The sequence below is a fragment of the Paenibacillus alginolyticus DSM 5050 = NBRC 15375 genome (genome assembly GCF_000422905.1).
GTDB classification, from domain to species: Bacteria; Bacillota; Bacilli; order Paenibacillales; family NBRC-103111; genus Paenibacillus_E; species Paenibacillus_E alginolyticus.
On record NZ_AUGY01000028.1, the window covers coordinates 1 to 57,671 of the forward strand.

The following is a 57,671-nucleotide window of genomic DNA, read 5'->3' on the forward strand; positions in this document are numbered from 1 at the left end:
GAACGACGAAGCCTCATCATTACGACCAATCTCGAATTCTCCAAGTGGGGAGGCATCTTCACCGACGACCAGATGGCTGCGGCGATGATTGACCGTCTTGCTCATCACGGACAGCTCATTGTTTTTGAAGGAGAAAGTTACCGCCTTAAGCACGCATTAATGCGTCAAAAGTGACCGATTAACTGGAAATTCCACAGGGAATTTCATGATAAAACCAGGGAATTTCATGATAAAACCAGGGAATTCCTGATGATAAAACCAGGGAAAAACCGATGATTATACCAGGGAAAAGCTGTTGATAAAACCAGGGAATTTCACTTGACAAAACACTGTATATGTCTGCGTCATAGTCGATTTCTTTTGGCTTCGGGACCCCCTCCATAGGGTTGTCCTTTATTATTTTCCATTCCTTTGCCCAGTGAAAAATGCTTTTTAGGACCCGATAGTATTTTACAATGGAATTAGACCCTAAGCCGTCGTTCCCCAGCTTGTCTATAAAATCCATAACGTGTAAAGACTTTATCTTCTCCATATTCATGCTGCCGAAATGCGGTATAATGCGTTTTTCTACAATGTTGTTGTAGTTCTGCTGAGTCTTTTCCTCCAGCTTCTTTTCTACGAACCGCTTTTGCCACTCACGTACGAAGGATTCGAAATGCATTTTTTCAAGATCAATGTACTGGCCTGTTTGTACTTCCGCTGAAAATTTTTCGAGTTCTTTCTGTAATTCCCGCTTTCCTAAATCCTCTTTACAGAAATCCTTCGCATGTATCATCTTTCTGCGCCGAATTCGTTTTCCATCTGGGCCGTAGCCTAATTCTACTGTAAGACGGTACGAACCTTTACCGCGGTTTTCAATAGTCGCCATTTTTAACCTTCCCCCTTAAATAACAGCTGGAGCATAGATTCTACACGCTGGCAGTCGTTTTGGCTTAGCTTCTTATTTCCATAACCGATATTTGGAAGTTTAAGCAAATCCTCTAAATTTAACAGAGACGTTTCACGTTCCCAGTCATATTCCAATCGCCCCAGTTCCAAGTTTAATAACATGCGCCTACGGCTATCAAGGGATAGTACCCCATCAATATAAGTACGGGGTGTGAAGTTTTCTGTGGTTATGTGCATTCCATAATTTTGGGCGGTTAACCATAAGGGCTGTAAAAAAATTTCCTTGAATTTGTTGCTCTCCATGTCGGCGAACTTAGTTATTTCATGTGCAAAATATTTTTCTACTTCCTGGTCGTTCTCATAAAACCGGGTGTCGAGCGCCCCGGCAAGCATAGCGGCGTCTTCAAAGTTGGAATCTGACTTTTTAATCAACCCGGCTTTCTCAAGCAAGCTATCAGCGGGAACGTCCAGCGCTTTAGCCAGATTCTTCAAGTTTTCAAGTTTCGGTACGCCCCTAGAACCGTTTTCAATCCTAGAAATCTGCGCATCACTTACCCCCGAAAGTTCGGCCAACTGCTTTAACGTGTAGCCCCTTTTCTTACGCAATGTTTTCACAAAATCCCCGAAACCTTTTAAGTTCTCCATACGCGAACTGCTCAACTCCTTTGAAATAGATTTAATTAAAACTTACTATACAGCAATACAACCAAAAGGTAAATAATTAACTTTAATATATTACCATTTAGACAATTTTATCATTGCCTAGTTGCATCTACTGTGTTATTGTAAAATTACCAAATGACAATTTTAGTTTAAAACTTTACTACCAAAATGAAATGGAGAGGTTGGAAATGGAGAGAATCACATTAACACCCGAAGAAGCTGCTGATTTCCTGGGCTTGAAACGGACGAAAATCTATGAGTTGGTTCGACAAGGCAAAATCCCGCATATCCGACCAGCTGGCCGTCTCATTTTATTCCGTCGGGATACTTTAACCGACTGGCTTGAGAAGCAAGAAAAGGCGAGCATTAGCAACTGCTAAACGCATTTATGGAGGGAAGCATATGGAATACAGCCGCCGCGCTGTATGGCTGGCCGTAGACAGCGAATACGGCGACCGTCTAACTGAAATCACGCGGGAGCATGTCGCGCTGGCAAAGGAACTGATTGTAAACCGGGAAGGCAGTACATCATACACCGGGATATATATACCACCCGGCCCAGCTGCGCAAGGAACGCGACGCAATTATTTCTAAATTTGAAGGGAGAACTACCAATGAAGCCGTCAACACTTGAACAACAAGCAGAACAATTGGTAAAGGTAAAGCAGGAACGGAAGCAAGCGGAACGTGAAAAGCGGGCAGCGGAGGAAGAAATGCAGCGTATTCGGGAGAAAATCCAGGCCCTTGGTTTTGACCCGAACAACCTGGACGAAGCTGTAAGGAAATTGGAAACAGAAATCGAAGCCGAATTGAACAAATGGGCGGCGTGAATGAATAGGGAACTGATACAGGTCTTCCAGCTTTTTAGCCCCCTAGGAGACTTAATAAAAAGAAAGCCTTACGGTGAGAGGTTAACCGGGAACCTACTGGCGGCGGTGAGCCAGGCATAAGGAGGTAGAACTTAATTTTTAGGGGAGATCAGCTATGAAAGAAAAAGAGAAAGGCCGCCCCGAACAGGGCGACCTAATAACTACGGAACTGGCTACACCAATTATACCACAAAAACAGCGGACCGTAGCAAGTTTTGATAATATCCCAACAGAATTGAAATCGCTGAAACAGTGGGTTGTATGGGAGTATGAAACGCGCAACGAGAAAGCAACGAAAGTACCGAAGCAGACCGACGGAAGAAATGCAAGTACGAACCGACCGAATACCTGGACGACGTTTGCCACAGCAGCGGAAGCCTACTGCACGGGCAGTTTCGATGGTATAGGCTTCTGTTTCAGTGAAAACGACCCTTTCGTAGGTGTGGACCTGGACAAGATCGACGGCTGGAAAGACAAAGTCGACGGTATTATCCGTAGTCTGGATAGCTATACGGAAGTAAGCCCGTCGGGTAACGGCTACAGGGTATTCGTGAAAGGTAAGAAGCCGGGAAAAAACGAGCGAAAGGCCGGGCATAACCTAGAGATTTACGACCATACCAGCACTCGCTTTTTAACACTGACCGGGAACCACGTACCGGGGCTACCTACTGTCATAGAAGAACGCCAGGAAGCGGTTGAACGGTTGTATTACGATTACCTAGGAGTGAAGGAAGTAAAACCGCCAAAGCCTAATACGCCTCCTGTGAATAAATTGCCCGATAGCATCACAGATGAGGAAGTATGGCAGGCTATGTTTGAAAGTGAAGCCGAGGAAAGTATCCACGCCCTGTACGACGGCGATCTATCCGGGTATAACGGGGACCATTCTGCGGCAGACCTTGCCCTATGCGCATACCTTGCCTGGTTCACCAAAAAGGACGAACAGCGCATTGACCGCATGTTTAGGCAGACGAAGCTGTATCGTCCAAAATGGGACGAATACCGAGGCGAACTGAAATACGGGGAAATGACAATACAGAAGGCCGTAACGGGTACGGAATTGCCCGAAGAACGCCTGGCAGCAGCCCGGCAGACGGTAGCCGACACTATGGGAAAGGTAGCCGCAGGCGATAAGAAGGCGGCCCTGGGCGGTGAAATGATAGGCGCTCTAGCCCTGCTGCAAGATAAGGCCCCGGCTGATTTCGCTAAGGTGAAGATCGACCTAAAGCAGTACGGGCTTCCGCTGCGTGACATAGAAAAGGCTATAAACCTGGAGATGTCTCAACTTCGCCTGGTTAAGTCGGGTACAGCTGTTGCCCAGCCGAAGAGGGAAAATACGCTGAGAAGGGACTGGGTAATTGATGCGAACGGTTGCCTGTGCCGCCGTAAACTTTTGGAAGAAGGCTGGCAGAATATCCTGATAACCCGAACCGCACCAACGATTCAAAAAGTGCTTATTGCGGAACAGTCGGGTCTTGAATACTGGGATATTGGGTTTAAGACGGTACGGGGCCGCCAGATATCGGTACACGTATCTAGGGAAGGCATTTCGACCCGGCGGGGCATTATTACAGAACTAGCCGGGCATGGCTTCGATATAGGCGAAGATAACGCCAGGGACGTTATCAAATATCTACGGGACTACGCGGCTGCCTACGCCCAGGAAACCGAGGAACAGCGCTTCGTAGAGCATTTCGGTTGGTCCGAAGGTTACAGCAGCTTCGTAATCGGTAATGACGTAATAGGTAGCCAGGACGTTATTTTCAAAGCGCCAGGGACTGGGGAACAACAACTGGCCGACGGCTTTACGATAAGCGGGACCTTCGAAGGTTGGAAGCAGCTAACACGGCTGATCGGGAATAAGCCCTGGTCCATGTTCAAATTGTACCAGGCTTTCCTGCCACCACTTCTGCCGATACTGCGAACGAACGGTTATGCGCTGGCAAACTGGGGCGAATCTAGCGAAGGCAAGACGTTAACAGACCAAATCGCCGTCAGTGTGTGGGGGAACCCGAATTATAAAGGCGAAGACCCTAGCATATTACAGCAGGGTAGGGGAATGACGAACGATAGGCTGGAAAAGGGGCTGGCAGTTTCTAGGCATTTGCCGTATTTCCTGCAAGACGCACACGAAGCGCGGGCCGATATTGCAGCTGCCCTGCATAATGTCGAAATGGGGCAGACCAGTCCGAAGGGCGACATATCGAACGGTTCGCGGAAGGTTAAGCAAATAAGAACGGTATGGTTCATTACCAGCGAAACGTCTATCACAGGGTTAAAGCCCCAGGGCGGCATTGCGGCCCGCGTAATCGAGAAAAACGGTTCGCCGCTGGCTGAGAAAAACCCGCTGCTGGCGCACCAAATCGAACGCGCCATACTGGAGCATTACGGACACGCAGGCAGGCGGTTTATCGAATATCTAATTGCTAACCGGGAGCGCTGGGATGAGTGGCGGCGGGACTTCATGGACATGCAGGAAGAAGCCATACAGCAGACCGCCGACTTGGATAATAAGGTTAGCCGCATGAATAAAGCGTATATCGCTGTTCTAATGGCTGGTGTTCTAGCCGACGAAGCCCTTGGGCTGGGGCTGGGTCAGGAAAAGATCGAACAGGATATAGGCATCTGCTTAAATGAATCGCGGGAAACGATGGATACCCGGCCCTATTACGATAAGGCGCTGGACGTACTGCGAGAGTGGATTGTATCGAACCGAAACGAGTTTTACATAGTCGGCAGCAATAGCGACTTCGGCAGGAACGTTCCGGGGGTGTGGAATGAAAAAGAAAAATTCGTAGCCATGTTCCCGGAACGTGCAAAGGAAATCCTGGAACTTAGGGATTATGATATTCGCCGTTGTTCTACCGAATGGCGGGACAAGGGTTACATAAACCCGGACCCCAAAGGGAAATCGACTAAAGCTACCTGGTATCCACCAGTGAAAATTACGCAGCGAATGTACCAATTCACTTACGCGGCACTTGGATTCGATGATCTTACCCCTACTTAAACCAACCTTATACCTAAAACGCAGAAAGGTGTAAGGCTGAAAACCATTGGTATATAAGGCACTATCACAATTGTTATATGAACCTTACACCTATTACACCTAAAAATAATATATATGGGTATTTATATAAATCTCATCTGTGATATGAGGGGGGTGTTAGATATGAATTAATTTTATTTTTAACTGTAATATACGCATACGCAGAAAAAATGGTGTAAGTGTGTAAGGTTCGTCTGTGAAAGTGCTCTAAACCCTTGATACGACTGGTTTTTTATCATTACACCGGAAGGCTGAAAAGGCGTAAGGAATGGTATAAGAACTTGTGTAAGGTGTAGGGAAACTCCGCCTTCCGGGCGCCGCAGGCCCACTTTACGGAACGAACTTAAGAAAGGGGTTTTAAGCAATGACGTTCGACGAAGAAATCCGGTACTTAATGCGGCAAGAATTAGACGATGTTACCACGCTGGTAGCTAGTTCCGCCGATGCTAAGTTGCAGCTTCATGAGAAGCGTTTAGCAGCTGCGCAGGCCAGGTTGGAGGCATCTGTATTTAATTCAGCATTTCCCCGGTATGCCAACCTTCTAACAGGGTCCGCTAGAAAAGAATACTTAGCCAAACTAAGACTTTATGACAAGGCGATCAGCCGTCTTATGTCGGTAGAAAGCGAAAAGCGCGAAGCCCGGCGTCAGGTAATCGAAGCTTTAACCGATCTACGGACACGCTCTGCCTGGTACTTAGAGCGTAGAATTGAGATTGAGAAAAAGCATTGGGCCGATATGTTAGAAAACGATCCGGATCTATATCCATACGACCCTGATCACTTTGAACTGCATATGCAGGACATAGAAAACGGCATATTCGATGTATAAGCTTCCCAGCTAGATTCATCACTGGGGGGGAGGTGATATGCAATGGTTGATTCAGAGACAGAGGAAAAAGCGAAATTCCATCCTTCGGCTGACGAAAAAAACTGGATTATCGAAAGGCAGGGACGCCGAATTCTCGCGTGTGGTGCGCAGCGCAAACGTGTTAAGGCAAGATGTAGAAATCGGGCGGGCATGGGGACAAATCACACAGGCTGGGGCAGGTGTAAATTTTGTGCCGGACTAAGTACCGGGCCGAAGACAGAAGAAGGCAAGGCCGCAGCTGCGGCAAATTCCAGGAAGCACGGATTCTACAGCAACGTATTAAGTCCAGCGGAACGTATAGCCTACGAGGAACAGCGTGCGGTAAAGTCATTAAGTTTAGAGGATGAGATCTATTTACAGAAAGCGAAGATAGCCGTTTATTTAGCGGACTGGCGGCGTAAATGGGATTCGTACTATAAGCGCAAGCTGGCCGAAAAGTACGTAAAGTACCGCTGTACAGCGCCCGACTGTGACGGTTTCCACGTACGGGGCGACCTGGAACAGAAGCCGGGCTATTGTAACCGCTGCGGCGAAAAGCACCTGGAAGAAGTCGAACGCTGGGTAGCGAATCGCACCCCAGAAGACGCGGAACGGTACGCCGACAGCATGACGAAGGTTTACTATTCCGAAGGCGAAGGGGCGCGCAGCTTCTACCACGCTGGAAGCCTGGAAGACAGAACGCTAGACCGGGCATTAAATACCCTGAGCCGCATGGTAGAGAAACACGCCAGGCTTAATTCCGATCAAGGAGACGACTTGCTGGGCGCGATTAACGCAGAGCTTCGCGCAGCTTCAAGGGGCAAGGTAAGTATTTCCTGGGGCGGCCCGGCGCAGAAGCGTTTAACCACGGAAAACGCAAAGTAAGTAACCGCGTAAAACGGAGAAAACACGAGAAAAACGAAGTTCGTTAGTGTCGGTTTTTGGGCGTTTATTGCATTGTTCCACGGAAGCTAAAACGCCTGCTACGGTCAAATTTGCCTGAATTTGGGGAAAAGTTTTCCAGACATATGTACAAAATCAGATATTTTATACATATGTCTGGGGCAAATCGGTGGAAATGGGGGCTAGCATGCGGATAGAGGGCTACATTTCGAAGAGGAACATAAAGCGCTGGTTGGAGAATTACGAATCCCTGGCTGCTGGTGACAGGCCTTACGATGCTATACCGGGAAGTAGCGGCCCGAAGAACACCGACGGAGTAGTAAGCGGCGGGCGGCTGAATAAAATTATGTTGGACGATGCGCTGGAGCAGCTGCGGAAGGAAATGTCCTTTTCTTATTATTGCGTTCGGTTTACATATATCAGACCGATCCTACAGAAAGAAGCCCTACGCAAACTTAACGTAAGGCGGCCCGTATTTGTCCGGGGACTGGAGCAGGGCGAAGAATTCATATACCGGGCAATAAACGGCGGCGCTGCCGAAGAAAAGGAAAGCCTGCAAGCTGCGCCAGGCTACAAACGACTTGCGGAATTGATAACTCGTTAACGTTGTAAAGTTGCCAAGAAATAAAGAAGTCTTTACTTCTGCAAGACCCACGACCATTGGGTTAGGTCGGCGACCTCTACGGCTGGTGGTTAACAGTCGGCGTAGAGCCTTGACGGTTTATAGGTCAAACCGATTCTAACTTTATGGTGGTGATGGAAAATGTCACGCGAATTTACAATGGGTATTCGTCTTAATTATTTTGATAACGACTTTACGCGGGGGATTCGGGAAGCGACACGGAATACAAACAGCTTCCGGGATGGGATGGCGGCAGCGACGCGCAGCGCCACAGGCTTAACTTCTGCGGTTGGGGCGGCAGCAGTAGCCCTGGGCGGCATGGTGGCAGCTAAAAAGGGCTTCGACTGGCTTGTAGGCGCTAACGCCGATATGGAAACCTACCAAAATACGTTAACCGTCGTAATGGGGAGCGCAGAAGAAGCGACGAAGACGCTGGCCTGGGCTAATAAATTTGCTACACAGACCCCCTTCGAAATTCCTCAAATTGTCGAAGCGACTACGAAAATGGCTTCGTACGGAATAAGCGCACAGAAGACGCTGGGCGTCGTCGGTGATATGGCTTCGGTAATGGGTAAAGATTTAATGCAGGCCGTCGAAGCTGTAGCCGATGCACAGACCGGGGAAGTAGAAAGATTAAAAGAATTCGGTATTACAAAAGGCATGATACAAGAACAGGCGAAGCTGCTGGGAAGTAACCCGATAGATAGTAAGGGCAGCATAACCGATATGCAAGGCTTTAACGCGGCGCTATTCTCGCTTATGGAAAAACGATTCCAGGGCGGTATGGCAATGCAGGCTAAAAGTTTTAAGGGAATGCTTTCGAACGCTTCGGACTTTATGGGAAGCCTGGGCCGAAACCTGGGTAAGCCACTTTTTGACCGAAGTAAAAAGCAGCTGGAAGGATTCTTAAACACTCTTAACCAGCTGCAAAACGACGGTAGCATAGACCACTTTATAGGCAAAGTACACAAAGTCGGGGCCGTAGTCGGTAATGAAATGGCCTACGCCGGGAAGGTGTTACGCGCAGCTTTCCGGGGGATGTGGGCCATAGCAAGCCCTATAATAAATGGGATTAGAAGCAACTGGGCGAAGTGGCAGCCCGTTATCCAGACGCTGGGCTACTCATTAGCTGCGTTTGCCGTCGGTCTAGGCGGCTTAAAGACGGCGCTTACGACTGCAAGTATAGCTATGAAACTACTGAATGTAACAATGCTGACTAACCCGGTAGGCTGGATTATCTTAGGCGTCGGCCTTCTTATCGGGCTTTTTATCAAAATGAACGGCGGTATAGACGGTTCTAAAAAGAAGCTACTGGAAATATGGGATGTAACTAAGCATTTCGGCCAGGCTATTGCTGACATTTTTACGAAATCCGACCCGACCCGCCTTATGGATATGGGATTTAGCCGTAACTTTAACGTAGCCGTATGGAAAGTCGTTACCGCTGCCCGGTTTATGGCCGATCAGCTGGCGAAAGGCTGGGCATGGATACAGCAGCAAGCGATTAAATACTGGCCGACGATAAAGTCTACTGCGATTACTGTAATCAATTCGCTGGTAGCTGCCTTCAGCTGGCTTCAATCCCAGGCCATTAAATACTGGCCGATGATAAAGGCAGCTATTGTAACATCCTTCGATTACGTTAAAGCAAACGTACTGCCTGTACTTACGCAGCTGCTGACTGTAGGTAAAAATACCTTTATGCAGCTATGGGCGGTAATTAAGCCCTTCGGTATGACCCTGTACAATCTTTTCAAGGCCGTACTTCCTACGGTAATACCTGTAATACTGGGCTTAGTAAAAGGCGCAGCCTGGGCATTCTCTAACATCCTATGGCCCGCTATTCTAATTATCGGTAAAGCTATAACCAGCATGGTAGGCGCTGTACTGCCCGTCGTAATGAGTGTCGTAACCGGGATTATTAAGGCGTTTACGGCTGTACTAAATTGGGCGGCGGTAATATGGCCCGCAGTAGTGAAAGTCGCGGGGGCTGCCTTCGTCTTCTTACAATTCTGGTGGGCGGCTATGGGGCCTTATATTATGGCGGCGCTGCAAGTCATTACTTCGATAATCGTAGGGGCCTTTAAGGTAATCATGGCCGTTATAAAATTTATCTGGACGACGATCAGCAGCATTATAAGTACCGCCTGGGCGATTATATCCGGGATTATACAAACGGCTCTAGGGTTGCTTACTGGTGACTGGAAAATGGCCTGGGATGGTATAAAAACCATTTTCGAAGGCATATGGAACGGTATTATAGACTTCCTAGGCGGCCTGGGTAGCCTGTTCTATGATTCGGGTAAAGCTATCATTACGACGCTGGTAGACGGTATAAAAAGTATGGCAATGGCCCCGGTAAATGCGATTAAGGGCGTAATGGAAAAAGTACGCGAATTTCTTCCATTCTCCGACGCGAAGAAGGGGCCGCTTTCGCAGTTAACGTACAGCGGGGGCGCTATCATGACGACTCTATCGGCTGGCGTCGATATGAAAGCTGGGATGCTACAAGATGCCGTAGGCGGCGCATTCTCTAATGCGGGTACAAACATCACCCCTAACCAGGTAAACGCCGTGGTAGCCCCGCCAGCGAAGGCAGAAGCATTAGCCCCAGTGTTCAATATCGGGGACATAAACATAAACGCAGCGGAAGGCATGGACGGAAAACAATTGTACCAAGAATTTATAAACGAACTTTATAATCAGGCTAAAAATGCAACGGCCCTTTTGAGCAGTAGTAATAAGGCAGCATTAATTTAATCCGAAACACAGGAGGGTATCTGAAAATGAAAGAAAAAAGAATTTTATTAGAAAATGCGGTGCTAAAGCAAGCTGCTACACTTAATCCGATTCACATGAAGCAAGTTGTACTGGCGCTGGAAGACCGGGAATACGCAGAATTACTGGAGTACATTGACCAGGACGAATTGAATCCGACCAGCGTAAACAGGGCGTTAAAGCACCTGGCCGCAACTGAACCGAATTTATTCTACTCGCCTGAAAAGGCGAAAGACCTGGACAACGGTAGCAATTAAAATAAATCCAAAGTAGGGGGAATTTAACCATGATTAGAGCGTATGAAGAAATGGTAGAGAGTATTAAGGCGTTTGACGCCGCACAGGGGATGGACAACGGACAACTGGCAGCAGCAGCTGCGGAAGTGGAGCAAGCCCGCCAGCGGTATAATAGCCTGCTGGAAGAAGCCCTGGAGAACCCGGAACTGGCCGCAGATGTAGCCAAGGCTCAGGGAATGGTAACTATCATGGAAACGAAACTGCAACGTCTACAGGCAAAGCTGGATGCTGGAAAGAAGCCGTACCCGGACGGCATGGCGGTAGCCTTTATGAACGTCCAGGGGGAAATTCGCCGCAAAATCGCAGACGGTAGCCTGCTTCGAGAGGAATTCCAGCCCCACCTAAACGACATGGCCCAGCATAGGCAGGCCTACCTGGGAAAATTAGCTACTGTGCTTGTCAAGATGCACGAAGTAAATAAAACTTTAGAGCATATCCAGCACAGCACAGCAAGCGCCGTACTTCGTTACACTGGCAAAGAAGTAAGATACGGTCTTTTCGGCTCCGAAGCATTGTCAGAATCGGACTTCAAGGAATGGGCCTGGGTTTATCAGAACGCTTACCACGAAGACCTAGGGAAAATAAGAAAAGCAGCCCTGGAGGAAGCACACCCCGAAACAAAGCTGCACCCGGTACGCAGTACGCCGAATGTAACGGTTAAAGAAGAAAAGGCCCCAGAAGCAGCGGTACACATGCAAACGCAACAATTGCAGCAATCGGACAACGGCAGTTATGTTCATCATATGCAAACAACTTAACTTACAGGAAAATTCAAAGCCGCGTAGGACGGGATACAGCCCCGCTACGCGGCTTTCGTTTAGCCTGGTACGCTAATTAATTTACTGCTTCCGCGTCATGGTTTTCAGCCGCAGCTTGCGATTAATCATGACTGTGCTGTTCTATAAGTTTTAAAGTGTTATTCCATAAGTGCCTTATAGGCTTCGTGCGATTTCCCCAGGCTTTTAGAAGTTCTAGTGCCCCGGCTGGGTTCTTTTCAGCTAGTTCGGCTAACTTAACAGGTAAGTACTCCATTTGGTGAAGTAATTCGACATCAATCGGGAAACCATCATTTACTTTTTGCATTGTGTATCCCGCCTTTCTTATTTGTTGTTCTAAATATTTAATACAATTGCTGAAATTCCTGGTCTATTACGGGGCTTTTGTATACATGGCTAATGCTGCTGTTACTTCATCCCATAGTTGGGGAACCTCTTTTTTCTTCGCGCCCCAGTCACGTAAATAACCAATGGCGGCTTCCTGGTCGCGGTAGGATAGTTCCGCTAATTTAACTGGCAAATAGGCCGTCATATGAACTAGTTCCCAGTCAATCGGCCATGGATAGTTTGAAGGTGGTGTTCTCATTCCTTTAATATTCCGAGACATTGGATTTCCCCTCGTCTATGGCTATTAGGGTTTCATTCCAAAGGTGGGTAATGGGCATCCTACCTTCACCCCATGCCCGCAGCAACTGAAATGCGGCTTCTTCGTTTACATACGAAAGTTCTGTTAGCTTACAAGGTAAGTAGGCCAGTTGCTTTATACGTTCGATAGGTATAGGCAGTTTATTTGTTGGCATGAATATTCAACTCCTTTTTATGCTAGAGTACAGTACGCCAACGCATACCGCTAGATTTATCTCTAGATAACACCATTAACTTTAGATAACAATATGACGGTATAAAAAATAGCGTGTATAATAGTAAAGACATCTTTACTACTACTAAGTAGTTATTTTTTAAGTACTAGAATTCACATAACTGGAAGCCTTAAGTTAGCTTTATGAATAAAGGGGAAGTAGGTTCTGTAATATGAGATTCGAAGCGAAGGGTACTATTCAAGGCCACGAAGTTAACGTAGCCTGGAAAGACGGCAGCTTAACCGGGAACGGCCAGGCTATATGCATGGTATTAACCGAAGCGGCTAACCTGGAAGGCGAACTGGTAGGCCCAGTAGGGCAGCAGACCGATACGAAACACTTAGACGACCCTTTATCTGCAATGATTATTATTGACAGGGTACTAGCCGACGCGGTATTTACCGGGGAAGTACCCAAACCAGGTAGCGCGCCTCCTTGGGCTGTTATCTAGTTCACATGATGAAATTAAGAAGCTTGGAGCGGAAGAGGCCGTTACGGTGGTAGGCTGAAGACGTCACAGAAGAACAACGTTTATAGTGTCATGAAGATTGAGGAATTAACAGGTGCAAGAAAGCCGACACTGACTGGAACTACATACAATGTTGGCTGTCTGAGAAAACTAATCTGTGGTAAATCTAGTATAAATACAAGGAATTAAGCATTTTCTGTCGAATATGGCTATGATTTAAGTTGTAACGATTGACGAGAGTAGCCTTTCTAAGCTATGTTAAATTAAAAACCGCCCGGATAGGTAAATAAAGGGAATTGGCCCAGGTTGTATGATCATATAAATTGTATAATAAATTTAGAACATCTTTTGGAAAGGAGGGGAGTACATGAACGGAACCTTGCTTAAACGTCTGTTCAAAGCAATTAACATCGGCAGTAACGACGATCTTCAAAAGATAGCTCAAGCAATTATTGATGATGAACTAAAAAAAGGGCATACACAGTTAGCTAAAGAGCTGTCAAACGCAATGTTAGCTAGCGGCCGATTGATAAAGCCAGAAGCAACTTTTGAAATGAATACAAATTCAATGTCAGTATTACCAAAGAGTAAGAGATATGAAACGCCCCTTGCAACATATATACCAAGTGATAAGCTACAGCATGACATGATCTTGCCTAATACAGTTGAAGAAAAGTTTATTAGAATTGAAAAAGAATACGCGGCCAGAGAACGTTTAGCATTGTATGGATTTACTCCAAGAAAAAAAATATTGCTTTTTGGGCCTCCAGGCTGTGGGAAGACATTAGGGGCACAAAGATTAGCTTGGAGAACCGGCTTGCCATTGATAAAGGTAAGATTCGATTCTTTAATTTCTTCATATCTCGGTGAAACAGCTTCTAATCTTCGTTCTATTTTTGATTCAGCTGCCCATTCACCTTGTATTTTGTTTTTTGATGAATTCGATTCAATCGCAAAATCTAGAACAATGGACCAAGATGTTGGAGAAATTAAGCGTGTAGTAAACAGTTTTTTGCAATTGCTGGATGAGTACGAGTCTCCCGGGCTTTTAGTTGCTGCAACAAACTTGAATGATCAAATTGACGCCGCGATATGGAGACGATTTGACGATAGTATCGAAATTCCTAAACCTGGTCCTGAGGAATTGAAACAGATTATTGTTGTAACGCTTTCGGGTATGAAAACTGAACGCTTTGATTGGAACATTTTATTGAAGGAAGCAGAGGGTTTCTCTGCCGCTCAAATAGTAAGAGCATCTGGTGATGCGGCTAAAAAAGTAATACTTGATTCATCTGAATTAGTAACACAAAAAGTGCTACTGTCAGCAATCGCCGAAAATAGAGGAGTTAACTAAGAAGACATGTCAAACCCATTCCAGCATATTAAACTATCACTTGTAAAAAATGCACCTCAAAAGAAGCCAAAGCCTAGAGTAATACCAAAAAAGCAGCAAACAGCAGATAATCTTCTAAATAGGAACAGTCATTATAAAAACTTAGAGAATTCACGACATCTAATCACTCAGGATTGGTTACACAGCACAGAAAAGAGACAACTAGACAACCTGCCAGAAATGCCTGGTGCGTTGTCTATTTTTTTGCAATTAGATACAAGAGATTTTTCATTAGAAAAACTCAGGGCCTATGGTATAGAGGTTATTGGTGAATTTGAAGACGGGTTTATAATTGGTTCCTCTACTGAAATATCCTTAGGGACTCTGGCAGAAAAAATAAAAAAATTTGCTGCGGGAAGTCAACATGATGTTGCAGGACTGTGGAATATAATAAACGGTATTTCTTGGAGGTTCGACAGAATACTATCTGAAGAATTAAGGAAAGAATGGCCGTTTAACCCGAACCATATTTTTGTTGTAGAAGTTGGCGTTGCATGTATGGGGATGGATGACGTTCCTGAACATCCAAGTAAACGTAAAAAGAGTTATAAAACTGAAGAGGATTATCGTAAGGCTGTAGAAAAGTGGGAAACAAAGAGGGATGCTATTTATCAAAAATGGGATGACTTAGCAGATACAAGATATTCTCAGTTGATGAAAGTTGTTAATTTCTATGGTGGTGAGGATTTATCAGGGTACATGGAAGGGGAACATAATTCTGAGACAAGCTTACCCGATTGTTTTACACTAAAAATACGTATAAACGCTAAAGGCTTGATCGATATAGTCGAAAATTACCCTTACGTTTTTGATATTTCGGAAGCAGACAGTATAGAGTATGATATTTCGGAAAACTCTCAAGAAGAAGTAGTCTCAGGCAATTTAACATTCAAAGAACCTGCAGAAGATGCACCAGCAGTGTGTGTTATTGATAGTGGTATTCAGGAAAGACATCCTTTTCTTAGATCAGCGTTGGATGATAGTGCGTCTAGAAGTTGGATTGGTAGTTCTACAGATGTAGCGGATTATGTTCAAAATGGAGGTCATGGTACATCTGTTGCTGGAGCAATTTTATATCCTAGACAAGTTCCAAAGCAAGGAAATGTTGAATTTCATTGCTGGATACAAAATGCAAGAATCTTGGATGGAAATAATAGTATGCCCGCTAGTTTATTTCCGCCAAAAGTTGTTAGAGAAATTGTAGATCACTTTTATTATGGGGAGAAAAATACAAGAATTTATAATCATTCGATAAATAGTAACCATCCGTCTAGAATAGTCCATATGAGTGCTTGGGCAGCACAACTCGATCAATTATCCTGGGAAAAAGATATACTTTTTGTTGTTTCTGCAGGAAATCTACCAAAAAGTTCTCGATACAGATCATTAATACGATTAAGTATTAGCGAACATGTTCAGAATGGTCGTTTATACCCTGATTATCTACTTGAATCATCGAGTAGAATAGCAAGCCCGTCTCAGAGTCTTCAGGCAGTAACAGTTGGATCCATAGGTTTATCTGAATTGGTAGGGTTGTACACCTCTTTTTCAAAAGAAAATGAACCCTCATCGTTTTCTTGTACTGGTCCGGGAATATGGAATTCAATTAAACCAGAAGTTGTAGAGTTTGGCGGATGTTACGCCTTTGATAATGGAAATCCAAGTAACATTTTACTGCGGGATGATTTAAGTCCTGAACTTGTTAGTTCGACCTTAAACGGGGGAGCTACCGTGAGAAAGGATAAAGTAGGAACATCGTTTTCTACTCCCAAAGTTTCTAGTATCTTAGCCCATATTCAACAAGCATTTCCGAATGAATCTACACTACTATACAGAGCATTATTAATACAATCGGCAAGATGGCCTAATTGGGCGAGTAACAGGGGCGATAAAAATAATGTAATTAGACACATTGGTTATGGTATTCCAGACGTTATCCGTTCAACTGAAAATTCCCCCAATAGGATAACTTTAATAACTACTGGTGATGTTCAAATTAAAGGCAAACAAGTGCACATTTATGAAGTTAAGATTCCTGAAGAGTTGAGAAGACCGGGAAATTCATATGATATTCGTATTGATGTTACTTTGTCTTACAAGGCACAGCCAAGGCGAACAAGAAGGAATCGTCAAAGGTACCTTTCCACCTGGTTAGAGTGGGAAGTTTCGAAGCTAGATGAATCATCAACTTCCTTTGCTTCCAGAATGTTGGAAATAGCTTCAGATGACGTGAGTTCAGATGAAGATGAATTTGAAGAAGGTAGTTCTAAAATTAAATGGTCTATTGGAAAACAAGGAAATCATGGGATTGTGAAAGGATTTCATCGGAATAGTGGTACGGTCCAAAAGGATTGGGCGATTGTTAAGTCTTATGATCTTGGAGAAAAATTCTGTTTAGCGGTAATAGGCCATTTAGGTTGGAATAAGGATATTAATTCAAGTGTGCCATATGCTTTAGCTGTATCATTTGAAGACTTAGATCAAACAGTTGAAATATATACACAGATGGCTTTAGAAAACCAACTTGAAGTTGAGGAAGAACTGGAAATCCATTTTTAATATATTATGGTCTTTAAAAACAAGAAGAAGATCGTTTGGAACCTTTATGGGGGCCAACGATCTTTCAATTTATTTTTAGATTTTCGGTCCCCAAATGGTCCCCAAATCTGAAAAACACTTCTGTTACAATTTGATATAAGCAACTGTTGTATATTGAAAACCCTCATATAATAAGGGTTTTAGAAAACTGTACCATAAATTAATAACGACGGCCCTTTTACAGGCCGTCTCATGGGAGAGGAGAAACCGGACGAAGAGCTTATGGGGAAACGTAAGTCTTCTCCGCGGTTGTCTACGACATTCTCTGATGTCGATAGTTCAAGGATGACCTTTTTACGGAAAATTTATACATCACAGGGATAAAGTTTTTGTGTCCGATTAGAGCTTGTGGTACGATAGCAAAAGAATGAGCCAGCTAGAAGGGAAATACGTAAGATGAGAGTGATTTCAGGCACAGCCAAAGGCAGGTCGTTAAAAGCTGTACCCGGTACCAGCACGCGGCCAACAACGGATAAAGTGAAGGAAGCGATCTTCAGTATGATCGGTCCTTATTTTGATGGAGGACAAGTACTTGATCTATTCGCAGGTACCGGTGGACTCGGGATTGAAGCACTTAGCCGAGGGATGGATAAGGCAGTCTTCATTGATATTGAGAAGAAAAGTATCGACACGATTGGGCACAATTTAGTTATCGCAGGTTTCAAGGACCAAGCTGAGATTTACCGAACGGATGCCACGCGGGCGTTGAAAGCGTTAGCGAAGCGGGAGCAGCGATTTGAACTCGTTTTCCTCGATCCTCCGTACAAAATGAAATTTATCGCGGAGCTAATAAGCACGATGGAAGAGCAGTCGATCGTTCCAATGAATGCCACGATCGTTGTGGAACACGATGCTAAGGATGTCCTCGAGGATACGATCGGTGGATTTAAGCAGCAGCGGAGATCCGATTACGGAGATACCGCTGTCACGATTTACAAAGGATCAGCAGAATAAATATGAGCAAGTTTTAAGGAGATGAACAGCATGATGAGGCAAGAACATGGTATTACAGTTGCCGTTTATCCAGGCAGTTTTGATCCTGTTACACACGGCCATCTTGACATTATACATAGAGCGGCAAAGGTGTTTGATAAGTTGATTGTAGCTGTACTGAATAACACGTCCAAGAACCCTCTGTTCACATTGGAAGAACGGATGGAGCTCATTCGGAAGGTAACCAAGGATCTGCCCAATGTAGAGGTGGACGGCTTTAGGGATTTGATGGTCAATTATATGAAAGCTCGCAATGTGCGTCTAATTGTTCGCGGACTTCGGGCGGTCTCTGACTTTGAGTATGAATTGCAGATGGCTTCTACGAATCACAAGTTGAATCCAGATGTAGAAACTTTCTTCATGACTTCGAAGCCTCAGTTCTCGTACTTGAGCTCAAGTATTGTGAAAGAGATTGCTAAATTTCACGGACCGGTGGAAGATCTAGTTCCGGCTGAGGTGGAAGAAGCACTGAAAAAGAAATTCCCTCGAATTTAATGGAATTACGAATCAATCGCTTTCTTATTGAAAGTTCTCAGAAACGTTGAAATAATCAGCATCAAAGTGAATAATAGAAGGAACTGCGTCAGCATAGGTCCCCACAGGCCCCATGCCGATTCGCCGTTCAGTGGAAAGGCAACCGTGGAATATTCGTTTTTGACTTTGTCTAACCAAAGAAAACTAGGCTCAGAATCCAGCGTAAGCAGCTGCAGCGGCTTCCAAAGCAGAACGGTTAATACCAATGCAATGACTGCATGCAGAGTACGGGACTGGAAGAAGAACAGATAGCGAGCATCTGTTTTTTGATGAAAGCCAGCTACTTGCGCGTGGGCAGACAAGCCTCCCCAGCCTAGAAAAGCGCTTAGAAGCGCCATTTGCGGGAGTAAGGAGAGGCCCTGTGCCTGGCTAAAAGCATAGGCGCCCAGATGAATTTCCAAAAACCCCTTGAGCCACAAAGGTGTGATATCGGTGTGGACATTCATAAAGCCAAGTAAATAATGTGTGACGGGCCGAAATACATCTGTAAGATGAGTAATGTTCACTACATTAATCAAAACGGAAAAGATCATCATATATCCGCCGATTAGCATTAAAGTTTGCACGGAAGAGGTTACGGAATCCCCGAGCAGCTTGCCAAAAGGACGTCCATCTTGTAAATAAGCTTGGCGCATCGTGGATAAGGAAAGTTTCCAAACGGAAGTGGATGAATGATTAGTACGCTTCAAAGCGCCTATTTGAAGTTCATGGGAATTAGTTAAAGGTTGCAGTGCTTTTTTTGGATTTCTCATCAAAAATCCTGTTATAATAGCCGAGGCATAATGTATTACTGCAAGTATGAAGCCTAGCTTAGCGCTGTGCAGAAAGCCAACACCTACGACCATAATCAGGAATAAGGGGCTGCACAAATGGGATAGTGCGGTTAATCGTTCTGTTTCTGCTTGGGAGATGAGGTTTTTTTCCCTCAAGCTAGCTGTAATTTTGGCCCCGGTAGGAAATCCTACTATAAGACCTGATGCGAGCGCCCACCCACTTATACCGGGAAGACGGAAAACAATTCTCATCAGCGGTTCTAACAGGATGCCTAGCCCTTGAAGAACACCAAAACCGATCAACAGCTCGGTCATAATGAGAAAAGGCATTAGTGCCGGAAATACAAGCTTCCACCAAATTGTAAGTCCCTCGAGCGAAGACTGAAATGCTTTGTCCGGGAATAAAATGATAGACACGACTACAAGGGCAGCCAAAGACCCCAGTACAAGCGTTGTTAGTTTGGAGTTGGATCTTACTTTCTTAGGCTGCATAATGATCACCTCGTCCTTTAAACATGCTTCAATTGTACGCTGGAGGATGAGGGTTTAGACCAAGCTTTCGCTTGGCAGGTATAGGAAGAGACACCATTTGTATAAGGCATCAGGAAGGGGAACCTGTATGGAGAACGAAGAAGAGAGTACGATTCGTCCATGGTCGAATGATTCGTATCGATATCCGAAAAGATCGGCGACTAGGCGCTATTTAATATCCGCGATTGTTGGAGTTGTCATTGTTTATTTGTTGTTTTTTGTAAGACTTCCATTTTTTATATTCATGCCAGGGACAGCAGAAGAAATTAAACCAATGGTGACAATCCCCAAAGGCTCAGCTGACGAAAAGGGGACGCTGATGCTAACAACTGTACGAGTTGCTGATGCCAATATGGTCAATTATTTGATCGGTCTCGTACATCCTTATGAAGAAATTCAGCCCAAAACGAGTGTTTTGCGCAAAGGTGAGTCGGAGCAGGAGTATTCACAGCGCCAAGAGTACGTGATGTTAACATCACAAGCGAGTGCAATTCAAGCGGCCTATAAGCACGCCAAAATTCCTTTTCATATCAATCATGAAGGAGTTATGGTACTCCAGACGCTGCCTGGTCTATCAGGAGAAAAGGTACTCAAACCGGGAGATGTGCTTTTAAAAGCTGGAGATAAAGAAGTGAAAGTCGCTCAAGATTTACTGGACTCACTTAAAGGTAAAAAAGCAGGGGATACAATTTCTATCACGTATTCGAGGAAAAAAATTGAACAGCAAGCTACGCTGACGCTTGGTGCGCTTCCTAAACAGAATGGTGAGCAGGGCGAGCCGCGGGCAGGCATTGGTGTTGTGCCAGCGGATATGCAGGCAGTTAAAGCGGACCAGGAGGATCAACAAGTAACCATTAAGGCTGGTGAGATTGGCGGTCCTTCGGCAGGATTAATGTTCTCCTTAGAGATTTACAATCAACTCGTGGCTGATGATATTACCAAGGGTTATCGTATTGCAGGGACGGGAACGATCGAGAGCGACGGCACCGTAGGTCCAATTGGCGGTATTCAGCATAAGATCATTGCCGCGGACAAGGAAAAGGCTGATTATTTCTTTGCACCCAAAGATATGATTTATAAAGATGGTACCAAAGTCGAGAATTACACAGCAGCTGTTGAGAGAGCCAAACAAATTAAGACCAAAATGAAAATAATTGAAATTGGCACAATGGATGATGCGCTCAAATTTCTAGCAGCGTTGCCTCCGAAATAAGCTAGATCTAGTAAAAGTAAGATAATTTAAATTGACAAAAGGAATGCAAACTGGATATAATAATCTTTGTTTGTTTGGGGTGAAAAACATGCAAATTCGTTTTAGAGAGCTATCTCTTAAAGGGAAGGCTCATATGACTGAAGAATTGAACTTGACTGATCCTTTTGAAGGACGTCAAGATATCATTGGTCATGGTCCCGTACACGTCGATCTTCAAGCCGTGTATGAAGATGGAGAAGCAAAAGTTAACGGTACGTTAACGCTAGACTTGGAGTTAATTTGTTCTCGATGCTTATCGCACACTAACCAAACAATCGAACTTCCTTTTGAGGAAGTCTTCATGCAAAAACCAGAAGAAGAAGATCCAGATCTAGACGAGGATATTCACTTGGTCGTTGGAGATAAAGTCGATTTGGAGCCTTACGTTGTAGAAAATGTAGTGGTCGGTTTACCGTACATACCACTTTGTGACGAAGCGTGCAAAGGTCTCTGTCCCGTGTGCGGAGAGAATCGCAATCAGCGTGATTGCGGCTGTAAGCAGGAGAAGATAGATCCTAGGCTTGCAGGTCTCGCGGACTTTTTTAACAAAGAATAAGGCATTGCCCGAAATTCGTATAAGGAGGTGTTTTGAATATGGCAGTACCTCAAAGAAGAACGTCCAAAACTCGTCGCGACAAGCGCCGTACTCACTTTAAATTGGAAGTTCCAGGCATGGTGAAATGTGAACAATGTGGAGAACTGAAGCTAGCACACCGTGTGTGCAAGTCTTGCGGAACTTACAAAGGTAGAGAGATCGTAAAAGCATAAGATTCGACATAGTACTTCATCCTAGTGTGAGGTGCTATTTTTTTTGCTTTCTTTTTGGCTATAAATTTAATATACTACAGTTTAGTATCTGGTAATAAGATGAGATCTCACGAGATAAGGTGGTGCTCGCCATCGAACGCCTTCCTAAACGACAAAGGCAGCAGCAATTGCTTCAAGCCATTGAAGCTAATCCTTTTATGACAGACGAGGAACTGATGCGAACGTTTCAGGTCAGTATCCAAACCGTCCGCTTGGATCGGTTGGAACTCGGCATTCCTGAGCTGCGGGAACGAATGAAGCATATGGCCGTCAAAACGTATGATCATGTACGCTCACTGCCAATTGATGAAATTATTGGTGAAGTGATTGATTTACAGCTGGATCAAAGCGGTATCTCGATTTTTGAAATTAAAGAAGAACATGTTTTCTCAAGAACCAAAATTGCAAGAGGACATCATATTTTCTCGCAAGCGAACTCCCTGGCGGTTGCCGTCATCGACGATCCCATAGCTTTAACAGCTTCTGCAGATATCCGTTTTATTCGCTCTGTAAAGCTTGGAGAGAAATGTATCGCCAAAGCCTATGTGCGTTCCGTTTCCAAAGGGAAAGCAAGAGTCGAGGTGTTTTCATATGTTGGCGATGAAACGGTTTTTCGAGGCAACTTTGTGATCTTTCATTCGAAGAAAGAGCAACATCTAGATAGGGAGGACAAGCTGCATGCGAATCGCGATTGATGCAATGGGTGGCGACAATGCCCCTAAAATCGTAGTGGAAGGTGCACTCGCAGCGGCCAGAGAATGGAAAGATGTACATATCATTCTGGTCGGCAATAGCGCCGCGATTGAAGCGCACCTCACAGAAAGACCAGCAAACTTAACGATCCGTCACACGGAAGAAGTCATTGAAGCAGAGGATGAGCCTGTTAAGGCCGTTCGCCGCAAAAAAGACGCTTCTATGGTGGTAGCAGGTAGGTTGGTACGTGAGAAGGAAGCAGAAGCCATGATTTCCGCAGGAAATACAGGTGCTTTGATGACGACTGGACTGCTAGTCGTAGGAAGAATTCCAGGGATTGAACGTCCTGCACTGGCGCCTATGATTCCAACTATGGATGGAAATGGTGTTCTTGCGCTCGATCTGGGAGCTAATATGGATGCAACAGCCGAACAGCTGATTCAATACGCCATTATGGGCAGTATTTACCGCTCCAAAGTACATGGTCTTGCCAAGCCTCGAGTAGGCCTGCTGAATGTGGGTACAGAAGCGACCAAAGGGAATGAATTAACGAAAGCGGCATATCCTTTAATGGAACAAGCTCCTATTCATTTTGTTGGGAATGTCGAATCCTCACAAGTGCTTCGTGCCAAATGCGATGTCATCGTATGCGATGGATTCGCAGGAAATATCATGCTGAAATCATTGGAAGGCGCTGCGTCTACCATTTTTTCAGCACTGAAACAAGAGTTCACCAAAACCATTTTTACTAAACTTGCAGCGGCAGTCTTGAAACCAGGACTTACACAATTCCGCAAAAAGTTGGATTATAACGAACATGGGGCGGCTCCTTTTTTGGGTATTGATGGATTAGTCCTGAAAAGCCATGGCTCCTCCGATGCGAATGCCATTAAGAACGCAGTTCGTCAAGCGAGAATTGCCTTACAAAATGATTTGGTTGGCACGATATCTGCCGAAATTAGCCACGGGAAGAGAGATATAACAACATGAATTTAATACCGGTTGGGGTACTCGGAACGGGTAAATATGTACCAGAACGAATTTTAACAAATCAAGAATTGGAAACCATGGTAGAAACGAATGATGAGTGGATCGTGACCAGAACGGGTATACGTGAGAGACGGATAGCCGCAGAAGGACAAGCCACGTCTGATCTTTGTTATGAAGCCGCACTGATTGCTCTGAATAATGCAGGGATTACGGCAGATCAACTTGATTTAATTATAGTAGCGACAATTACACCTGATATGGCATTCCCTTCCACGGCATGTATTCTCCAGGAGAAGCTGGGAGCCAAAAAAGCAGCAGCTTTTGACTTGTCTGCAGCTTGTTCGGGTTTTGTATATGGACTAGCTAATGCTTCAAATTTCATTGCCACTGGTACATATAAACATGCACTTATCATTGGCGCGGATTGTTTATCCAAAATTACTGACTATACAGACCGTAACACATGCATTCTTTTTGGCGATGGTGCTGGAGCCGTTGTTATTGGAGAAGTGCCTGAACATAGAGGTTTTAAATCTTTTGAGTTAGGCGCTGACGGTACTGGAGGTCCCCTCCTAAAAATTGAAGGTGGCGGGTCACGCAATCCTTCCTCCCAAGCTTCTATTGACCAACGTTTGCACTACATCTACATGGCCGGAGCCGAAGTCTTCAAGTTTGCCGTCCGGATCATGGGCAATGCCGCTGATGAAGCGCTTCGCAAAGCAGGCTGGGAAAAAACAGACATCGATCTGCTCGTACCGCACCAAGCAAACATGAGAATCATTCAAGCTTCTCTAAATCGTCTAGAACTGACTGACGAGAAATGCATGATCAACCTAGACAAATACGGCAACATGTCCGCGGCCTCTATCCCTGTAGCTCTCGCAGAAGCGGTTGAGCAGGGAAGATTGAACGAAGGCGACCGCCTCGTGCTAGTTGGCTTTGGCGGCGGCTTAACTTGGGGCGCATCTGCTTTGGTTTGGTAGGAGTTAGTTTTACTATCTTCACTATCCCTAAGGCTCAGGTGCTTAGAAAAAGCCAATTCTTTTCATCAATTTGGCTGAACCAGAGGGTTGTGTTGGATAAATGCACGATTGATTGACAAATCTTGCAGCTGATAAAAGTTTTTCGGGTGATGCTTTTGGCACTATCCCTAAGACTCAGGTGTTTAGAAATAGGCCATTTTTATTCTATTTACTGAACCCGAGGGTTACGCGGGATGAATGCACAATTGATTGAAAAATGTTTCAGCTGATAAAATGTTTTCAGGGTGAGCTAGCGGCACTATCCCCGAGACTCAGAAGACAAATTAAGTAGGCGCAGAAGAACACAAGAATTGAAAAACTGAAGAACTGAAGAACTGAAGAACTTAAGAACTTAAGAACTGAAGAACTAAGGAATGAGCCAAGGGGATAGTGTCAATAAGGGTTATAGAAAAATAATGACTCGTGAAAAAAATGGAATTTTAAGCAAAAAATATAATTAATTACTGAAAATTATCGCGGAAGGGGATCCTTTTCTCGTATGGGTAAAATAGCATTTGTATTTCCTGGTCAAGGCTCGCAATCCGTGGGTATGGGGCATGATTTATACACGAATCATCCTGCTGCTAAAGCATATTTTGAGCGTGCTAACGAAGCGCTAGGCTTTTCGTTATCTGATCTGATCTTCCAAGGTCCAGAGGACCAATTGAAGATCACGTATCACACGCAGCCTGCGCTGCTGACAACAAGCATCGCTTGTCTGGAAGCGTTCAAGGCTGCTGGCATTATGCCTGACTATGTCGCCGGACATAGTCTCGGTGAATACAGCGCGCTGGTTGCAGCGGGCGTGCTTGCGTTCGAAGACGCGGTACGCACCGTGCGGGCCCGCGGCGAGTTCATGGAACAGGCCGTCCCTGGCGGCCTGGGGGCAATGGCAGCTGTGCTGGGAGCCGAGCGCGAAGCGCTTGCGGAGCTGTGCGCAGCTATCACAAGCGGCGGCTCCGTCGTGGAGCTCGCCAATGTGAACTGCCCGGGACAGATCGTCGTCTCGGGCAGTAAAGAGGGCGTTGCAGCGGTTGTTGAACGCTGCAAAGAAGCTGGAGCGAAGCGTGCCATACCGCTCGAGGTGAGCGGGCCTTTTCACTCTTCACTCATGAAGCCAGCCTCGCAGCGCCTCGCAGAGGTGCTTGCGTCGATCGAGATGAGTGATGCAGCCGTGCCCGTTGTGGCCAACGTAACGGCTCGTCCTGTCACGCAGCCCAGCGATATTCGCGGGCTGCTCGTAGAGCAAGTGTACTCTCCTGTTCTGTGGGAGGACACCATTGTTTATCTGATCGGCCAAGGCGTTGATACGTTCATTGAGCTTGGCTCGGGAACCGTTCTCGCCGGTCTGATTAAAAAGGTAGACAAAACGGTGAAAACCGTGTCGATTGGTAGCCTGGAAGCTTTGGATAAGTATATGCAGGAGGTACACAATCATGTTAACGGGTAAGGTTGCACTGGTAACAGGGGCATCACGAGGTATTGGCCGAGCGATTGCTTTGCATTTGGCTGAACATGGGGCCGATGTTGTTGTGAACTATGCAGGAAGTGAAGCTGCTGCTGGAGAAGTTGTAGCGCAGATTGAAGCGATGGGACGTAAAGCTATTAAGCTGCGTGCCGACGTAAGCAGTTTTCAAGAAGCTGATGATTTAGTGAAGCAAACGCTAGAAAGTTTTGGTAAAATTGATATTCTTGTGAATAATGCTGGCATAACAAGAGACAATTTAATCATGCGGATGAAGGAAGAAGAGTTCGATCAAGTCATCGCTACGAATCTCAAGGGTGTGTTCAACTGTGTAAAAGCCGTTACTCGCCCGATGATGAAACAGCGTTTCGGTCGAATTATTAATATATCTTCTGTAGTAGGCGTGCTCGGTAACCCGGGTCAGGCCAACTATGTAGCAGCAAAAGCAGGCGTTATTGGCTTAACTAAAGCGACTGCAAGAGAACTATCTTCTCGAGGCATTACGGTGAATGCTGTAGCGCCAGGTTTCATTGAAACCGATATGACGGACAAGTTGTCATCCGAGATGCGAGAGCAAATGTTGAAGCAAATTCCGCTGGAGCGACTTGGTCAACCAGAGGAAATTGCCAAGGTTGTTCGCTTCCTAGCATCGGACGATGCGTCCTACATGACAGGCCAAACACTCCATGTGGATGGCGGCATGTACATGTAAGTTTTACCAGAAAGAGAATCTCAAAATTGACTACTGGCAATCTGTCAGAGATTCTCGTATAATACCAAAGAGGAGGTGAACCGGATGTCCGACGTATTGGATCGTGTTAAACGAATTGTTGTCGATCGTCTAGGGGTTGATGAAGCTGAAGTCACCCTCGAAGCATCTTTCAAAGAAGATCTTGGTGCTGATTCTCTCGATGTAGTTGAATTAGTAATGGAATTAGAAGATGAGTTCGATTTAGAAATTTCAGATGAAGATGCTGAGAAGATTACGACTGTAGGAGAAGTTACGAATTACATAAAATCTCATACGTAATAGTCTACCGAGTCCCGTTTCTAATCAAGACGGGACTTTCTCTCCATTTTCAAACAATGAGAAACCTCACTCGAGGCCATTCAAGGATGAGCAACCGCGTTTAGCGAGGAGAGAATTTGGTCTAGACCAAAGATCCCTATAAGCGGAGAGACTTTGGTCTACGACCAAAGATCCCTATATTAAGTTTTAAGCCAATAAGAAAGCTGTTTTCGGGAACCGAAAACTTGTACTTTCTTATGTGGAAAAAAATGATGCTTTACTACATAGAAGGTGGTACAAATGAACAGAGTTGTAATTACAGGTATGGGCGTAGTTACTGCCCTTGGTCAAGATTTAGAAACGTTTTGGGGCAATCTGACTTCCGGTAAATCCGGGGTTAGTTTGATTGAGAATTTTGATGTCAGCGAGTATCCGACTCGTATTGCAGCTGAGGTTAAAGATTTTAATATTGAAGATTATGTGGATCGTAAGGATGCACGTCGGATGGATCGTTTCGTTCAATTCGCTGTTGCTGGTGCGGTTAACGCGCTAAAAGACGCGAACTTGAATGTAAAGGAAGATACGGATCCTGAACGTGTGGGCGTATCGGTTGGATCAGGAATTGGTGGATTGAATACATGGGAAGAACAGCATAGAATTCTTTTGGAAAAGGGCCCGAAACGCGTATCTCCCTTCTTTATTCCGATGATGATTGCGAATATGGCATCTGGTCAAGTTTCAATGATTACTGGGGCAAAAGGGCCGAACTCCACGGCAGTTACTGCGTGTGCGACAGGTACACACTCCATCGGTGATTCCTTCAAAATGATTCAACGCGGCGATGCTGACGTGATGATCTGCGGTGGAGCTGAAGCAACGATTACACCGATTGGTGTGGCTGGCTTCTGTGCTTTGCGCGCGATGTCAACTCGCAATGAAGAGCCGCATTTGGCTAGCCGCCCGTTTGATACAGACCGCGATGGTTTTGTCATGGGCGAGGGAGCAGGCGTGATGATTTTGGAATCACTCGAACATGCGCAGAAGCGTGGGGCACGCATCTATGCGGAAGTGATCGGTTATGGGATGAGCGGTGATGCTTATCACATGACAGATCCAGATCCGGATGGGGCAGCACGTTGTATGGTCAAAGCGATTAAAGACGCGGGCATTAGCCCAGAGTCGATTTCTTACATCAATGCTCATGGAACGTCTACGCCAGTGGGAGATAGATCGGAGACAACGGCGATTAAGAAAGCATTAGGCGAACATGCCTACAATGTAGCTGTTAGCTCTACAAAATCAATGACTGGCCATTTACTTGGCGCTGCCGGCGGTGTAGAGGCTGTTATCTGTGGTTTAACCATTTCTAAGAGCTTGATTGCACCGACCATCAATTTGGTCAACCAAGACTCAGAGTGTGATTTGGATTATGTGCCAAACACAGCCCGCGCGGCGAAGGTTGACATTGCGATGTCGAACTCATTTGGCTTTGGTGGACATAATGCAACGATTATCTTGAAAAGGTTTGAAGCATAATTTGCCTTCCTACGAAGAAAGATAACGGAATATCATTCTCTCTGGGTGGTGAATTAAGGCAATGAATCGTGATATTAAAGAGCTGCAGCAGCGGATTGGGATTACATTTCGGAAAAAAGAGCTGCTTCAGCAAGCTTTTACCCATTCTTCATATGTCAATGAACACCGTATTGCTGGGCATAAAGATAACGAGCGTCTGGAGTTTCTAGGGGATGCTGTCCTTGAACTAACGGTTTCGGAATTTTTATATGATACTTATCCAGGGCGTTCAGAAGGTGAATTGACGAAGCTCAGGGCGTCTATCGTTTGTGAGCCGTCACTCGTTACTTTCGCTGAAGATTTGGATTTCGGTGCTTTTGTATTACTCGGTAAAGGGGAAGAGCTTACTGGAGGGCGGTCACGCCCGGCGCTTCTCGCCGACGTTTTCGAGTCCTTTGTTGGAGCTTTATATCTTGATCAAGGCTTGGATATCGTAAAAGGTTTTCTCAAAAAGCACATATTCGCCAAAATCTCCAGCGAAGGTAAACTGCTAATTATTGATTACAAGACTCTATTGCAGGAGCATACCCAACATCACAACATGGGTTCGTTGGAATACCGCATTGTGAATGAACGAGGGCCCGCTCATGAACGTGAGTTTGTCGCTGAAGTGCATATGGATGCCGACCTTCTGGGAACCGGAGCAGGACGTTCCAAGAAAGAAGCTGAGCAGCAGGCTGCTGCTGGGGCTTTGTCGAAATTAAATGTGACTGTTCAGCGGTAATGCATATGGCTTTAAGGGGCGGCTGAGGCCGCCTTTTTTGTTTTTTTCTCTTATTTTTTAAAGGGATATGTTACAATAATTTCTGAGGTGAGACCATGTTTTTGAGACGGATTGAATTATCCGGGTTTAAGTCTTTCGCAGACCGTACGGAATTGGAATTTGTACGCGGTATTACCGCGGTTGTAGGTCCTAACGGCAGTGGAAAAAGCAATATTTCGGACGGAATCCGCTGGGTGTTAGGTGAGCAAAGTGCGAAGTCCTTACGTGGCGGTAAAATGGAAGATGTTATTTTTGCGGGCAGTGATGCGCGCCGAGCTGTCAATTATGGGGAAGTCTCGCTGACGCTTGATAATACGTCACAATCGCTTCCACTTGACTTCAATGAAGTGACAGTTACTCGCAGAGTGCATCGCAATGGGGATAGTGAGTATTTAATCAATAAGCAGCCCTGCCGTCTGAAAGATATAACGGAATTGTTCATGGACACGGGGATAGGGAAAGAAGCTTATTCTATTATTGGACAAGGTCGGATCGAAGAAATTTTAAGTACCAAATCCGAAGATCGTCGAGGAATCTTTGAAGAGGCTTCGGGGATTGTTAAATATAAATCGCGTAAACGTGAAGCGGAGAAGAAATTAAGTGACACTGAGCAAAATTTGCTGCGGATTCACGATCTTGTTTCTGAGCTTGAGGATCAAATCGAACCGCTTCGCGAGCAGTCTGAGAAGGCGATTCGTTATAAAGAGCTTCGGGAGACGCTCAAAAGCAGTGAGATTGCTATGTATGTACATCAAATTGATCAAATTTACATTTCATGGAATGATTCGAAACAGCTGCTAGAGAAGCTAGTGAAGGAACAAACGGAGCTTTCAACGATTGTGAATCAACATGATGCGCACTTGGAGAAGCATCGATGGGAAACTCGCAGGTTAGAGGAGGAGCTGGAAAAGCTTCAAGAGAGTTTATTGCAGCTGAGCGAAGATTTCGAGAAGTGCGAAGGGCATGGTGAAGTGCTTAAAGAACGTAAAAAGAATTATGTGGCTAATCACCAGCAGCTTAGCACTACAATCGCTATGCAAGAGCAGCGCAAAATAGATAAAGAAGATGAGCTAAGTCAACAGCGGGAGAAAATCATCCAAATTGGCGCCCAGCTCTTTGAGTTTCAAGCGAAGCTGACCGCGGAAGAACAACGGTTGCTTGGGGTTAATGGCGGTATCAGTTCCTCACCTGAAGATCAGTTGAAGGGCGAATTGTTGGAAACGCTAAACCGAATGGCTCAAGCGAGGAACGAGATTCGTTATGCTGAGCAGCAAACGGAAAGCATTGTTCGTAGATTGGAAAGGCTCGATGAAGAACGTCAGAAATGGGCAGAGCAGCGCGAGAAGATTTCGATCCGTAAGCAAGAGTTGACGGCTAAATTGGAACTAACGGTTAGTGAAATTGAGAATGAACGACAAAGGTATGTGCAGCTAACCCAAAGCTTGAAAAGCAAGCAAGGACTGCTTGATGAAGCACAAGGCATGGTCCGCAAATGGGAGCAGAAGCTCGATGCACTGACATCACGCCGCGACACGATGAAAGAGATGGCCAACGATTACGATGGCTTCATGCAGGGTGTTAAAGAAGTACTTAAGGCGAAGAGTCGTAAGGATTTGCGCGGTATTCGCGGAGCCATAGCCGAGCTTGTAAAGGTGCCGGCAGACGTTGAGATTGCCATTGAGACGGCGCTCGGCGGTGCCTTGCAAAATATCGTAGTTGAGACCGAAGCGGATGGCCGTGAAGCTATTGCCTTCTTGAAGCGCCGTCAAATGGGACGAGCTACGTTCCTGCCTATGAATGTTATTCGCGGACGCTCGATTTCCGACAATGAGCTTACTTCTTTGAAATCTTCCAAAGGTTTTGTCGGCCTTGCAGTTGACCTCGTTTCATTTGACTCTACCTACCAGAACATCTTCTCAAGCTTGCTTGGGAATGTTGTTGTGGCGCAGAGCTTAGAAGATGCGAATCATATTGCTGCTAAAGCACAGTATCGCTATCGGGTTGTGACGCTGGAAGGTGACGTCGTGAACCCAGGCGGTTCGATGACAGGCGGAAGCTTGCAGAAGAAATCAACGAATCTGCTTGGGCGTCAACGTCAAATTGAGGAGCTGGATCAGGAGATAAAGACTTCTGAGCAGCAGCTCAGCGGCTTGCGCAGCCAATCCAGCGTGATGAAGCGCGAGATTACAGAAGATATGATGACGATCGAACAGCTGCGTCAACAGGGTGAGCAAAAACGAATCACTGAGCAGCAAATTCGGGCAGAATTGAATCCGCTTGAGTCAGAAAGCCGCACGGTTGAGGAGCAGCTAACGCTGGATAGTCAAGATCGAGGCTCGCTGCTTGAAGAGCAGGCAGATCTTGGACGGAAAAAAGTGGAGTCCGAAGCAGCGCTAGCTGAGCTGCAGCAAGAAGAAGCTTCTTTGCAGCAAGCGATTCGGGATGCCGAGCACTCCCGCAAAGCAAGTGAGTCGGAAAAGGAAGAGCTGCAAAGCCAGTTGACGGATTTGAAGGTCAAGGTAGCTTCAATTTCGCAAGAGAAACAGTCACTCCAAGATCAGCAGCGTCGATTGCAGCAGGATCTTGGTGAAGCTGACCGTGAGAAGGAAATGAACCGCGGACTGCTCCAGCAGCTGGATCAAGATATGGCAGCACTTGAGCAGGAGACTGTGCTACAAGTTGAATTACTTAACGATCTCAAGCTCAAGAAGCAGCAATGCTCAGAAAACATTGATTTTAAGCGTGCTGAGCGAACGGATTGGTTACATAAGCTCGAGCAAGAAGAGAATGAAACCCGGACGCAACGTACTCAGCTGAAGCAGGTTGAAGAGAATTTGCATCAAACTGAAGTGCGCGTTACTCGATTGGATGTTGAGCTAGAAAACTTGCTGAAGAAGCTGGCGGAAGAATATGAGCTTAGTTATGAGTTAGCCAAAGAGCGCTATCCAGTTCCTGATGATATCCAAGGTACCCAGAGCAGAGTGCGTGAACTTAAACGCGAGATTGCTTCGCTTGGTGATGTGAACCTCGGTGCTATCGAAGAATATGCGAGGGTTTATGAGCGCTATGAATTCCTGGATTCTCAGAAAAACGATTTGATCGAAGCCAAAACGACGCTTTATCAGGTCATCCGAGAAATGGATCAAGAAATGTCCAAACGCTTTAAGACCACCTTTGATGCGATTCGCTCGCATTTTGGCGTCGTATTTGCTAAATTGTTCGGTGGTGGCCGTGCGGATTTGATTCTATCGGAGCCGGAGAATATGCTGGATACAGGTATTGAGATCGTTGCACAACCGCCTGGCAAAAAGCTGCAAAATCTTCAACTTCTTTCTGGTGGAGAACGCGCTCTCACAGCGATTGCGCTGTTATTCTCGATTATCCGTGTAAAGCCCGTTCCATTCTGCGTACTAGATGAGGTAGAGGCTGCTTTGGATGAAGCGAACGTATCTCGTTTTGCCGAATACTTGCGTGAGTTCTCTGAAATGACGCAATTTATCGTGGTTACGCACCGTAAGGGAACGATGGAAGAAGCGGATGTTCTGTATGGGGTAACGATGCAAGAGGGCGGTGTTTCCAAGCTCGTTTCCGTTCGTTTGGAGGATGAAGAAGCCGCGATGTCCGCATCATAATTAGGTTGAATGTTATTTTATTAGGAGGAACCATGAGCTTTTTTAAACGATTGAAGGAAAGTATTTCCAATAAGGCCGAAGCGGTCACGAATAAGTTCAAAGAAGGACTAACGAAAACAAGAGACGCCTTCGTCGATCGTGTGGATGATTTATTTAGCCGCCGCAAGAAGATTGATGAAGACTTTTATGAGGAACTTGAAGAAATTCTCATTGGCGCTGATGTAGGTGTGAATACAGTGCTTAAGCTAATCGATCAGCTTCGCGCCGAGGTGAAGAAACGCAAAATTGAAGATCCCGCGGAGCTGCAGCCGATCCTTTCCGAAAAGTTGATCGAGCTGTTAAAGGGTGACGCTGACGCAGGACTGAAGTTAAATCCAAATGGACTGTCTGTCATTTTGTTTGTTGGTGTGAATGGTGTTGGGAAAACAACGACAATCGGTAAAATGGCACACATGTTTAAATCTCAAGGGAAAAAAGTTTTAATGGCCGCTGGCGATACATTTCGTGCCGGTGCAATTGAGCAGTTGGAAACTTGGGGCCAGCGTGTTGGCGTGGATGTAATTAAACAGCACTCAGGCTCTGATCCTGCCGCTGTCATGTTTGATGCCGTGCAGGCGGCGAAAACGCGTGGCGTAGATATTTTGTTATGCGATACGGCGGGCCGTTTGCAAAACAAAGTGAATTTGATGGAGGAACTGAATAAGATCTATCGCGTTATCCAGCGTGAGGTTCCAGATGCTCCCCATGAGGTAATTCTCGTGTTAGATGCTACGACAGGACAAAATGCACTTAGCCAAGCCAAGCTTTTCGGTGACAAAACTGGTCTGACGGGATTGGTACTGTCCAAGCTCGATGGAACGGCTAAAGGCGGTATCGTTGTTGCGATCCGGCAGGAATTGTCACTTCCTGTGAAATTCGTTGGACTCGGGGAGAAAATGGATGATCTTCAACCTTTTGATTCCGAGCAATTCGTTCACGCTCTCTTTGGGAAATGGATCGGTGAGCATAAAGAAGAGAATGCTTAATCTTATTTTTCTCTGATACGTGAAAAATTCTCCTCAGCCGTTTGTTGGTTAGAGGGGAATTTTTTTGTTCATTACTGACAAGGTCAAATGCTTGACATTAATCTTGGAATTCAGTATGATAGGTTCTGTTGTGCTGCTGTCAAGCGTGCAACCTTTACGGAGGTGGAACATGTCTATCGATCAAATGCTTGAGAAAACGAATCGCGTTAACTTGCTATTTGATTTCTATGGACCGCTGTTGACCGATAAACAAAGAACGTTCCTCCAATTGTATTTTCATGATGATTACTCACTAGGAGAAATCGCTGAGAATTTTGAAATTAGCCGCCAAGCGGTTTATGAACATATTAAACGAGCAGAGTCAACTCTTCAGGATTATGAGAGTAAATTGCATCTGGTACATAAGCACGAACAACGCATGAAGCTGCGTGCGGAACTGGTTCAAGTGCTTGAAGCTTGCGAACCGGAGCTAAAGAGGAAAACGACGGAGCTTTTTGATACAATAGTAGGGATCGATTAAAATATAGAAAGTCCAGAAGCAGGAGGTGAAGCGCATGGCATTCGAAGGATTGGCAAGCCGGTTGCAGAACGTTTTCGGTAAGCTGAGAAGCAAAGGTAAGCTGACGGAAGAAGATGTAGGCGAAGCGCTTCGCGAAGTACGATTGGCGCTGCTTGAAGCGGACGTTAACTTTAAAGTAGTCAAAGACTTTATTGCTAAGGTGAAGGAACAGTCCATCGGACAAGAAGTATTGAAATCCTTCACACCAGGCATGGTCGTTATCGATATCGTTAACAAAGAGCTAACCGCACTTATGGGCGGTACACAAAGTAAGTTAGCTCGATCGAATCGACCGCCAACTGTCATCATGATGGCAGGTTTGCAAGGGGCAGGTAAGACAACAACCTCTGGTAAGTTAGCGAAGATGCTCCTAAAACAAAACCATAGGCCGCTACTTGTAGCCTGTGACATTTATCGTCCGGCTGCCATCAAACAACTGCAGGTTCTTGGAGAACAGCTCAGTGTTCCGGTTTTTTTCCTTGGGGATCAAGTAAATCCTGTCGATATTGCTAAAGCAGGACTTCAACATGCCAAAGATAACGGTAATGATTATGTCATTATCGATACCGCAGGTCGTTTGCACATTGATGAAAATCTGATGGACGAGCTGAAGAATGTTCGAACGGCTGTAGAACCGGATGAAATCTTGCTCGTTGTCGATGCGATGACTGGGCAGGACGCAGTCAATGTTGCAGAAAGCTTTCATCAGCAGCTTGAGCTTACGGGTGTTGTACTGACTAAGCTGGATGGCGATACTCGCGGTGGCGCGGCGTTATCAGTTAAAGCTGTTACAGGATGCCCAATTAAGTTCGTGGCTAGCGGTGAGAAAATGGATGCTCTAGAACCATTCTTCCCTGATCGTATGGCTTCAAGAATTCTTGGTATGGGCGATATGCTTACCTTGATTGAGAAGGCGCAAGCTGGTATCGACATGGACAAGGCGAAAGAGATGGAGCGCAAAATGCGCAACGCCGAATTCACCTTCGAGGATTTCCTTGATCAAATGGAACAAGTGAAGAAGATGGGACCTCTGGATCAAATTCTTGAAATGCTGCCAGGAGCTAATAAGATCAAGGGCATGAAAGATATGAAGGTTGACGACAAACAAATGGCACGTGTTGAAGCTATTGTGAAGTCGATGACAACTGAAGAGAAGCGCAAGCCTGAACTTCTTAATGCGAATCGCCGCAAACGGATTGCTTTAGGCAGCGGCAACTCGGTGCAAGAGGTTAACCGTTTCATCAAGCAGTTTGACGATATGCGCAAAATGATGAAGCAGTTCTCCGGCATGATGGGGCCTAAAGGTGCCAAAGGAATGAAGAAGCTAGGCAAGGGCAAGGGATTTAAATTCCCCTTTTAAATAAGTGTTTTATTCTAAGTAGGAGGTGATTTTCATGGCAGTACGTATTCGTCTTAAACGTGTAGGCGCTCATAAAGCTCCTTTTTACCGTGTGGTGGTTTCGGATTCCCGTTCCCCGCGTGATGGTCGTTTTATCGAAGAAATCGGTACTTATAACCCAATTGCTGAACCAGCAGCTGTAACTCTTGATGAGGAAAAAGCGCTGAAATGGCTTCAAACTGGCGCTCAACCGTCCGATACAGTTCGCAGCCTGTTCTCAAAAGCAGGTCTGATGACTAAGTTTCACGAGCTGAAATTACAGAAGTAATCTGTTATCTTTCGGAGGGCGGGTTCATGAAGGATCTTATCACCGTTATTGCTAAGGCTCTTGTCGATCATCCGGAAGAAGTGCGTGTCACTGTGGTGGAGAAAGAAGACAAGATCGAGTACAGGCTTTCTGTCCACCCCGACGATGTCGGGAAAGTGATTGGCAAGCAAGGCAAGATTGCGAAGTCGCTCCGCACAGTTGTCACGTCGGCAGCAGTGAAAGAGACGAAACGGGTAGCCGTTGAAATCGTTTCATAAGAAACTAGGTTAGGATTTAGTTCCTAGCCTTTTTCTTGTATGGTTTTGAAGGTAAATTAATGTGGAGGTTGGGCAAGCGTATATGAGCGAAAAACTAGTGACAGTTGGTCGAATTGTGAATAGCCATGGTATTCGTGGAGAACTAAAAGTGGTTCCGGAAACTGATTTTCCTGAGCGATTTGATAAAGGAAATGCATTAATTATTGTAGATTCTCAAAATAAGCAAACGCCGGTGACGGTGAAAACCTCCCGCTTACATAAAAATATGTTTATCTTGCAGCTTGAAGAGTTCTCTAACATTAATGAGGTTGAGAAATTCAAAGGCTCACTTCTTAAAATTGAAGCTAAGGATCAACAGCCTCTTGAAGAGGGAGAATACTATTATCACGAGATCATTGGTTGTAAGGTCGTTACGGAAGAAGGCCAGGAGTTAGGACTTGTTTCTGAGGTTTTGACACCAGGGGCAAATGATGTATGGGTCGTTGCTTTGCCGAAAGGCAAACAGTTGCTGCTTCCAGTTATTGATGATGTGATACTCGAAGTAGACATTGCCAACAAAACGATTCGTATTCATCTGATGGAAGGATTAATGGAATGAGAATCGATGTATTGACCCTATTTCCGGAAATGTTCGAGGGCGTGTTTTCGTCCAGCATTTTAGGGAAAGCGCGTGATAAAGGGATTGTTGCTCTTAACACGGTTAATTTTCGAGATTATTCCAATAATAAGCATAATACAGTAGATGATTATCCTTATGGCGGCGGTGGAGGGATGGTTTTAAAGCCAGAGCCGATCTTTGCTGCTGTTGAGAGTTTGCCCTTACATCAAGAAGAAGGACAAGATCCTGTTAAACCACGAGTCATTCTTATGTGCCCGCAAGGGGAGACGTTCACACAGAAGAAAGCGGAGGAGCTGTCTAACGAGCAGCATCTCGTGTTTATTTGTGGCCATTATGAAGGATATGATGAGCGCATTCGGCAGTATTTAGTGACGGATGAGCTGTCTATCGGTGATTACGTGTTAACAGGCGGTGAGCTACCCGCTATGGTCGTTATTGACAGCGTAGTAAGGCTGCTTCCTGGTGTGCTCGGCAATGAGATGTCAGCCGTGACAGATTCGTTCTCAACAGGCTTGCTGGAGTATCCCCACTATACAAGGCCTGCTAAGTTTAGGGATTGGGAAGTACCTGAGATGTTGTTATCAGGGCATCATGAGAATGTGAAACGTTGGCGCCGCAAGGAGTCTCTGTTCCGAACGTTAGAGCGCCGTCCTGATTTGCTTGAAGGAAGAGAACTATCCAAAGAAGAAAAAGCTTGGGTTGTTGAATGGAAAGGGCGGAAGCAAGAGGAGTAAGCCCCCCAAAAACTTCTCTATTGAATTTCTTTCCTGTCTATGATATTATATATTCTGTTGTGAATTTTTCAACAGTTCGAGTCTGGTGGTCCTCTACGCATAACAACTAAGAACGACTATGCCAATAAGCGGAATGAACACCTGTGTGGAAGGAGGGAGTCAACTATGAATCTTATTCAAGAGATTACGAAAGAGCAACTCCGTACGGATATTCCTAATTTCCGTCCAGGAGACACACTTAAAGTACACGTAAAAGTTATCGAGGGTACACGTGAGCGTATTCAGCTGTTCGAAGGTGTTGTTATTAAACGCCACGGCGGTGGAATCAGCGAAACGTTTACAGTTCGTAAAATTTCTTACGGTGTGGGTGTGGAAAGAACTTTCCCATTCCATTCTCCGAAGATTGACAAGATTGAAGTGGCTCGCCGTGGTAAAGTTCGTCGTGCGAAACTTTATTATCTGCGTGGTCTTCGTGGTAAAGCAGCAAGAATTAAAGAAATTCGATAAGAAAACGGGGGGCTTGTTCAGGCAAGTCTCCTTTTCATTTTCATGGTACATAATAGAGATAAACCAAAACTGGAAAAGAGGCAATCAGTGATGGAACACAATAATCAAGAACAGCCTTACATAGAGCCGGATAAGACAACAGAAACGACTCCCGTTAAAACAACGAAAAGCGAAACATGGGAATGGATCAAAGCATTAGTGATCGCGGGAGTGCTCGTGATTATCATTCGTTGGTTCTTGTTCTCTCCTTTTATTGTTGATGGAGACTCCATGCGTCCGAATTTTTTCACAGGTGAGCGACTCATCGTTAATAAAATTGTGTATGATATTCGCGCACCAAAACGTGGAGAAGTTATTGTTTTTCATGCACCGGAAGGTAAGGATTACATTAAACGCGTAATTGCTCTCCCAGGTGAGACTGTAAAGGTTACTGGTGACAAGGTGTTCATTAATGGTCAAGAGATTGATCAGCCTTACATCAAGGATGCGATTGAGCAGGCGAAAAAAGAAGGACATGCCTATAATACGTTATCCGATTTTCAAGAGAAAAAAGTGCCTGATGGTGAAATATTCGCAATGGGAGATAACCGTGGTAACTCCAAAGACAGCCGAGCGATCGGCTTCATACCTTACAACAAAATTGTAGGCCGTGCGGAAGTCATTTTTTGGCCAGTGAGCAAAATCAGTTTCATACATTTTTGAGGTGAAGAAGAATGACCATTCAATGGTTTCCCGGTCACATGACCAAGGCTCGAAGACAAATTGAAGAAAAGCTTAAGCTGATTGATGTTGTGATCGAGCTCTTGGATGCCCGCATACCTCTCTCCAGTCGGAACCCGATGGTTGATGAGATTTTGAAAGATAAACCGAGATTGGTACTGCTTAATAAGAATGATTTGGCAGACCCGCAAGTGACGGCAGACTGGATTAAGTATTTCGCTGATCAAGGTCTCCCCGCATTGCCGATCGATGCAGCAACCGGAACGCATGTCAAAGAAATTTTGCCGCGTGTTAAGCATCTTTGGGCCCATAAAATTGAACGGCAGCTAAGTAAAGGGATTAATCCTCGTGCTGTAAGGGCGCTCATTGTAGGTATCCCGAACGTTGGGAAATCGACGCTGATTAATCAACTGGCAGGTAAGAAGATTGCGGCTACTGGAGATAAGCCAGGTGTTACGAAGGGGCAGCAATGGATTAAAGTTGGAACCGAAATGGACTTGCTTGATACGCCAGGTATTTTGTGGCCAAAATTCGAAGACCAAATGGTTGGAATGAGATTGGCAGCAACAGGTGCGATTAAAGAAGAACTGCTTCATTTAGACGAGATAGCACTCTTTATCGTTAAATACATGGTTCAGAATTATGGGGCCGGTATTCAAGAGCGGTTTGGGGTTCAAGACCTCCCTGAGGATTTGGACGATATACAGGAAATGGTCAAAGTCATGGAAGCTATCGGTCGTAAGCGTGGAGCGATTGTGAGCGGGGGCAAAGTGGATTTGGACAAAGCCTCTTTAATCATTATTCGTGAGCTTAGGGCTGGCAAGATGGGGCGTATTTCTTTGGAGAAGCCTTCAGATAAAAGATAAGTGGAGATAAAGGAACGGTCACTTTTGGGCTCAACTGATCAGGCGGGTCCGGGGTGGCTTTTCTTTTTATACAGAGAATGTGAAAAAAATGGGTGTGGCTTGACTAAGCGCCAATCCTTTATAATGAGGAGATGGAAAGGGGCGAAAGCCATTGCTAGAGCATGAAAAACAACTGTGGGAGCAAGGTTTTACTCTTATAGCGGGTATCGATGAGGTAGGAAGAGGTTGTTTATTTGGAGATGTGGTCGCAGCTGCGGTTATACTTCCGATGGGATATGTGCTGGAAGGTGTAGACGATTCCAAAAAGCTTTCTGAAAAGAAGCGAGATGTCTTCTATGATCAGATCATGAATGAGGCTTTAGCTGTGGGCGTAGGCATTGTAGACGTGGACAAGATTGATTCGATTAATATAAAACAAGCAGCCAGACTTGCTATGAAACAGGCTGTGCAGCAGTTAACTATAGTACCTGATTTTCTCCTCGTTGATGCGGAAAACGTCGAGCTGGACATCGAACAATCCGCGGTCATTCATGGAGATGCACTTAGTCAATCTATTGCAGCTGCATCGATCATTGCAAAGGTTACCAGAGATCGCATGTGTGTGGAATGGGATGCAAAGTATCCCGAGTACGGACTTGCTATACATAAAGGATATGCAACAAAGCACCATAGAGAGATGCTTTTGCGTTATGGACCTACACCGCTGCATCGAAAATTATTTATACGTAATGTGATGGCGCAATTAGAAGAGAAAGAGAATGTTCTAGAGTCTGAACAGCTGGAATTGGATCTCATATAACTTATTTTTGTAACGAAAAGGCAATCAGCCGCCGATAATATACATAAGTGTTAGGAAGATTTGAGGTGAGCACCCTGAATATTAGTGGTTTAATTCGCAGTTTAGTCGGTGATTTAACAGCATCTGAAAGTAAGGTGCTTGAATTAAAAGTAGGACAAATTGTTAAAGGTGTTGTGCTTCAGTTGCTGAGCGACCAGGAGGCGTTGATTAATATTGGCGGTGTGCAGGTTCGGGCCAAGTTGGAAACACCCCTTAAGCAGGGGGATGTCACGATGCTGCAAGTACAGCCGGAATCTAACGGGGGTCAAGTCCTGCTCAAGCCGCTAACGGCGTCAGATGTTCAAATAGCGGATGATTCGCTTAGCGAGCTGTTAAAGGCATTCACGATGAAAGATACGGCTGGGAATCGTCAAATGGTGCAGCAGATGCAGCAGGAAGGCGTTCCGGTATCGAAGGAGAATGTGAAGGCTTTTGAGGCAGTAATGCGCAGCGTGCCTGAGGGTGTCAATAAGGAAGAATGGGCACAGGCAGCTGTACTTGCCTATAAAAAGGGTTTGCCGCTCACAGAGGCGACTGTGGGGGCTTTGAGGCAGGTTACCACGGGGCCGCCTGTCGGAAAGGTGCTGGAGCAGCTAGAGCAGCAGGTCGCAGCCCTGCTTGAGCAAGATTCGGCACATCCGGCGGCTGATACTGCGAAGCAGGTGGTATCGCTGCTCAAGGAGCTGCGGGCTTCCGCCGCAGCTGCATGGCCTTCTGCGCGACCGCCGGAGGCGCCGGCCGCGGCGGTTGTTGTTGCGCCAGCTGCTCCGCAGGCTGGCGGTAGTGGTAAGGCGGCTCCCGCAGGGTCGCCGCCTGCTGTTGTGCCCGGCAGCGCGCCTGCGCCTGCTGCCGTTACGGCTCCGCCCGCTGCAGCAGCCGCTGCGGGCGCGGAGCTTCCCGCGGCGGCTGCGCCACGCGCGGAGAGCCCTCCCGCCGCCTCGGCGCAGCCGGCGGCGGGGCTTCAGGCCGCCGGCGCAGCGGAGGCGGCCACGACTGAGGCTCAGGCGCGCAGCGCTGAGCCTCTAGAAGGCGAACCGCCCGCGGCGGGTTCGCAGATACATGAGCCGCCTGCGAAGCAGATGGCGGCTCCAACAGAGGCGCAGCAGCGCAGCGCTGCGCCAAGCGTGCCTGCGGCTGATCCAGAGCCAAACTGGATCAGTCGCATGCTCAAAGCCGTAGGCGTTGAGCACGAGTCTCATCTAGCGGTAAAGCTAGATGAGCGCGCAGACGCTATGCTACGGGGGCGCAACAACACAGACGATCAGCTGCCTAATCTGATCGCCACAGCAACTCAGCAGGACGACTCCGTCAAGCCTGCTGCTGATACACTGAAGAGTCTGCTGCTGCAGCTTGCAGCCTCTGATGACACGCCAGCGCCGCTCAAAGAGGCGGCGCAGCAAGCTATTGGGCAAATTACAGGACAACAGCTCATGTTGACAGGTGACAAGAGCTCTATGTTTGCACATATGACACTGTTTGTCCCCTTCATGGATGGCACTGGCCAGCAATCTGCCGCCATTCACATCCAATCCCGCAAAGGAAAGCGCGGGGAAGTAGACGCGAGTAATTGTCGTTTGCTGTTCGACCTGCAAATGAAAGTAATGGGCAATACGTTGCTCGATGTACATGTCGTTAACAAAATCGTATCCTTGAATATCCACAATGATCATCCTGCGTTAGCTCCCTTAATGGAGGAGTCCAAAGAAGAAATAACAGCAGCCATGAATAAAGCGGGTTACCAATTTATCTCATTGAAATGTTCGCCATATCCACAGCCACCTGTTGTGGAGAATGAAGCTTCCAAGCAAGGGGCATCGGACGGTAGAGTAGATCTTCGAGCGCTCTATCAGCCAAAAGCCTATAAAGGGGTGGATTTCCGAGCATGACCACGCAAAGGAATGCATCTGGGGAGTCGCAGCCGACTCCTCTTAAGAAGGCTGTAGCGCTTCGCTACTCACCTGAAGCGCAAAAAGCCCCAACCCTCATTGCAAAAGGGAAAGGGTACATGGCAGAAGCCATTCTGCAGAAAGCCAAGGAGAATGGGGTCCCCATTCAGGAGGATTCCTCTTTGGTTGAAGTGTTGTCTAAGTTGGATTTGGATCAAGAAATTCCCCCAGAACTGTATCAATTGGTCGCAGAGGTATTAAGTTTTATTTATCGTTCAGATAACCGAATGAGATCGTCGAGGAATGAAAGATGACAGAACTTCGTAAAGATGATCGGAAGCAGTTGGGGAAGCTTGGCGAAGAGTTGGCTGAAGCATATCTTAGTGAGCAGGATTACCGAATTGTGGAACGGAATTGGCGCTGCCGTTCTGGCGAGCTTGATATTATTGCAGAGAAAGCCAATAAGTTAATTTTTGTTGAGGTCAGAACAAGGCGTCCTTCAGGTCGATTTGGCTCAGCCAAAGAATCCGTCGACTATCGCAAGCAATTGAAAGTCAAAGAAACGGCACAATTTTATTTACATCGTTTTCAAAAATACGAGCAGTCCATTCAATTCGATGTGATCACTGTAGAAGTATCCGTGGATGGAAACGCACCTCATATAGAACACATACAAGGAGCCTTTTGAGAACCGTCTGTCGATAAGACAACGCGTCAAATGGCTCTTTTTTTATTGGGGTGTGATAGTTTCAGATTTCAATCTCCTCAATTCGCTGCTTCTTATCCAAATTACGATATTGAATCGCCTCTGCCAAATGCTGTGGCTGGATACTGTCACTTTCCTCAAGATCAGCTATGGTTTGAGCTAGCCGCAGGATGCGATCATGGGCTCTAGCACTAAGTCCCAAAGCTTCGAAAGAGGCACTAAGGAGTTGATCACCTTCTGGAGTTAGATGGCAAACTTGTCTCATTAGCTTGCCGCTCAATTCATTATTATACTGAATGCCTGTTCCGACATAGCGTTGTTGTTGTCTTTCATGTGCGCGCATAACTTGCAATAACATTTCTTTGGAAGAAAAGTGATCGGTTCGTTCCTTTAGTTGTGTGTAACTCGGTTTAGGTACTTCAACATGAAGATCGATACGATCAAGCAGGGGACCAGATATCTTAGAACGATAATGAACAATTTTAGCTGGACTGCAGATGCAAGCATTTGCTTCTGTTTGGGCTCCATAAAACCCGCAAGGACATGGATTCATGGCTGCAGCCAATATAAAGTGGGAGGGGAATTTGTAAACCGCTCTTGCTCTTGCAATTGTAACATGACGATCCTCAAGCGGTTGTCTAAGTACTTCGAGAGCCATTCTCGTGAATTCCGGCAGTTCATCTAGAAAAAGTATGCCGCGATGAGATAAGCTAACTTCCCCAGGTTTGGGTATTGTTCCTCCCCCGACAAGTCCGGCTGGCGATATGGTATGGTGAGGAGCTCTAAAAGATCTTGTTCGCATGAGAGAGGAGCGATCAATAAGCTTTCCTGAGGCACTGTATATCTTCGTGACTTCTAAGGCTTCTTTATCTGTCATAGGAGGCAAAATCGAGGGCATGCGCTTTACAAGCATCGTTTTCCCTGTTCCAGGGGGACCGATTAAAAGAATATTATGCATCCCGGCTGCTGCGATCATCATGGCGCGCTTCACTTGATGCTGACCGTTGACATCGGCATAATCTTCGACAAAATTATGTTCTTCGGCAGAAAATGTCGAAAGTTCACCACCTTTATAATTAATGTCATTAAATATAAAAGCGTGATGGGATTCCTTGTTCCATGATTTAAAGTCAGATAGGTTAGATATCGCGCACACCTCAATACCTTCTATTAAAGCGGCTTCAGGAGCATTCGCGAAGGGAAGGCATACACGTTTAATCCCTAACTTTTTAGCGGCATGCGCCATAGAAAGAATGCCCGGTATGGGACGAAGTGAGCCATCCAATGCTAATTCACCTAGAAACAAAGTGTTTTGCAAGCTGTCCATTGGCACCTGAGCAGTTGTAATCAGAATGCCTACCGCAATGGCTAAATCAAAAGATGAGCCTTCTTTGCGTAAATCTGCTGGCGCAAGATTGACTGTAATCCGATCCATGGGGAATGTATACCCACAATTTTTGATGGAGGAACGCACTCTTTCAACAGATTCCCGAATGGCTGAGTCGGGGAGACCGACCAAGTTTATTTGGGGTAAGCCGCTTGAGATGTCGACCTCTACTTCGATCGTTTGACCCTCTATACCCTGCAAGCAAGCGCTCATGACTTTGCCATACATAAAAAAACACCTTCCTCTCCATAGTTACGCAACTGATTCGAGCTTTCATAAAGTGGGATAAAAGGTGCTTCCTTATTGATCCGTTTTATACTTTGACCTAATTGTATACGAAAATGGTAAAATTACGCAATCTGCAAAATGAGCATCGCGAACGTTTTAAAAATGCACAGCTTGCACATACTGGAACTAGAGGTGATGATATGCAGGAGAAACCGTATTTTTGTCCCAATTGTCGTTCTAATCGTATCAAGTTCAGTGTAATCACTAGCTACTCTCAGTCGTTTTTGAAGGACGCTCTATCCGGAAATATTACAGAATTTAAGGATCCTGACGCGATAGCAGAGCCGGAACCAACGATTCAATGCTTGGTGTGCAGTTTCACGGGTAATGAGCTTCGCTTCATTAAACAAGCGGAGCGTGAACCGCGGATGAATTCATCAACAACGCCGCACTATTAAAAAAGTCGAAGCTAGACGTATTTTTCAGATATTGAAAATACGTCTTTTTTTATGTGGAAAGTGATAGCTAAAGTTTTTCAGCGTGAAAGGAAAATTCGAACGCATTAACGAAAAAAATAAGGAAACTGTCGAAAATTAGTGATACAATGGTTAGGGCTTGTGAAGAAGTGTGATACTAATTCCGGCAGCAAGATTTATTTCGTGCACTACACAAATAGGAAATTACACTTTTTCCCTGTATAGCACGTTTAGAAAGTCCATACTGATAGGAGGATTTTAGGAAATGAATATCCATGAGTATCAAGGCAAAGAAGTCCTGAGACAGTACGGAGTCAACGTTCCTAACGGAAAAGTTGCTTTTACCGTTGACGAAGCTGTTGAAGCAGCAAAAGAACTCGGAACATCCGTCGTTGTTGTAAAGGCGCAAATTCATGCCGGAGGTCGCGGGAAAGCAGGCGGCGTTAAGGTAGCCAAAAGCCTCGATGAAGTTCGTACATATGCTAGCGAAATTCTGGGTAAAGTTCTTGTCACTCACCAAACAGGTCCTGAAGGCAAAGAAGTTAAACGCCTGTTGATTGAAGAAGGCTGTGACATTAAGAAAGAATATTATGTTGGTGTTGTTGTTGACCGTGCGACAGGCAGCGTCGTTTTGATGGCATCTGAAGAGGGCGGTACGGAGATTGAAGAGGTTGCTGAGCATTCTCCTGAGAAAATCTTCAAAGAAGTTGTGGATCCAGCTATCGGTCTTCAAGCTTTCCAAGCACGCAGACTTGCTTACTCCATCAACATTCCTAACGAGCTAGTTAACAAAGCGGTTAAATTCATGCTTGCTCTTTATAAAGCATTCGTAGAGAAAGACGCGTCCATTGCCGAAATCAACCCTTTGGTTGTTACTGGTTCTGGCGACGTTATGGCTCTTGATGCCAAATTGAACTTCGATTCCAACGCTCTTTTCCGTCACAAAGATATCGTTGAACTTCGTGACCTTGAAGAAGAAGATGCGAAAGAAATTCAAGCTTCTAAATTCGACCTTAGCTACATCGCTCTTGATGGAAACATCGGTTGTATGGTTAACGGCGCAGGACTTGCTATGGCCACTATGGACATTATCAAGCACTACGGCGGAGACCCGGCTAACTTCCTAGACGTAGGGGGCGGTGCTACGAAAGAGAAAGTTACTGAAGCTTTCAAAATCATCTTGTCCGATGAGCAAGTTAAAGGGATCTTCGTTAACATTTTCGGCGGTATCATGCGTTGTGACGTTATTGCTGATGGTGTTGTAGCTGCTGCTAGAGAGCTTGGACTTTCCCGTCCGCTTGTTGTTCGTCTTGAAGGAACAAACGTTGAACTTGGTAAAAAGATTCTTAACGAATCCGGTTTGAACATTGTTGCTGCTGACTCCATGGCAGACGGCGCACAAAAAATCGTTGCTTTAGTTAAATAATTAAACCCGAGCGGTTTCAAATAATATAGGGGATGTGAACAAAAGATCATGAGTATTTTGGTTAATAAACATACAAAAGTCATTACTCAAGGGATTACCGGCGCTACGGGTTTGTTTCATACCAAAGGCGGTCTGGAATACGGCACACAAATGGTTGGTGGCGTAACCCCAGGTAAAGGCGGAACAAAAGTAGATATCACATTGGAAAACGGTGAGCTAGTTCAACTTCCAGTTTTCAACACAGTTATCGAAGCTAAAAATGCAACTGGTGCTACGGCATCTGTTATCTATGTACCACCGGCTTTTGCTGCAGAGTCGATCATTGAAGCTATTGAAGCTGAGCTTGATCTGGTTATCTGTATTACTGAAGGTATTCCTGTTCTTGATATGGTAAACGTAAAACGTTACCTGGAAGGCAAGAAAACCGTTCTAATCGGACCTAACTGTCCGGGCGTTATTACACCAGGCGAGTGCAAAATCGGTATTATGCCGGGTTACATTCATACGCCAGGTCACGTAGGTGTAGTTTCCCGTTCCGGAACACTAACTTACGAAGCAGTTCACCAATTGACAACTCGCGGTATTGGACAATCCTCTGCTGTAGGTATCGGTGGAGACCCTGTTAAAGGCTCCGAGTTTATCGATATCCTTAAACGCTTTAACGATGATCCAGATACGTATGCTGTCATCATGATTGGTGAAATCGGCGGTACGGCAGAAGAAGAAGCAGCTGAGTGGGTTGCTGCCAACATGACGAAGCCAGTTGTAGGCTTTATCGGCGGTAAAACAGCTCCTCCAGGAAAACGTATGGGCCATGCTGGCGCCATTATTTCCGGTGGTAAAGGAACAGCAGCTGAGAAAGTTGCAACGATGGAAAGATGCGGTATCCGCGTAGCGGCTACACCATCCGAGATGGGCTCTACACTTGTTAGCGTGCTTGAAGAAAAAGGCATGCTGGATAAAGTCATCACAAAAAAATAGTTTTCTTCTAACGAAGGTAAGCAACCTTCCATCTCCCTGAATCAGGGATTTGGGAGGTTTTTTGTTTTTCTTGGCTTTGCAACCATTTGTTTTTCTTGGCTTTGCAACCATTTGTTATTCAAGAAGGGAGTGTATATACTTATGGATAATCGTTTTATTTTGTTTGGGCTCCACGAGCTCGAGGGCGTTGGTTGGAAAACGATTCTTCAGCTCCTGAGCCGCTTTCCTGATCCTCACGTGCTGTTTGAGCTTTCAGCTGCAGCAATTGCCTCCAAAGGTATCCGAACTTCCATTGCTGAACAAATAGCTGCGCGGTTTACACCGACTTTTATTGAGCAAAAGCTTGAGTTATATAAGAAGCAAGCCATTCAAATTCTAACGCTTTTGGATGAGGACTACCCTTCGATCCTTAAGGAAATTGCGCAGCCCCCTTGGGTGTTATATGTGAAAGGGAACGTATCATTATTAAATGGGCGTCTCCTTGGCATGGTTGGAACACGTACCCCTACGCTTTATGGAAAGAAAATTGCTGAGGAGTGGGCAGCAGCCCTTTCTAGAGCGGGATTCGGAATCGTAAGTGGACTGGCAAGGGGGATTGACAGCAAGGCCCATATTGGTGCATTGCAAGGTAAATCCAAAACAGTTGCTGTTCTTGGATGTGCGATTAATCAAATTTATCCGCGTGAGAATGCCTTATTATATCGAAATATAGAACAAGAGGGTGTCATTATTTCTGAATATCCCATAGGCACGGGCATGAGGCCTGGTATGTTCCCACAGAGAAATCGAATCATAGCAGGATTGTCATTAGGAGTTACGGTTGTGGAAGCAGCAGAAGATAGCGGCTCTCTGATTACAGTTGAATTTGCCGTGGATGAATCAAGAGATGTATTCGCCGTTCCAGGTCCAATTGACTCTAACCAAAGTAGTGGTGTCCACAAGCTTCTAAAGGATGGCGCAAAGCTGGTTACCCGTGTAGACGAGATTGTAGAAGATTATAAACATATGTTAAGCGCGGAAGAAAAGGGTGCCATGAAGAAGCCTGTGCCGACATTTTCTCTTACGGATGAGGAAGGCGAAATCGTTCGAAAGTTGTCGAATGAGCCTGTCTCGATTGATGCTCTATTAGAGGACAGTCAATTTACGTTTGGACATTTGCATGCAGTTCTGTTATCTTTGGTAATGAAAAAGGCGATTAAACAGCTTCCGGGTTCTACTTACATACTAGCATAGGCTAATACGAAGCTTTTCTTCTCGCCAATAGACTTTACCTTGAAACCAAGAGGGGAGGAAGGACGATCCATGGCGGATTCTTTAGTCATAGTTGAGTCACCAGCAAAAGCCAAAACCATTGGCAAATATTTGGGAAGTAAATTTATTGTAAAAGCCTCAATGGGTCATATTCGCGACCTTCCGAAAAGCCAAATTGGCGTAGAAGTGGATCGTAACTTTGAGCCTAAATACATAACAATCCGTGGTAAAGGTTCTATACTTAAGGAATTAAAAGATGCGAGTAAAAAAGTAAAAAAAATATATCTAGCGGCGGATCCGGATCGTGAAGGTGAAGCCATTGCCTGGCACTTAGCACATTATTTGGATGTAGGATCCGAAGAACTCTGCCGTGTTGTATTTAATGAGATAACGAAGGATGCGGTAAAGGATGCCTTCAAAACGCCGCGCCGAATTAATCAAGATCTCGTTAACGCACAGCAAGCTCGACGTATACTGGACCGACTCGTTGGTTATAAAATAAGTCCTTTACTTTGGAAAAAAGTAAAAAAAGGCTTGTCTGCAGGCCGTGTACAGTCGGTTGCGGTTAAATTGATACAAGACAGAGAGAATGAGATCAAGGCCTTCGAACCTGAAGAATATTGGTCAATTACCGTTGTTTTGGATGCTGGTAAAACCGTGTTCGAAGCGAAGTATCACAGCATTAACGGTGAGAAAAAGGAACTGCATTCGCAAGAGGATGTTGATCTGATTTTAGCTGCGATGGGCAGTGATGCATTTACAGTAAAAGAAGTGAAAGAGAAAGAGCGCCAGCGTAATCCTTCTCCTCCTTTCATTACAAGCTCTATGCAGCAGGAAGCAGCGAGGAAACTTAATTTCCGTGCGTCGAAGACCATGTCTGTGGCACAGCAGTTATATGAAGGAATAGACTTAGGAAAAGAAGGTACGGTTGGTTTGATTACCTACATGCGTACCGATTCCACCCGCATTTCTCCGGTTGCCCAAGAAGAAGCCAAAGATTTTATCTTGAGCAAATATGGCCCTGCCTTCTATCCAGAGACTCCTCGCCAGTACACGAAGAAAAATGCTAATGCGCAAGACGCGCATGAAGGTATTCGACCTACATCTGTACTTCGAGAACCCGATCAAATGAAGGCATTTCTAAGTAAAGATCAGTATCGTCTGTACAAGCTGGTTTGGGATCGCTTCGTTGCAAGTCAAATGGCTTCAGCCGTCTTAGATACGATGACCATTGATTTAACAGCTGGTGATACCGTATTTAGAGCGAATGGATCCAAGATGAAGTTTGCTGGATTTATGAAAGTTTATGTCGAGAGCAATGACGATGGTACGACAGAAGAGGACAAATTGCTGCCGCCTCTGACTAAGGGAGATTCTTTGCAGAAGCAAAGCGTGGATCCGAAGCAGCACTTTACTCAACCGCCTCCAAGGTATACAGAAGCGCGTTTAGTTAGGGCGTTAGAGGAAATGGGCATTGGGCGTCCAAGTACGTATGCACCGACATTGGAGACGATTCAGAAGCGTGGGTATGTTGCCATCGAAGAGAAGAAATTCGTGCCTACGGAGCTTGGTGAGTTAGTTATTCAATTGATGCAGGAGTTTTTCCCTGAAATTCTTGATATCGAGTTCACGGCTCATATGGAAGAAGAGCTTGACTTCGTTGAAGAAGGAAAAGAAGACTGGGTTCGAGTTCTGGATACGTTCTACACGTCCTTTGAGAAGCGGCTTATATTCGCTGAAGAGGAAATGAAGGAAATCGAAATTCAGGACGAAATCTCAGATGAGATTTGCGAGAAATGCGGTAAACATCTTGTTTATAAAATGGGGCGTTTCGGTAAGTTTCTAGCATGCTCTGGATTTCCAGACTGCCGCAATACGAAACCGATCATTAAAGATATTGGGGTTACATGTCCAACTTGTCATACAGGGAAAATTGTCGAACGCAGAAGCAAGAAGGGGCGAGTTTTCTACGGTTGCGATCAATATCCAACCTGTGACTTTGTCTCATGGGATAAACCGATCAATAAGCCATGTCCTGTATGCAGCTCGATGATGATCGAGAAAAGAAGCAAGAACGGCGTGAGCATTCAGTGTACGCAATGTGATCATAAAGAAGAAGTTAGTGACGATAATTCAGATGATATGAAAGATTAGAGGTGTCCGATTTTGCCAGAATATCAAAGAGTAACAGTCATCGGTGCAGGATTGGCTGGAAGTGAAGCCGCCTGGCAAATTGCCCGTCAGGGTGTGCCTGTTACTTTATACGAAATGCGTAATGTCCGTAAAACCCCAGCACATATAACTGATCAGTTTGCTGAGCTGGTCTGTAGTAACTCACTACGTTCGAATGGTCTTACCAACGCTGTAGGAGTACTCAAGGAAGAAATGAGACGTATGGACTCGCTCATTCTATCTTGTGCTGATGAGCATGCTGTACCGGCAGGAGGCGCGCTAGCTGTTGACCGTGACGGTTTCTCTCAAGCAGTTACATCGACGCTACGCAACCATCCGCTCATAGAAGTTCGCAATGAGGAAGTTCAAACTTTACCTGAAGGTATTACGGTAGTTGCCTCAGGTCCATTGACATCACCAGCACTTTCAGCTGGCCTTAAAGAGCTTATGGGTGAGGAGTACTTGTACTTCTATGATGCAGCAGCTCCGATCGTGGAGAAGGACTCCATTGATATGAATAAGGTGTATCTGGCTTCCCGTTATGACAAGGGAGAGGCCGCGTACCTTAATTGTCCTATGACAGAAGAAGAATTCAACGTTTTTTATGAAGCTTTAATAACGGCTGAGGTTGCTGAGCTGAAGGAATTCGAGAAAGAAATTTATTTCGAAGGCTGCATGCCCTTAGAAGTCATGGCGAAGCGCGGTAGACAAACGGTTCTGTTCGGGCCGATGAAACCAGTCGGTTTAATAAATCCACATACAGGCAAGATGCCGCATGCTGTCGTTCAACTTCGTCAAGATAATGCAGCTGGAACTTTGTATAACTTAGTCGGTTTCCAAACCCATTTGAAGTGGGGAGAGCAGAAACGGGTATTGTCTTTGATTCCAGGGTTAGAGCAAGCAGAGTTCGTACGCTATGGTGTTATGCATCGCAATACGTTTATAAACTCTCCAAAGCTTCTTGAGCCTACGTATCAATTTAAACGTCGTGAAAATTTGTTTTTTGCGGGTCAAATGACGGGTGTAGAAGGATATGTTGAATCGGCAGCTTCTGGTCTTATTGCAGGTATGAATGCGGGGCGTTTAGCTAAAGGTCAGTCTTGTTTGATTGTACCGGAGGAAACGACTTTAGGCAGTATGGCACATTACATTACGACAGCTGATTTTAAACATTTTCAGCCGATGAATGCTAATTTTGGTTTGCTTCCTCAATTACCCGAACGAATTCGCAATAAAAAAGAAAAATACGAGAAGCTGGCTAACCGTGCCTTGGAAAGTATTCAGAATTTTAAGAAAACATATGCAGAGTAGGTTGTAATTGGACTCTTTGCTATGTTACTATAATTATGTTTTGAAGCATTTTTCATTCGTTTCCTCATACATTTACCTCTAGATGCGGTCATTTCTCGATTTGACCTCGCTAGAGGTTTATCTCATTTATGAGACCGAAACCAACGTAAAAAGTGACTTTCATGGTGTATGATTCCATTTGAGAGGTGAGAAGAGATGGATCCTAATCAAGCTACGTTTCATGCGACAACAATCTTTGCCATTCGTCATCAAGGCAAGGGAGCTATTGCGGGAGATGGGCAAGTGACATTTGGCAACAGCATGATTATGAAAAGCACGGCCAAAAAGGTTCGGCGTTTACATAGAGGAAAGGTTATCGCTGGCTTTGCTGGTTCTGTTGCCGATGCGATTACACTTTTTGAGAAATTCGAAGGCAAGCTGGAGGAACACCACGGTAATTTGCAGCGTGCTGCCGTAGAGCTTACGAAGGATTGGCGTCAAGATCGCGTTCTCCGGAGGCTTGAAGCCATGATGATCGTTATGGATTCAACCGGTTTACTGCTGCTCTCAGGAAATGGTGAAGTTATTGAACCGGATGACGGTATTTTGGCTATTGGGTCTGGTGGCAGCTTTGCATTAGCTGCTGGAAGAGCATTGCATCGCCATGCGCCGTCGTTAAGTGCTAAGGAAATAGCCCACGCAGCCTTAACAACTGCAGCCGAAATATGCGTGTTTACGAATCATAATATTATTGTGGAAGAGATTGAATAGTTAACGATTGAAAAGTTAATGCTTACGATGTTAGTTTTGCTAAAGCAAAACTTAGCCAATGCTTACGATGCAAGTTTTCCTACGGAAAACTCTTAGGAGGGTACAAAATGGCAAACAGCTCCCTTACACCTAAACAAATTGTCCAAGAATTGGATCGATACATAGTAGGTCAGAAAAAAGCGAAGAAATCGGTTGCTATTGCTCTGCGAAACCGTTATCGGAGAAACCTTGTGGATGAGGCTATGCGGGATGAAATTGTTCCGAAGAATATTCTCATGATCGGGCCAACTGGCGTTGGAAAGACTGAAATTGCGCGCAGACTAGCTAAATTGGTAGGCGCACCATTTATTAAGATAGAAGCCACCAAATTCACAGAAGTTGGTTATGTTGGACGCGATGTGGAGTCCATGGTTCGAGATCTGATTGAAACTTCCGTACGCATGGTTAAGGCTGAGCGGATGGAAAAGGTGAAAGACCGTGCTGAGAAGCTCGCTAACGAGCGTCTTGTTAACTTGCTGGCGCCAAGTCCAACGCGTTCCAAAACACAGCGTAACCCTCTTGAAATGCTGTTTGGAGGGCAAAACCAACCCGATCAAGAAGAAAGTGCGCCAGATCCCTCACTTGCCGCTAAAAGGGCTCAAATCGCGGAGCAATTGACTAATGGTAAATTAGAGAATGAAGTTGTAGAAATCGAGGTAGAAGATTCTTCTCCTTCGATGATGGATATGTTGGCTGGTCAAGGCAATGAACAAGCTGGAATGAATATGCAAGAGATGTTTGGCAATCTTCTTCCGAAGAAAATGAAGAAGCGTAAGCTGCTTGTAAAAGAAGCTAGGAAAGTGTTAACTCAGGAAGAAGCGCAAAGATTGATTGACATGGACGAAGTGATTCAGGAGTCTGTTAATCGCGCTGAACAATCCGGTATTATTTTTATTGATGAGATCGATAAGATCGCAAGTAATAGCCGCGGCGGCAGCGGACCCGACATCTCTCGCGAAGGTGTTCAGCGTGACATCTTGCCAATTGTAGAGGGATCGACAGTTGTGACCAAATATGGACCCGTGAAGACGGACTATGTTTTATTTATTGGCGCAGGCGCTTTCCATATTGCTAAGCCTTCTGATTTAATTCCTGAGCTTCAGGGAAGGTTCCCGATTCGAGTTGAGTTAAGTAACTTAACCTTAGAAGACTTTGTTTCTATTTTAAAAGAACCCAAAAATGCATTAACAAAACAATATACAGCCTTGTTGCAAACGGAAGGTATAACGGTTGAGTTTGCGGACGAAGCTATTTATGAAATTGCTCGTATCGCTGTTGAAGTTAATCAGAATACAGAGAATATTGGTGCTCGGCGATTACACACTATTTTAGAAAAATTGCTGGAGGATTTATCCTTTGAGGCGCCTGAGATTACATTGGAATCCATTGTCATTAACCCGGAATATGTTCGCGAGAAGCTAAGTGATATTGTTCAAAACCGAGATTTGAGTCAATATATTTTATAATTAAGAACTATCGCAAGGTTAAGTAAGTAGGAGGCAGTTACATGAGTTTATTAAATAAAACAAGAAGGCTAAATCGCTTGCTGCAAAAAGAAGCTGGCAATGCAGTTAGCTTTATGGATATGGCCGAAGTGCTGCGTGATATTGTTATTGCGAATATCTACGTCGTTAGCCGCAAAGGCAAAATTTTAGGATATGCGGTAACGAATGATCCTGTTTCCCCTGAAATGAATCAGACGATATTAATCGAACGCAGATTTCCGATGGAGTCGAACAATTTGCTCTTGAAGATTGAGGAAACATCATCAACTGCTGAACCGGATAGTCCATATTTCTATTACACGGAACAAATGAAAGATATGTTTCCATACACGCATACGACTTTAGTACCAATTATTGGTGGTGGCTCTCGTTTGGGAACACTCATTTTAAGTCGTAGCGAAGGAACTTTCATTGATGATGACTTAGTTCTGGCTGAATATGGATCTACAGTTATAGCGATGGAAATATTAAGAGAACGTGCCGAAGAAATAGAGGAAGAAGCTAGAAGCAAAGCGGTCGTTCAAGTTGCGATCGGTTCCTTATCTTTCAGTGAAATGGAAGCGGTGGAACACATTTTTGAAGAATTGGACGGTAAGGAAGGTCTTTTGGTAGCGAGTAAAATTGCCGATCGGGTAGGTATTACTCGTTCTGTTATTGTTAATGCACTTCGCAAACTGGAAAGTGCCGGAGTTATTGAAACTCGCTCGCTTGGTATGAAGGGTACTTATATCCGTATTTTAAATGAGCAATTAATACAAAGTATTGAGCAATTAAAAACAAAATTGTAGATAAACACATAGAAAAGCCCTGTCTTGTAAAAGATAGGGCTTTTTTCTTATTGTAAGTTATCGTAATATCTTAGATGATAAGAAAGGTTAGCGAATGTTTTACATATTTCTACAATAAGGACCATTTCAAATTATTTTATGAAAATAATGTCGAAATAAGAAGGAATCGATAAATACAATGTTGAAGTATAAGTCAAATATTCTATAGACGGGGGTATCATAATGTCTTTGTTAGACAAACCAAGTTGGAACTTGATGGAGCGATCGCTTGATGCATCGACTCTAAGACAAAAGGTTGTAGCAAACAACGTAGCCAATGCGGATACACCCTTCTTCAAGCGTTCGGATGTCGTGTTCGAAGAACTTTTACAAGGTCAGATGAATTCATCAACACCCTCTATAGAAGGTTATCGGACAGACCCTAGGCATTTCTTAATAGGGAAATCCACAAATCTGCCGAATTCAGAAATAAAAACGGATGAATCGACAGCGATTAACAACAATATGAACAATGTCGATATGGACTATGAAATGTCGTTAATGGCCAAAAACCAACTTAAATACAATGCAATGATTCAGCAAATGAACAGTGAGTTCAAAAAAATGCGCACAGTATTAGGAGGGAAGTAATTTCCAATGAGGTTAACGAATGGATTTGACATCAGTTCATCGGCACTTACTGCTCAGCGATTAAGAATGGATGTTGTCTCTTCTAATATAGCGAATGCGGATACAACACGCGCAAAATTTGTAGATGGGAAATGGGTTCCCTATACAAGAAAGTTAGTTGCTTTTGAAACGAAGTCACAGCCCAGCTTTGCGCAGTCGCTTAAATCAGCAATGGCTGATGGTACTGGTGAAGGTGTAAGGGTAAATAAAATTTTTGAAGATAAGTCACCATTGAAGCAAGTATATAATCCAACTCATCCAGATGCGGATGCGAATGGATTTGTTTATATGCCCAATGTCGATGTGCTTAAAGAAATGGTCGATATGATCTCTGCTACTAGATCTTATGAAGCGAACGTAACTGCTCTTAATGCTAGTAAATCAATGATAACCAAAGCTTTGGAGATTGGTAGATAACCACTACAGGAGGTTGCATCATGATTGACAAAATAAGTTACAGTCCACTAAACATCATGAGTTCCATTCAACCAAAGGATAACTCTGGTGAAGGGGCTGCTGACCTTGGCAAAAGATTCGGTTCGTTCCTGAATGACGCCATCACAAACTTAAACACGCAACAACAGCAAGTGGACAATTTGAATCAGAGTTTCATCAAAGGTGAGCTTTCCGATGTTCATCAACTGACAATAGCCTCTGAGAAAGCATCGCTAGGGCTTGAGTTGACTGTTCAAGTCAGAAACAAAGTCCTTGAAGCATACCAAGAAATGATGAGAATGCAGCTGTGATTGACTTAGAAGCTGCTAAATTTTGGTTCGATGAGGTGACAGAGTGAACGAGAACCTGCTCCAGTACTGGGAAAAGGTGAAGCAATATTGGAATCGTTATAGTAGAACTACGAAAATCACTTTTATAGCGACAGTTATCCTACTGATTCTTACTGCGGCAATAATAAGTATTAATTTATCGAAAACGGAGTATTCACTCGCATTTACGGAATTGCAGCCAAGTGATGCTTCAGCCATCAAGTCATATTTGGATACCGCAAAGATTCCATATCATCTTAGCGCTGATGGTAAAAGTATCGAAGTACCAACTAGCGAAGTAGCAAATGTAAAGCTTGGTGTTGAGTCCCAAGGTTTAAATAAGAATGGCTCTCTAGGCTTTGGTGCATTTAGCAATAGCAGTTCATTTGGCATTACAGACAACGAATTCAAAGTGAAATACTTGAACGCGATACAAGGCGAGCTTCAACAGTTGATTAACTCTAATCAAGCAATCGCCAGTTCGAAAGTT

Annotated in this window: 62 protein-coding genes (1 of these 62 running past the window's edge); 55 read left to right on the plus strand and 7 right to left on the minus strand. The window is 45.1% G+C overall.

Going from position 1 to position 57,671, the window contains the following annotated elements:
• Positions 1-174 (plus strand): ATP-binding protein (locus G519_RS42995; RefSeq protein ID WP_036632961.1); only part of this gene is annotated, 174 nt, incomplete at its 5' end.
• A gap of 4 nt (positions 175-178) precedes the next feature.
• On the opposite strand, the gene G519_RS43000 is transcribed toward G519_RS42995, so the two are convergent.
• Both G519_RS43000 and G519_RS48445 read right to left on the minus strand, forming a co-directional pair.
• On the minus strand, positions 179-868 hold the full coding sequence (locus G519_RS43000) for a site-specific integrase (protein ID WP_051253395.1): 690 nt from the start codon (positions 866-868) through the stop codon (positions 179-181).
• Between the two features lie 2 nt (positions 869-870).
• Positions 871-1,533, minus strand: coding sequence for a helix-turn-helix domain-containing protein (locus tag G519_RS48445; protein WP_064743457.1), 663 nt, complete (start codon positions 1,531-1,533; stop codon positions 871-873).
• Positions 1,534-1,739: 206 nt separating this feature from the next.
• Here G519_RS48445 and G519_RS0114385 point away from each other — a divergent pair, with 206 nt between their 5' ends.
• The 10 genes from G519_RS0114385 to G519_RS0114435 all read left to right on the plus strand — a co-directional run bounded on the left by G519_RS0114385 (position 1,740) and on the right by G519_RS0114435 (position 11,673).
• The gene (locus tag G519_RS0114385) at positions 1,740-1,931 is read left to right on the plus strand and encodes a helix-turn-helix domain-containing protein (protein ID WP_029195304.1); all 192 of its coding nucleotides are present in this window, start codon (positions 1,740-1,742) and stop codon (positions 1,929-1,931) included.
• Between the two features lie 22 nt (positions 1,932-1,953).
• Entirely contained in the window at positions 1,954-2,145 is a 192-nt protein-coding gene (locus G519_RS43010; RefSeq protein ID WP_244280116.1) for a hypothetical protein, read from the plus strand.
• A gap of 20 nt (positions 2,146-2,165) precedes the next feature.
• Complete coding sequence (locus G519_RS0114395; RefSeq protein ID WP_029195305.1) at positions 2,166-2,381, plus strand: hypothetical protein; 216 nt, start codon at positions 2,166-2,168, stop codon at positions 2,379-2,381.
• 154 nt (positions 2,382-2,535) lie between these two features.
• A complete protein-coding gene (locus G519_RS47450) occupies positions 2,536-5,430 on the plus strand; it encodes a phage NrS-1 polymerase family protein (protein ID WP_051253396.1) in 2,895 nt (964 codons plus the stop codon).
• Between the two features lie 403 nt (positions 5,431-5,833).
• A complete protein-coding gene (locus G519_RS0114410; RefSeq protein ID WP_029195306.1) occupies positions 5,834-6,298 on the plus strand; it encodes a hypothetical protein in 465 nt (154 codons plus the stop codon).
• Positions 6,299-6,340: 42 nt separating this feature from the next.
• Positions 6,341-7,201 carry a hypothetical protein gene (locus G519_RS47455; protein ID WP_051253397.1) on the plus strand — a complete coding sequence of 287 codons (861 nt, stop codon included), beginning with the start codon at positions 6,341-6,343 and terminating at the stop codon, positions 7,199-7,201.
• A gap of 193 nt (positions 7,202-7,394) precedes the next feature.
• On the plus strand, positions 7,395-7,823 hold the full coding sequence (locus tag G519_RS43025) for a hypothetical protein (RefSeq protein ID WP_127528205.1): 429 nt from the start codon (positions 7,395-7,397) through the stop codon (positions 7,821-7,823).
• 159 nt (positions 7,824-7,982) lie between these two features.
• Positions 7,983-10,601 carry a hypothetical protein gene (locus G519_RS47460; protein ID WP_029195307.1) on the plus strand — a complete coding sequence of 873 codons (2,619 nt, stop codon included), beginning with the start codon at positions 7,983-7,985 and terminating at the stop codon, positions 10,599-10,601.
• Positions 10,602-10,627: 26 nt separating this feature from the next.
• Complete coding sequence (locus G519_RS0114430; RefSeq protein WP_029195308.1) at positions 10,628-10,876, plus strand: hypothetical protein; 249 nt, start codon at positions 10,628-10,630, stop codon at positions 10,874-10,876.
• A 29-nt stretch (positions 10,877-10,905) separates the two neighbouring features.
• Positions 10,906-11,673 carry a hypothetical protein gene (locus G519_RS0114435; RefSeq protein ID WP_029195309.1) on the plus strand — a complete coding sequence of 256 codons (768 nt, stop codon included), beginning with the start codon at positions 10,906-10,908 and terminating at the stop codon, positions 11,671-11,673.
• A 121-nt stretch (positions 11,674-11,794) separates the two neighbouring features.
• Here the strand turns inward: G519_RS0114435 and G519_RS0114440 are convergent, their stop codons facing one another.
• The 3 genes from G519_RS0114440 to G519_RS0114450 form a co-directional block, all read right to left on the minus strand.
• The gene (locus G519_RS0114440; protein ID WP_029195310.1) at positions 11,795-11,998 is read right to left on the minus strand and encodes a hypothetical protein; all 204 of its coding nucleotides are present in this window, start codon (positions 11,996-11,998) and stop codon (positions 11,795-11,797) included.
• Between the two features lie 66 nt (positions 11,999-12,064).
• The gene (locus G519_RS0114445) at positions 12,065-12,298 is read right to left on the minus strand and encodes a hypothetical protein (RefSeq protein WP_029195311.1); all 234 of its coding nucleotides are present in this window, start codon (positions 12,296-12,298) and stop codon (positions 12,065-12,067) included.
• Positions 12,282-12,491 (minus strand): hypothetical protein, encoded by a 210-nt coding sequence (locus G519_RS0114450; RefSeq protein ID WP_029195312.1) that lies wholly within the window; start codon positions 12,489-12,491, stop codon positions 12,282-12,284. Before G519_RS0114450 ends, G519_RS0114445 begins: the two co-directional genes overlap by 17 nt.
• A 232-nt stretch (positions 12,492-12,723) precedes the next feature.
• Between G519_RS0114450 and G519_RS0114455 the strand changes: the two genes are divergently transcribed.
• The 5 genes from G519_RS0114455 (at position 12,724) to coaD (ending at position 18,499) form a co-directional block, all read left to right on the plus strand.
• Entirely contained in the window at positions 12,724-13,002 is a 279-nt protein-coding gene (locus tag G519_RS0114455) for a hypothetical protein (protein WP_029195313.1), read from the plus strand.
• A 385-nt stretch (positions 13,003-13,387) separates the two neighbouring features.
• Complete coding sequence (locus G519_RS0114460; protein ID WP_029195314.1) at positions 13,388-14,374, plus strand: AAA family ATPase; 987 nt, start codon at positions 13,388-13,390, stop codon at positions 14,372-14,374.
• Between the two features lie 6 nt (positions 14,375-14,380).
• Positions 14,381-16,972 carry a S8 family peptidase gene (locus G519_RS0114465; protein WP_029195315.1) on the plus strand — a complete coding sequence of 864 codons (2,592 nt, stop codon included), beginning with the start codon at positions 14,381-14,383 and terminating at the stop codon, positions 16,970-16,972.
• 435 nt (positions 16,973-17,407) lie between these two features.
• Positions 17,408-17,965 carry a 16S rRNA (guanine(966)-N(2))-methyltransferase RsmD gene (gene rsmD, locus G519_RS0114470; protein ID WP_029195316.1) on the plus strand — a complete coding sequence of 186 codons (558 nt, stop codon included), beginning with the start codon at positions 17,408-17,410 and terminating at the stop codon, positions 17,963-17,965.
• 30 nt (positions 17,966-17,995) lie between these two features.
• The gene (coaD, locus tag G519_RS0114475; protein WP_029195317.1) at positions 17,996-18,499 is read left to right on the plus strand and encodes a pantetheine-phosphate adenylyltransferase; all 504 of its coding nucleotides are present in this window, start codon (positions 17,996-17,998) and stop codon (positions 18,497-18,499) included.
• Positions 18,500-18,504: 5 nt separating this feature from the next.
• On the opposite strand, the gene G519_RS0114480 is transcribed toward coaD, so the two are convergent.
• Entirely contained in the window at positions 18,505-19,803 is a 1,299-nt protein-coding gene (locus G519_RS0114480) for a nucleoside recognition domain-containing protein (RefSeq protein WP_029195318.1), read from the minus strand.
• Positions 19,804-19,930: 127 nt separating this feature from the next.
• Between G519_RS0114480 and G519_RS0114485 the strand changes: the two genes are divergently transcribed.
• The 26 genes from G519_RS0114485 to G519_RS0114610 all read left to right on the plus strand — a co-directional run bounded on the left by G519_RS0114485 (position 19,931) and on the right by G519_RS0114610 (position 43,416).
• Positions 19,931-21,055: a SepM family pheromone-processing serine protease gene (locus G519_RS0114485; protein ID WP_051253399.1), complete on the plus strand. Its 1,125-nt coding sequence runs from the start codon at positions 19,931-19,933 to the stop codon at positions 21,053-21,055.
• Positions 21,056-21,143: 88 nt separating this feature from the next.
• Positions 21,144-21,650: a YceD family protein gene (locus G519_RS0114490; protein ID WP_029195320.1), complete on the plus strand. Its 507-nt coding sequence runs from the start codon at positions 21,144-21,146 to the stop codon at positions 21,648-21,650.
• Positions 21,651-21,688: 38 nt separating this feature from the next.
• A complete protein-coding gene (gene rpmF / locus G519_RS0114495; RefSeq protein ID WP_029195321.1) occupies positions 21,689-21,862 on the plus strand; it encodes a 50S ribosomal protein L32 in 174 nt (57 codons plus the stop codon).
• A 119-nt stretch (positions 21,863-21,981) separates the two neighbouring features.
• Positions 21,982-22,596 (plus strand): transcription factor FapR, encoded by a 615-nt coding sequence (gene fapR / locus G519_RS0114500; RefSeq protein ID WP_029195322.1) that lies wholly within the window; start codon positions 21,982-21,984, stop codon positions 22,594-22,596.
• A complete protein-coding gene (gene plsX, locus G519_RS0114505) occupies positions 22,580-23,584 on the plus strand; it encodes a phosphate acyltransferase PlsX (RefSeq protein ID WP_029195323.1) in 1,005 nt (334 codons plus the stop codon). Before fapR ends, plsX begins: the two co-directional genes overlap by 17 nt.
• Positions 23,581-24,567, plus strand: a complete 987-nt coding sequence (locus G519_RS0114510; protein WP_029195324.1) for a beta-ketoacyl-ACP synthase III — start codon at positions 23,581-23,583, stop codon at positions 24,565-24,567. Before plsX ends, G519_RS0114510 begins: the two co-directional genes overlap by 4 nt.
• A gap of 538 nt (positions 24,568-25,105) precedes the next feature.
• Positions 25,106-26,056, plus strand: coding sequence for an ACP S-malonyltransferase (gene fabD / locus G519_RS0114515; protein ID WP_029195325.1), 951 nt, complete (start codon positions 25,106-25,108; stop codon positions 26,054-26,056).
• Positions 26,043-26,783 carry a 3-oxoacyl-[acyl-carrier-protein] reductase gene (fabG, locus tag G519_RS0114520; RefSeq protein WP_029195326.1) on the plus strand — a complete coding sequence of 247 codons (741 nt, stop codon included), beginning with the start codon at positions 26,043-26,045 and terminating at the stop codon, positions 26,781-26,783. Before fabD ends, fabG begins: the two co-directional genes overlap by 14 nt.
• Positions 26,784-26,867: 84 nt before the next feature.
• Positions 26,868-27,101 (plus strand): acyl carrier protein, encoded by a 234-nt coding sequence (gene acpP / locus G519_RS0114525; protein ID WP_028558238.1) that lies wholly within the window; start codon positions 26,868-26,870, stop codon positions 27,099-27,101.
• Between the two features lie 279 nt (positions 27,102-27,380).
• Entirely contained in the window at positions 27,381-28,616 is a 1,236-nt protein-coding gene (fabF, locus tag G519_RS0114530; RefSeq protein WP_029195327.1) for a beta-ketoacyl-ACP synthase II, read from the plus strand.
• Between the two features lie 61 nt (positions 28,617-28,677).
• A complete protein-coding gene (rnc, locus tag G519_RS0114535) occupies positions 28,678-29,379 on the plus strand; it encodes a ribonuclease III (protein ID WP_029195328.1) in 702 nt (233 codons plus the stop codon).
• 95 nt (positions 29,380-29,474) lie between these two features.
• A complete protein-coding gene (smc, locus tag G519_RS0114540) occupies positions 29,475-33,050 on the plus strand; it encodes a chromosome segregation protein SMC (RefSeq protein ID WP_029195329.1) in 3,576 nt (1,191 codons plus the stop codon).
• A gap of 32 nt (positions 33,051-33,082) precedes the next feature.
• On the plus strand, positions 33,083-34,075 hold the full coding sequence (gene ftsY, locus G519_RS0114545) for a signal recognition particle-docking protein FtsY (RefSeq protein ID WP_029195330.1): 993 nt from the start codon (positions 33,083-33,085) through the stop codon (positions 34,073-34,075).
• A gap of 169 nt (positions 34,076-34,244) precedes the next feature.
• Positions 34,245-34,595, plus strand: coding sequence for a putative DNA-binding protein (locus G519_RS0114550; protein ID WP_029195331.1), 351 nt, complete (start codon positions 34,245-34,247; stop codon positions 34,593-34,595).
• Between the two features lie 34 nt (positions 34,596-34,629).
• Entirely contained in the window at positions 34,630-35,994 is a 1,365-nt protein-coding gene (gene ffh, locus G519_RS0114555) for a signal recognition particle protein (protein ID WP_029195332.1), read from the plus strand.
• 34 nt (positions 35,995-36,028) lie between these two features.
• On the plus strand, positions 36,029-36,301 hold the full coding sequence (gene rpsP / locus G519_RS0114560; RefSeq protein WP_029195333.1) for a 30S ribosomal protein S16: 273 nt from the start codon (positions 36,029-36,031) through the stop codon (positions 36,299-36,301).
• Positions 36,302-36,327: 26 nt separating this feature from the next.
• A complete protein-coding gene (locus G519_RS0114565; RefSeq protein WP_029195334.1) occupies positions 36,328-36,558 on the plus strand; it encodes a KH domain-containing protein in 231 nt (76 codons plus the stop codon).
• An 82-nt stretch (positions 36,559-36,640) separates the two neighbouring features.
• Positions 36,641-37,156 (plus strand): ribosome maturation factor RimM, encoded by a 516-nt coding sequence (gene rimM / locus G519_RS0114570; RefSeq protein ID WP_029195335.1) that lies wholly within the window; start codon positions 36,641-36,643, stop codon positions 37,154-37,156.
• A complete protein-coding gene (gene trmD, locus G519_RS0114575; protein WP_029195336.1) occupies positions 37,153-37,911 on the plus strand; it encodes a tRNA (guanosine(37)-N1)-methyltransferase TrmD in 759 nt (252 codons plus the stop codon). Before rimM ends, trmD begins: the two co-directional genes overlap by 4 nt.
• A 165-nt stretch (positions 37,912-38,076) precedes the next feature.
• Positions 38,077-38,418 carry a 50S ribosomal protein L19 gene (gene rplS, locus G519_RS0114580; protein WP_028558249.1) on the plus strand — a complete coding sequence of 114 codons (342 nt, stop codon included), beginning with the start codon at positions 38,077-38,079 and terminating at the stop codon, positions 38,416-38,418.
• Positions 38,419-38,508: 90 nt separating this feature from the next.
• The gene (lepB, locus tag G519_RS0114585) at positions 38,509-39,120 is read left to right on the plus strand and encodes a signal peptidase I (RefSeq protein WP_036632967.1); all 612 of its coding nucleotides are present in this window, start codon (positions 38,509-38,511) and stop codon (positions 39,118-39,120) included.
• 11 nt (positions 39,121-39,131) lie between these two features.
• Positions 39,132-40,004, plus strand: a complete 873-nt coding sequence (ylqF, locus tag G519_RS0114590; protein WP_029195338.1) for a ribosome biogenesis GTPase YlqF — start codon at positions 39,132-39,134, stop codon at positions 40,002-40,004.
• Positions 40,005-40,155: 151 nt separating this feature from the next.
• Positions 40,156-40,803, plus strand: coding sequence for a ribonuclease HII (locus tag G519_RS43035; RefSeq protein ID WP_064743459.1), 648 nt, complete (start codon positions 40,156-40,158; stop codon positions 40,801-40,803).
• A 65-nt stretch (positions 40,804-40,868) separates the two neighbouring features.
• Complete coding sequence (locus tag G519_RS43040) at positions 40,869-42,728, plus strand: hypothetical protein (RefSeq protein WP_051253400.1); 1,860 nt, start codon at positions 40,869-40,871, stop codon at positions 42,726-42,728.
• Positions 42,725-43,042: an EscU/YscU/HrcU family type III secretion system export apparatus switch protein gene (locus G519_RS0114605; RefSeq protein ID WP_029195339.1), complete on the plus strand. Its 318-nt coding sequence runs from the start codon at positions 42,725-42,727 to the stop codon at positions 43,040-43,042. Before G519_RS43040 ends, G519_RS0114605 begins: the two co-directional genes overlap by 4 nt.
• Positions 43,039-43,416: a YraN family protein gene (locus G519_RS0114610; RefSeq protein WP_029195340.1), complete on the plus strand. Its 378-nt coding sequence runs from the start codon at positions 43,039-43,041 to the stop codon at positions 43,414-43,416. The genes G519_RS0114605 and G519_RS0114610 overlap by 4 nt, the downstream gene beginning before the upstream one ends.
• Before the next feature lie 61 nt (positions 43,417-43,477).
• On the opposite strand, the gene G519_RS0114615 is transcribed toward G519_RS0114610, so the two are convergent.
• Entirely contained in the window at positions 43,478-45,049 is a 1,572-nt protein-coding gene (locus G519_RS0114615; protein WP_029195341.1) for a YifB family Mg chelatase-like AAA ATPase, read from the minus strand.
• Between the two features lie 200 nt (positions 45,050-45,249).
• Between G519_RS0114615 and G519_RS0114620 the strand changes: the two genes are divergently transcribed.
• The 13 genes from G519_RS0114620 to fliF form a co-directional block, all read left to right on the plus strand.
• On the plus strand, positions 45,250-45,507 hold the full coding sequence (locus tag G519_RS0114620; protein ID WP_029195342.1) for a hypothetical protein: 258 nt from the start codon (positions 45,250-45,252) through the stop codon (positions 45,505-45,507).
• A 283-nt stretch (positions 45,508-45,790) separates the two neighbouring features.
• Positions 45,791-46,951, plus strand: coding sequence for an ADP-forming succinate--CoA ligase subunit beta (sucC, locus tag G519_RS0114625; protein ID WP_029195343.1), 1,161 nt, complete (start codon positions 45,791-45,793; stop codon positions 46,949-46,951).
• A gap of 48 nt (positions 46,952-46,999) precedes the next feature.
• Positions 47,000-47,932, plus strand: coding sequence for a succinate--CoA ligase subunit alpha (sucD, locus tag G519_RS0114630; protein ID WP_029195344.1), 933 nt, complete (start codon positions 47,000-47,002; stop codon positions 47,930-47,932).
• A gap of 141 nt (positions 47,933-48,073) precedes the next feature.
• Positions 48,074-49,165 (plus strand): DNA-processing protein DprA, encoded by a 1,092-nt coding sequence (dprA, locus tag G519_RS0114635; RefSeq protein ID WP_029195345.1) that lies wholly within the window; start codon positions 48,074-48,076, stop codon positions 49,163-49,165.
• A gap of 69 nt (positions 49,166-49,234) precedes the next feature.
• Complete coding sequence (topA, locus tag G519_RS0114640; protein WP_029195346.1) at positions 49,235-51,337, plus strand: type I DNA topoisomerase; 2,103 nt, start codon at positions 49,235-49,237, stop codon at positions 51,335-51,337.
• Positions 51,338-51,349: 12 nt separating this feature from the next.
• Positions 51,350-52,666 carry an FADH(2)-oxidizing methylenetetrahydrofolate--tRNA-(uracil(54)-C(5))-methyltransferase TrmFO gene (gene trmFO / locus G519_RS0114645; RefSeq protein WP_029195347.1) on the plus strand — a complete coding sequence of 439 codons (1,317 nt, stop codon included), beginning with the start codon at positions 51,350-51,352 and terminating at the stop codon, positions 52,664-52,666.
• A 195-nt stretch (positions 52,667-52,861) separates the two neighbouring features.
• Complete coding sequence (hslV, locus tag G519_RS0114650; RefSeq protein WP_029195348.1) at positions 52,862-53,416, plus strand: ATP-dependent protease subunit HslV; 555 nt, start codon at positions 52,862-52,864, stop codon at positions 53,414-53,416.
• A gap of 107 nt (positions 53,417-53,523) precedes the next feature.
• Entirely contained in the window at positions 53,524-54,921 is a 1,398-nt protein-coding gene (hslU, locus tag G519_RS0114655; RefSeq protein ID WP_029195349.1) for an ATP-dependent protease ATPase subunit HslU, read from the plus strand.
• Positions 54,922-54,962: 41 nt separating this feature from the next.
• A complete protein-coding gene (codY, locus tag G519_RS0114660; RefSeq protein ID WP_029195350.1) occupies positions 54,963-55,748 on the plus strand; it encodes a GTP-sensing pleiotropic transcriptional regulator CodY in 786 nt (261 codons plus the stop codon).
• Positions 55,749-55,970: 222 nt separating this feature from the next.
• Positions 55,971-56,378 (plus strand): flagellar basal body rod protein FlgB, encoded by a 408-nt coding sequence (gene flgB, locus G519_RS0114665; protein WP_029195351.1) that lies wholly within the window; start codon positions 55,971-55,973, stop codon positions 56,376-56,378.
• A gap of 6 nt (positions 56,379-56,384) precedes the next feature.
• Positions 56,385-56,834, plus strand: coding sequence for a flagellar basal body rod protein FlgC (flgC, locus tag G519_RS0114670; RefSeq protein ID WP_029195352.1), 450 nt, complete (start codon positions 56,385-56,387; stop codon positions 56,832-56,834).
• A 20-nt stretch (positions 56,835-56,854) separates the two neighbouring features.
• Entirely contained in the window at positions 56,855-57,163 is a 309-nt protein-coding gene (fliE, locus tag G519_RS0114675; RefSeq protein ID WP_029195353.1) for a flagellar hook-basal body complex protein FliE, read from the plus strand.
• 43 nt (positions 57,164-57,206) lie between these two features.
• Positions 57,207-57,671: the 5' end (the start) of a flagellar basal-body MS-ring/collar protein FliF gene (fliF, locus tag G519_RS0114680; RefSeq protein ID WP_029195354.1), read on the plus strand. The gene runs 1,122 nt beyond the window's last position; the window shows 465 of its 1,587 coding nt (coding positions 1-465); it begins with the start codon at positions 57,207-57,209; its stop codon lies off the right edge, out of view.

Coding starts and splice junctions, on each gene's coding strand:
- rplS (WP_028558249.1), top strand. CDS start 38,077: ATGAATCTTATTCAAGAGATTACGAAAGAGCAACTCCGTACGGATATT.
- G519_RS0114385 (WP_029195304.1), top strand. CDS start 1,740: ATGGAGAGAATCACATTAACACCCGAAGAAGCTGCTGATTTCCTGGGC.
- G519_RS0114615 (WP_029195341.1), bottom strand. CDS start 45,049: ATGTATGGCAAAGTCATGAGCGCTTGCTTGCAGGGTATAGAGGGTCAA.
- fliE (WP_029195353.1), top strand. CDS start 56,855: ATGATTGACAAAATAAGTTACAGTCCACTAAACATCATGAGTTCCATT.
- G519_RS43000 (WP_051253395.1), bottom strand. CDS start 868: ATGGCGACTATTGAAAACCGCGGTAAAGGTTCGTACCGTCTTACAGTA.
- G519_RS47455 (WP_051253397.1), top strand. CDS start 6,341: ATGGTTGATTCAGAGACAGAGGAAAAAGCGAAATTCCATCCTTCGGCT.
- G519_RS0114395 (WP_029195305.1), top strand. CDS start 2,166: ATGAAGCCGTCAACACTTGAACAACAAGCAGAACAATTGGTAAAGGTA.
- G519_RS0114460 (WP_029195314.1), top strand. CDS start 13,388: ATGAACGGAACCTTGCTTAAACGTCTGTTCAAAGCAATTAACATCGGC.
- topA (WP_029195346.1), top strand. CDS start 49,235: ATGGCGGATTCTTTAGTCATAGTTGAGTCACCAGCAAAAGCCAAAACC.
- rnc (WP_029195328.1), top strand. CDS start 28,678: ATGAATCGTGATATTAAAGAGCTGCAGCAGCGGATTGGGATTACATTT.
- G519_RS0114440 (WP_029195310.1), bottom strand. CDS start 11,998: ATGCAAAAAGTAAATGATGGTTTCCCGATTGATGTCGAATTACTTCAC.
- ylqF (WP_029195338.1), top strand. CDS start 39,132: ATGACCATTCAATGGTTTCCCGGTCACATGACCAAGGCTCGAAGACAA.
- G519_RS0114450 (WP_029195312.1), bottom strand. CDS start 12,491: ATGCCAACAAATAAACTGCCTATACCTATCGAACGTATAAAGCAACTG.
- trmD (WP_029195336.1), top strand. CDS start 37,153: ATGAGAATCGATGTATTGACCCTATTTCCGGAAATGTTCGAGGGCGTG.
- G519_RS43010 (WP_244280116.1), top strand. CDS start 1,954: ATGGAATACAGCCGCCGCGCTGTATGGCTGGCCGTAGACAGCGAATAC.
- fabG (WP_029195326.1), top strand. CDS start 26,043: ATGTTAACGGGTAAGGTTGCACTGGTAACAGGGGCATCACGAGGTATT.
- lepB (WP_036632967.1), top strand. CDS start 38,509: ATGGAACACAATAATCAAGAACAGCCTTACATAGAGCCGGATAAGACA.
- G519_RS43025 (WP_127528205.1), top strand. CDS start 7,395: ATGGGGGCTAGCATGCGGATAGAGGGCTACATTTCGAAGAGGAACATA.
- flgB (WP_029195351.1), top strand. CDS start 55,971: ATGTCTTTGTTAGACAAACCAAGTTGGAACTTGATGGAGCGATCGCTT.
- G519_RS0114410 (WP_029195306.1), top strand. CDS start 5,834: ATGACGTTCGACGAAGAAATCCGGTACTTAATGCGGCAAGAATTAGAC.
- plsX (WP_029195323.1), top strand. CDS start 22,580: ATGCGAATCGCGATTGATGCAATGGGTGGCGACAATGCCCCTAAAATC.
- codY (WP_029195350.1), top strand. CDS start 54,963: ATGAGTTTATTAAATAAAACAAGAAGGCTAAATCGCTTGCTGCAAAAA.
- sucD (WP_029195344.1), top strand. CDS start 47,000: ATGAGTATTTTGGTTAATAAACATACAAAAGTCATTACTCAAGGGATT.
- G519_RS0114445 (WP_029195311.1), bottom strand. CDS start 12,298: ATGTCTCGGAATATTAAAGGAATGAGAACACCACCTTCAAACTATCCA.
- ftsY (WP_029195330.1), top strand. CDS start 33,083: ATGAGCTTTTTTAAACGATTGAAGGAAAGTATTTCCAATAAGGCCGAA.
- G519_RS0114435 (WP_029195309.1), top strand. CDS start 10,906: ATGATTAGAGCGTATGAAGAAATGGTAGAGAGTATTAAGGCGTTTGAC.
- G519_RS0114605 (WP_029195339.1), top strand. CDS start 42,725: ATGACCACGCAAAGGAATGCATCTGGGGAGTCGCAGCCGACTCCTCTT.
- ffh (WP_029195332.1), top strand. CDS start 34,630: ATGGCATTCGAAGGATTGGCAAGCCGGTTGCAGAACGTTTTCGGTAAG.
- rsmD (WP_029195316.1), top strand. CDS start 17,408: ATGAGAGTGATTTCAGGCACAGCCAAAGGCAGGTCGTTAAAAGCTGTA.
- coaD (WP_029195317.1), top strand. CDS start 17,996: ATGATGAGGCAAGAACATGGTATTACAGTTGCCGTTTATCCAGGCAGT.
- hslU (WP_029195349.1), top strand. CDS start 53,524: ATGGCAAACAGCTCCCTTACACCTAAACAAATTGTCCAAGAATTGGAT.
- acpP (WP_028558238.1), top strand. CDS start 26,868: ATGTCCGACGTATTGGATCGTGTTAAACGAATTGTTGTCGATCGTCTA.
- G519_RS0114485 (WP_051253399.1), top strand. CDS start 19,931: ATGGAGAACGAAGAAGAGAGTACGATTCGTCCATGGTCGAATGATTCG.
- sucC (WP_029195343.1), top strand. CDS start 45,791: ATGAATATCCATGAGTATCAAGGCAAAGAAGTCCTGAGACAGTACGGA.
- fabF (WP_029195327.1), top strand. CDS start 27,381: ATGAACAGAGTTGTAATTACAGGTATGGGCGTAGTTACTGCCCTTGGT.
- G519_RS0114430 (WP_029195308.1), top strand. CDS start 10,628: ATGAAAGAAAAAAGAATTTTATTAGAAAATGCGGTGCTAAAGCAAGCT.
- G519_RS0114465 (WP_029195315.1), top strand. CDS start 14,381: ATGTCAAACCCATTCCAGCATATTAAACTATCACTTGTAAAAAATGCA.
- G519_RS48445 (WP_064743457.1), bottom strand. CDS start 1,533: ATGGAGAACTTAAAAGGTTTCGGGGATTTTGTGAAAACATTGCGTAAG.
- G519_RS0114565 (WP_029195334.1), top strand. CDS start 36,328: ATGAAGGATCTTATCACCGTTATTGCTAAGGCTCTTGTCGATCATCCG.
- G519_RS0114490 (WP_029195320.1), top strand. CDS start 21,144: ATGCAAATTCGTTTTAGAGAGCTATCTCTTAAAGGGAAGGCTCATATG.
- rimM (WP_029195335.1), top strand. CDS start 36,641: ATGAGCGAAAAACTAGTGACAGTTGGTCGAATTGTGAATAGCCATGGT.
- G519_RS47450 (WP_051253396.1), top strand. CDS start 2,536: ATGAAAGAAAAAGAGAAAGGCCGCCCCGAACAGGGCGACCTAATAACT.
- fabD (WP_029195325.1), top strand. CDS start 25,106: ATGGGTAAAATAGCATTTGTATTTCCTGGTCAAGGCTCGCAATCCGTG.
- G519_RS0114620 (WP_029195342.1), top strand. CDS start 45,250: ATGCAGGAGAAACCGTATTTTTGTCCCAATTGTCGTTCTAATCGTATC.
- hslV (WP_029195348.1), top strand. CDS start 52,862: ATGGATCCTAATCAAGCTACGTTTCATGCGACAACAATCTTTGCCATT.
- rpsP (WP_029195333.1), top strand. CDS start 36,029: ATGGCAGTACGTATTCGTCTTAAACGTGTAGGCGCTCATAAAGCTCCT.
- G519_RS0114480 (WP_029195318.1), bottom strand. CDS start 19,803: ATGCAGCCTAAGAAAGTAAGATCCAACTCCAAACTAACAACGCTTGTA.
- smc (WP_029195329.1), top strand. CDS start 29,475: ATGTTTTTGAGACGGATTGAATTATCCGGGTTTAAGTCTTTCGCAGAC.
- G519_RS47460 (WP_029195307.1), top strand. CDS start 7,983: ATGTCACGCGAATTTACAATGGGTATTCGTCTTAATTATTTTGATAAC.
- rpmF (WP_029195321.1), top strand. CDS start 21,689: ATGGCAGTACCTCAAAGAAGAACGTCCAAAACTCGTCGCGACAAGCGC.
- G519_RS0114455 (WP_029195313.1), top strand. CDS start 12,724: ATGAGATTCGAAGCGAAGGGTACTATTCAAGGCCACGAAGTTAACGTA.
- dprA (WP_029195345.1), top strand. CDS start 48,074: ATGGATAATCGTTTTATTTTGTTTGGGCTCCACGAGCTCGAGGGCGTT.
- flgC (WP_029195352.1), top strand. CDS start 56,385: ATGAGGTTAACGAATGGATTTGACATCAGTTCATCGGCACTTACTGCT.
- G519_RS0114610 (WP_029195340.1), top strand. CDS start 43,039: ATGACAGAACTTCGTAAAGATGATCGGAAGCAGTTGGGGAAGCTTGGC.
- G519_RS0114550 (WP_029195331.1), top strand. CDS start 34,245: ATGTCTATCGATCAAATGCTTGAGAAAACGAATCGCGTTAACTTGCTA.
- G519_RS0114510 (WP_029195324.1), top strand. CDS start 23,581: ATGAATTTAATACCGGTTGGGGTACTCGGAACGGGTAAATATGTACCA.